The 56,793-nt window shown below is 72.8% G+C and carries 48 protein-coding genes (1 of these 48 running past the window's edge); 30 read left to right on the top strand and 18 right to left on the bottom strand.

Going from position 1 to position 56,793, the window contains the following annotated elements:
* Together ACBJ32_RS00755 and ACBJ32_RS00750 are read left to right on the top strand one after the other, a co-directional pair.
* Positions 1–645 carry the 3' portion of a UbiA prenyltransferase family protein gene (locus ACBJ32_RS00755; RefSeq protein WP_375124903.1) on the top strand. The gene continues 243 nt to the left of window position 1, outside the view, so 645 of the gene's 888 nt are visible here — the last part of the coding sequence; its start codon lies off the left edge, out of view; its stop codon occupies positions 643–645.
* A 22-nt stretch (positions 646–667) separates the two neighbouring features.
* The gene (locus ACBJ32_RS00750) at positions 668–1,444 is read left to right on the top strand and encodes a BTAD domain-containing putative transcriptional regulator (RefSeq protein ID WP_375124902.1); all 777 of its coding nucleotides are present in this window, start codon (positions 668–670) and stop codon (positions 1,442–1,444) included.
* On the opposite strand, the gene ACBJ32_RS00745 is transcribed toward ACBJ32_RS00750, so the two are convergent.
* The 5 genes from ACBJ32_RS00745 to ACBJ32_RS00725 are packed head-to-tail and all read right to left on the bottom strand — an operon-like array spanning position 1,434 to position 6,327.
* Positions 1,434–2,564 carry an endonuclease/exonuclease/phosphatase family protein gene (locus ACBJ32_RS00745; protein WP_375124901.1) on the bottom strand — a complete coding sequence of 377 codons (1,131 nt, stop codon included), beginning with the start codon at positions 2,562–2,564 and terminating at the stop codon, positions 1,434–1,436. The genes ACBJ32_RS00750 and ACBJ32_RS00745 overlap by 11 nt on opposite strands.
* On the bottom strand, positions 2,561–3,598 hold the full coding sequence (locus ACBJ32_RS00740; protein ID WP_357888026.1) for a glycosyltransferase family A protein: 1,038 nt from the start codon (positions 3,596–3,598) through the stop codon (positions 2,561–2,563). Before ACBJ32_RS00740 ends, ACBJ32_RS00745 begins: the two co-directional genes overlap by 4 nt.
* A 3-nt stretch (positions 3,599–3,601) precedes the next feature.
* Positions 3,602–4,606, bottom strand: a complete 1,005-nt coding sequence (locus ACBJ32_RS00735) for a glycosyltransferase family 2 protein (RefSeq protein ID WP_375124900.1) — start codon at positions 4,604–4,606, stop codon at positions 3,602–3,604.
* Positions 4,603–5,304, bottom strand: coding sequence for a sulfotransferase family protein (locus ACBJ32_RS00730; protein WP_375124899.1), 702 nt, complete (start codon positions 5,302–5,304; stop codon positions 4,603–4,605). The genes ACBJ32_RS00735 and ACBJ32_RS00730 overlap by 4 nt, the downstream gene beginning before the upstream one ends.
* 6 nt (positions 5,305–5,310) lie before the next feature.
* Entirely contained in the window at positions 5,311–6,327 is a 1,017-nt protein-coding gene (locus ACBJ32_RS00725) for a glycosyltransferase family 2 protein (protein WP_375124898.1), read from the bottom strand.
* 139 nt (positions 6,328–6,466) lie between these two features.
* On the opposite strand from ACBJ32_RS00725, the gene ACBJ32_RS00720 reads away from it, so the two are divergent.
* The 5 genes from ACBJ32_RS00720 (at position 6,467) to ACBJ32_RS00700 (ending at position 16,874) form a co-directional block, all read left to right on the top strand.
* Positions 6,467–7,672: an endonuclease/exonuclease/phosphatase family protein gene (locus ACBJ32_RS00720; protein WP_375124897.1), complete on the top strand. Its 1,206-nt coding sequence runs from the start codon at positions 6,467–6,469 to the stop codon at positions 7,670–7,672.
* Positions 7,673–7,705: 33 nt separating this feature from the next.
* A complete protein-coding gene (locus tag ACBJ32_RS00715) occupies positions 7,706–8,788 on the top strand; it encodes a glycosyltransferase family 2 protein (RefSeq protein WP_375124896.1) in 1,083 nt (360 codons plus the stop codon).
* Positions 8,785–9,822, top strand: a complete 1,038-nt coding sequence (locus ACBJ32_RS00710) for a lysylphosphatidylglycerol synthase domain-containing protein (RefSeq protein ID WP_375124895.1) — start codon at positions 8,785–8,787, stop codon at positions 9,820–9,822. Before ACBJ32_RS00715 ends, ACBJ32_RS00710 begins: the two co-directional genes overlap by 4 nt.
* A gap of 187 nt (positions 9,823–10,009) precedes the next feature.
* On the top strand, positions 10,010–11,584 hold the full coding sequence (locus ACBJ32_RS00705) for a phosphodiester glycosidase family protein (protein ID WP_375124894.1): 1,575 nt from the start codon (positions 10,010–10,012) through the stop codon (positions 11,582–11,584).
* 493 nt (positions 11,585–12,077) lie between these two features.
* The gene (locus ACBJ32_RS00700) at positions 12,078–16,874 is read left to right on the top strand and encodes a GH92 family glycosyl hydrolase (RefSeq protein ID WP_375124893.1); all 4,797 of its coding nucleotides are present in this window, start codon (positions 12,078–12,080) and stop codon (positions 16,872–16,874) included.
* A 97-nt stretch (positions 16,875–16,971) separates the two neighbouring features.
* Here ACBJ32_RS00700 and ACBJ32_RS00695 read toward each other — a convergent pair whose 3' ends face one another.
* Positions 16,972–17,466, bottom strand: coding sequence for a DUF305 domain-containing protein (locus ACBJ32_RS00695; RefSeq protein WP_375124892.1), 495 nt, complete (start codon positions 17,464–17,466; stop codon positions 16,972–16,974).
* Positions 17,467–17,533: 67 nt separating this feature from the next.
* Between ACBJ32_RS00695 and ACBJ32_RS00690 the strand changes: the two genes are divergently transcribed.
* The 3 genes from ACBJ32_RS00690 (at position 17,534) to ACBJ32_RS00680 (ending at position 20,584) form a co-directional block, all read left to right on the top strand.
* The gene (locus tag ACBJ32_RS00690; protein ID WP_375124891.1) at positions 17,534–18,283 is read left to right on the top strand and encodes a glycoside hydrolase family 25 protein; all 750 of its coding nucleotides are present in this window, start codon (positions 17,534–17,536) and stop codon (positions 18,281–18,283) included.
* A 152-nt stretch (positions 18,284–18,435) separates the two neighbouring features.
* Complete coding sequence (locus ACBJ32_RS00685; RefSeq protein ID WP_375124890.1) at positions 18,436–19,284, top strand: class I SAM-dependent methyltransferase; 849 nt, start codon at positions 18,436–18,438, stop codon at positions 19,282–19,284.
* A 127-nt stretch (positions 19,285–19,411) separates the two neighbouring features.
* Positions 19,412–20,584, top strand: coding sequence for an FAD-dependent monooxygenase (locus ACBJ32_RS00680; protein ID WP_357887960.1), 1,173 nt, complete (start codon positions 19,412–19,414; stop codon positions 20,582–20,584).
* Positions 20,585–20,644: 60 nt separating this feature from the next.
* On the opposite strand, the gene ACBJ32_RS00675 is transcribed toward ACBJ32_RS00680, so the two are convergent.
* Both ACBJ32_RS00675 and ACBJ32_RS00670 read right to left on the bottom strand, forming a co-directional pair.
* The gene (locus ACBJ32_RS00675) at positions 20,645–21,895 is read right to left on the bottom strand and encodes an AI-2E family transporter (protein WP_375124889.1); all 1,251 of its coding nucleotides are present in this window, start codon (positions 21,893–21,895) and stop codon (positions 20,645–20,647) included.
* 162 nt (positions 21,896–22,057) lie between these two features.
* Positions 22,058–22,843: an alpha/beta fold hydrolase gene (locus tag ACBJ32_RS00670; protein WP_375124888.1), complete on the bottom strand. Its 786-nt coding sequence runs from the start codon at positions 22,841–22,843 to the stop codon at positions 22,058–22,060.
* 95 nt (positions 22,844–22,938) lie between these two features.
* Here ACBJ32_RS00670 and ACBJ32_RS00665 point away from each other — a divergent pair, with 95 nt between their 5' ends.
* Complete coding sequence (locus ACBJ32_RS00665; protein WP_357887951.1) at positions 22,939–23,577, top strand: TetR/AcrR family transcriptional regulator; 639 nt, start codon at positions 22,939–22,941, stop codon at positions 23,575–23,577.
* Here the strand turns inward: ACBJ32_RS00665 and ACBJ32_RS00660 are convergent.
* Genes ACBJ32_RS00660 through ACBJ32_RS00645 form a run of 4 tightly spaced genes read right to left on the bottom strand, consistent with a single transcriptional unit; the run spans position 23,574 to position 27,321 of the window.
* On the bottom strand, positions 23,574–23,801 hold the full coding sequence (locus ACBJ32_RS00660) for a hypothetical protein (RefSeq protein ID WP_357887948.1): 228 nt from the start codon (positions 23,799–23,801) through the stop codon (positions 23,574–23,576). The two genes, ACBJ32_RS00665 and ACBJ32_RS00660, sit on opposite strands and share 4 nt — an antisense overlap.
* Positions 23,802–23,815: 14 nt before the next feature.
* A complete protein-coding gene (locus tag ACBJ32_RS00655) occupies positions 23,816–25,153 on the bottom strand; it encodes a TRAP transporter large permease subunit (protein WP_375124887.1) in 1,338 nt (445 codons plus the stop codon).
* Between the two features lie 57 nt (positions 25,154–25,210).
* Positions 25,211–26,149, bottom strand: coding sequence for an HpcH/HpaI aldolase/citrate lyase family protein (locus ACBJ32_RS00650; protein WP_375124886.1), 939 nt, complete (start codon positions 26,147–26,149; stop codon positions 25,211–25,213).
* A complete protein-coding gene (locus ACBJ32_RS00645) occupies positions 26,146–27,321 on the bottom strand; it encodes a CaiB/BaiF CoA transferase family protein (protein WP_375124885.1) in 1,176 nt (391 codons plus the stop codon). Before ACBJ32_RS00645 ends, ACBJ32_RS00650 begins: the two co-directional genes overlap by 4 nt.
* Before the next feature lie 68 nt (positions 27,322–27,389).
* On the opposite strand from ACBJ32_RS00645, the gene ACBJ32_RS00640 reads away from it, so the two are divergent.
* Positions 27,390–28,043, top strand: a complete 654-nt coding sequence (locus tag ACBJ32_RS00640; protein ID WP_375124884.1) for a GntR family transcriptional regulator — start codon at positions 27,390–27,392, stop codon at positions 28,041–28,043.
* An 8-nt stretch (positions 28,044–28,051) separates the two neighbouring features.
* On the opposite strand, the gene ACBJ32_RS00635 is transcribed toward ACBJ32_RS00640, so the two are convergent.
* Positions 28,052–28,888: a helix-turn-helix domain-containing protein gene (locus ACBJ32_RS00635; protein ID WP_375124883.1), complete on the bottom strand. Its 837-nt coding sequence runs from the start codon at positions 28,886–28,888 to the stop codon at positions 28,052–28,054.
* A gap of 241 nt (positions 28,889–29,129) precedes the next feature.
* Here ACBJ32_RS00635 and ACBJ32_RS00630 point away from each other — a divergent pair, with 241 nt between their 5' ends.
* From ACBJ32_RS00630 to ACBJ32_RS00620, 3 genes are all read left to right on the top strand, one after another.
* On the top strand, positions 29,130–29,750 hold the full coding sequence (locus ACBJ32_RS00630; protein WP_375124882.1) for a hypothetical protein: 621 nt from the start codon (positions 29,130–29,132) through the stop codon (positions 29,748–29,750).
* On the top strand, positions 29,747–30,445 hold the full coding sequence (locus tag ACBJ32_RS00625) for an HAD family hydrolase (protein ID WP_375124881.1): 699 nt from the start codon (positions 29,747–29,749) through the stop codon (positions 30,443–30,445). The genes ACBJ32_RS00630 and ACBJ32_RS00625 overlap by 4 nt, the downstream gene beginning before the upstream one ends.
* A 228-nt stretch (positions 30,446–30,673) precedes the next feature.
* Positions 30,674–31,414 carry a GntR family transcriptional regulator gene (locus ACBJ32_RS00620; protein WP_357887921.1) on the top strand — a complete coding sequence of 247 codons (741 nt, stop codon included), beginning with the start codon at positions 30,674–30,676 and terminating at the stop codon, positions 31,412–31,414.
* A gap of 186 nt (positions 31,415–31,600) precedes the next feature.
* On the opposite strand, the gene ACBJ32_RS00615 is transcribed toward ACBJ32_RS00620, so the two are convergent.
* Complete coding sequence (locus ACBJ32_RS00615; protein WP_375124880.1) at positions 31,601–32,152, bottom strand: hypothetical protein; 552 nt, start codon at positions 32,150–32,152, stop codon at positions 31,601–31,603.
* Positions 32,153–32,468: 316 nt separating this feature from the next.
* Here ACBJ32_RS00615 and ACBJ32_RS00610 point away from each other — a divergent pair, with 316 nt between their 5' ends.
* From ACBJ32_RS00610 to ACBJ32_RS00570, 9 genes are read left to right on the top strand one after another with little or no spacing between them, the layout of a single operon-like run.
* Positions 32,469–34,391 carry a glycoside hydrolase family 127 protein gene (locus ACBJ32_RS00610; protein WP_375124879.1) on the top strand — a complete coding sequence of 641 codons (1,923 nt, stop codon included), beginning with the start codon at positions 32,469–32,471 and terminating at the stop codon, positions 34,389–34,391.
* Positions 34,388–36,082 carry an ABC transporter substrate-binding protein gene (locus ACBJ32_RS00605; RefSeq protein WP_375124878.1) on the top strand — a complete coding sequence of 565 codons (1,695 nt, stop codon included), beginning with the start codon at positions 34,388–34,390 and terminating at the stop codon, positions 36,080–36,082. The genes ACBJ32_RS00610 and ACBJ32_RS00605 overlap by 4 nt, the downstream gene beginning before the upstream one ends.
* Positions 36,083–37,018 (top strand): ABC transporter permease, encoded by a 936-nt coding sequence (locus ACBJ32_RS00600; protein ID WP_357887906.1) that lies wholly within the window; start codon positions 36,083–36,085, stop codon positions 37,016–37,018.
* Positions 37,015–38,013, top strand: a complete 999-nt coding sequence (locus ACBJ32_RS00595; RefSeq protein WP_357887903.1) for an ABC transporter permease — start codon at positions 37,015–37,017, stop codon at positions 38,011–38,013. Before ACBJ32_RS00600 ends, ACBJ32_RS00595 begins: the two co-directional genes overlap by 4 nt.
* Complete coding sequence (locus tag ACBJ32_RS00590; protein ID WP_357887900.1) at positions 38,010–38,810, top strand: ABC transporter ATP-binding protein; 801 nt, start codon at positions 38,010–38,012, stop codon at positions 38,808–38,810. The genes ACBJ32_RS00595 and ACBJ32_RS00590 overlap by 4 nt, the downstream gene beginning before the upstream one ends.
* Entirely contained in the window at positions 38,807–39,619 is an 813-nt protein-coding gene (locus ACBJ32_RS00585) for an ATP-binding cassette domain-containing protein (protein WP_375124877.1), read from the top strand. The genes ACBJ32_RS00590 and ACBJ32_RS00585 overlap by 4 nt, the downstream gene beginning before the upstream one ends.
* Positions 39,616–40,890: an alpha/beta fold hydrolase gene (locus tag ACBJ32_RS00580; protein WP_375124876.1), complete on the top strand. Its 1,275-nt coding sequence runs from the start codon at positions 39,616–39,618 to the stop codon at positions 40,888–40,890. Before ACBJ32_RS00585 ends, ACBJ32_RS00580 begins: the two co-directional genes overlap by 4 nt.
* A complete protein-coding gene (locus tag ACBJ32_RS00575; protein ID WP_375124875.1) occupies positions 40,883–42,226 on the top strand; it encodes an aminopeptidase P family protein in 1,344 nt (447 codons plus the stop codon). Before ACBJ32_RS00580 ends, ACBJ32_RS00575 begins: the two co-directional genes overlap by 8 nt.
* Positions 42,223–43,113, top strand: a complete 891-nt coding sequence (locus ACBJ32_RS00570; RefSeq protein WP_375124874.1) for a dihydrodipicolinate synthase family protein — start codon at positions 42,223–42,225, stop codon at positions 43,111–43,113. The genes ACBJ32_RS00575 and ACBJ32_RS00570 overlap by 4 nt, the downstream gene beginning before the upstream one ends.
* A 46-nt stretch (positions 43,114–43,159) precedes the next feature.
* On the opposite strand, the gene ACBJ32_RS00565 is transcribed toward ACBJ32_RS00570, so the two are convergent.
* Entirely contained in the window at positions 43,160–44,077 is a 918-nt protein-coding gene (locus ACBJ32_RS00565; RefSeq protein ID WP_375124873.1) for an ACT domain-containing protein, read from the bottom strand.
* 241 nt (positions 44,078–44,318) lie between these two features.
* On the opposite strand from ACBJ32_RS00565, the gene ACBJ32_RS00560 reads away from it, so the two are divergent.
* The 5 genes from ACBJ32_RS00560 (at position 44,319) to ACBJ32_RS00540 (ending at position 49,332) form a co-directional block, all read left to right on the top strand.
* Positions 44,319–44,792: a hypothetical protein gene (locus tag ACBJ32_RS00560; RefSeq protein ID WP_375124872.1), complete on the top strand. Its 474-nt coding sequence runs from the start codon at positions 44,319–44,321 to the stop codon at positions 44,790–44,792.
* Between the two features lie 141 nt (positions 44,793–44,933).
* Positions 44,934–46,016, top strand: a complete 1,083-nt coding sequence (locus ACBJ32_RS00555) for a hypothetical protein (RefSeq protein WP_375124871.1) — start codon at positions 44,934–44,936, stop codon at positions 46,014–46,016.
* A gap of 16 nt (positions 46,017–46,032) precedes the next feature.
* A complete protein-coding gene (locus tag ACBJ32_RS00550) occupies positions 46,033–47,175 on the top strand; it encodes a toxic anion resistance protein (RefSeq protein WP_375124870.1) in 1,143 nt (380 codons plus the stop codon).
* On the top strand, positions 47,172–48,725 hold the full coding sequence (locus ACBJ32_RS00545; protein WP_375124869.1) for a VWA domain-containing protein: 1,554 nt from the start codon (positions 47,172–47,174) through the stop codon (positions 48,723–48,725). Before ACBJ32_RS00550 ends, ACBJ32_RS00545 begins: the two co-directional genes overlap by 4 nt.
* Entirely contained in the window at positions 48,712–49,332 is a 621-nt protein-coding gene (locus ACBJ32_RS00540) for a hypothetical protein (RefSeq protein ID WP_375124868.1), read from the top strand. The genes ACBJ32_RS00545 and ACBJ32_RS00540 overlap by 14 nt, the downstream gene beginning before the upstream one ends.
* 6 nt (positions 49,333–49,338) lie before the next feature.
* On the opposite strand, the gene ACBJ32_RS00535 is transcribed toward ACBJ32_RS00540, so the two are convergent.
* The gene (locus tag ACBJ32_RS00535) at positions 49,339–51,402 is read right to left on the bottom strand and encodes an alpha-galactosidase (RefSeq protein WP_375124867.1); all 2,064 of its coding nucleotides are present in this window, start codon (positions 51,400–51,402) and stop codon (positions 49,339–49,341) included.
* Positions 51,403–51,696: 294 nt separating this feature from the next.
* On the opposite strand from ACBJ32_RS00535, the gene ACBJ32_RS00530 reads away from it, so the two are divergent.
* Positions 51,697–52,593, top strand: coding sequence for a siderophore-interacting protein (locus ACBJ32_RS00530; RefSeq protein ID WP_375124866.1), 897 nt, complete (start codon positions 51,697–51,699; stop codon positions 52,591–52,593).
* A 3-nt stretch (positions 52,594–52,596) separates the two neighbouring features.
* Here the strand turns inward: ACBJ32_RS00530 and ACBJ32_RS00525 are convergent, their stop codons facing one another.
* Both ACBJ32_RS00525 and ACBJ32_RS00520 read right to left on the bottom strand, forming a co-directional pair.
* Positions 52,597–55,557 carry a hypothetical protein gene (locus tag ACBJ32_RS00525; RefSeq protein ID WP_375124865.1) on the bottom strand — a complete coding sequence of 987 codons (2,961 nt, stop codon included), beginning with the start codon at positions 55,555–55,557 and terminating at the stop codon, positions 52,597–52,599.
* Positions 55,557–56,516, bottom strand: a complete 960-nt coding sequence (locus ACBJ32_RS00520; protein WP_375124864.1) for a hypothetical protein — start codon at positions 56,514–56,516, stop codon at positions 55,557–55,559. Before ACBJ32_RS00520 ends, ACBJ32_RS00525 begins: the two co-directional genes overlap by 1 nt.
* Positions 56,517–56,793: the final 277 nt, after the last annotated feature.

Below are 56,793 nucleotides of genomic sequence, written 5' to 3'. Positions count from 1 at the left end.
GTCGCGGCGGGCCGGGTGGGGGTGCTGACCGCGGCCGCCTGCTGCGCCGTCCTGCTGGTGGTGCTCGCGGCCATCGTCGCCCGGGCGCCGGCGTCCTCGTGGCCGGTGCTGGTGTACCTGGTGCTCAACGTCGCCTACAGCCGCGGGCTCAAGCACGTTCCGCTGGTCGACGTGGGGGTGGTCGCGGCCGGCTTCGTCCTGCGCGTCGTCCAGGGGTACGAGGTGACCGGGGACCGGGTGCCCTCCTGGCTGCTGATCACGGTGTTCGCGATGTCCCTGCTGCTGCTCATCGGCAAGCGCCGCCAGGAGCTGCTGGAGGCCGGGGCCGTGCACCGGCCCGCGCTGCGCGGCTACTCGATGGAGCTGACCAACTGGCTGCTGCAGATCGCCTCCGTGCTCGCCCTCGTCTCGGGCCTGATGTACCTGCGTGACGAGGGGCCGTTCGGCCCGCAGCACGGCCAGACGGCCATGATGCTGTCCACCCCCTTCGCGCTGTTCGCCCTCTTCCGGTACCTGCAGATGCAGCTCGTGGACAAGCAGGGCGGTGACCCGGTGCGCCTGCTGCTGCGCGACCGCGTCATGGTCGCGAACTCGATGTTGTGGGCCGCCGCCCTCGGCGTGACGCTCGTGCTCGTCCACCTGTGACAACGATTGTGAGAGGAAGGCGATGGACGTCCGCTTACTGGGACCGGTCGAGGTGACCTCCGGTGACCGCGGTGTGCCTCTGGGGCCGCCTCAGCGGCGCGCGGTGCTGGCCGCCCTGGCGATCGACGCCGGCCGGCCCGTCTCGCTCCGCACGCTGATCGAGCGGGTCTGGGACGATCCGCCGGACCGGGCGGCCGACTCGCTGTACGCCCACATCGCCCGCCTGCGGCAGGCGCTGACCGTGACCGGCGCCTGCATCGAGCGCCGCGACGGCGGTTACACGCTCGAGGTGGACCCCGATCGGGTGGACGCCTACCGGTTCCGGCGGCTCGCCAAGCAGGCGCAGCTACGCGCCCGCGACGACTTCGCGCGGGCCCGGCTGCTGGGCGAGGCGATGGAGCTGTGGCGCGGCGCGCCTCTCACCGGCATCCCCGGGGAGTGGGCCGCCCGCATGCGGTACGGCATCGAGCAGCAGCACGTCGGCGCCCTCGTCACCTGGGCCCAGGCGCACCTGCGCCTGGGCCGTCCCGACGTCGTGGTCACCGAGCTGACCCCGCTGGTGCCGCGTTACCCGCTCGCGGAGCCGCTGGCGAGCCTGCTCATGCGCGGCCTGTGCGCGCTGGGACGCGGCGCGGAGGCGGTGGCCCTGTACGCCCGCCTGCGCGGGTACCTCGCCGACCACCTGGGCGTCGAGCCGGGGCCTGAGCTGCGCGCGCTGCATCTGCGGATCCTGCGTGCGGGCACGGGCACGGGCCCGGCGCCCCGGCCGGCCCTGCTTCTCGCCCAGGTCACCGGCTGAGCGAGACGACCAGCCGCTGCCCGCTGTGGTCGGACAGGCCGTCGGAGCGGACCAGCCGGTACTCGTGCACGGCGATCTCGGGCGTGGTGTACGCCCAGTCGATCCGCCACAGCGACAGCAGCGGCCGCCGTTCGTCCCAGGTGGCGGGGTAGAGCGAGCGCAGCGCCGGGGCGGCGTCGGTCATCCGCTCCGGCACCAGGCGCAGCAGGCCCATCGCGGGCGAGGCGTTGAAGTCGCCGGCCAGGACGGCGGGCAGCGGGTTCGCCCGGATGTCGGCGGCCAGCGCGCGCAGGTTGGCCTCGCGGGCGTCGTGCTGGGCGCGGCTGAGACCGCCCGTGGCGACCGGCGAGTTGATGTGGGAGTTGTAGAACGAGACGGTGCTGCCGCCGACGCGCAGGTCCGTGCGCAGCGTCTTCACCGTGTGGAAGTCCGGCCAGCCGGAGCCGGGCGGCACGTGGGAGTCCCCCGCCTCGATGCCGCGCTCCAGGACGACGGGGAAGCGCGACAGCGTCACCATCTCGCTCGCCGTGGCGATGTGGAACCCGGGGAACTCCCGGCGCAGCCTGTCCAGGTCGTTCACCCGGATCGGCCGGGAGTCCGCGCCGAAGTAGACGTACTCCTGCAGCAGCAGCACGTCGGCGTCCTGGGCGCGGAGGTGGCGGTAGAAGGCGGCGACGTCCCGCGGCGGCGTGCCGGCCGGCGGGGGCGCCATGCCGCTCACCGGCTGGTCCCAGTACCAGGTGTTCCAGGAGAACACCTTGATCGCGTCCGGCGGGGCCGGGGCGGCGCGGTGCCACAGCGAGGCGAGGTTGAGCCCGCTCGCGCCACCGCCCAGGATCAGGGACACCAGCGCCACCGCGGCGGCCGTCCGGCGCGCGCGGCGCGCCACCGCCAGGGCCGCGGCGAGCAGCAGCACGGGAACGGCCGCGAACGCCAGCGGAGGGACGAGCTCGGGGCCCTGCCACCACCACACCCGCCCGGACAGGACGCGGTGCAGCACCACGAACACCGTCCAGGCAACGGCCGCGCACAACACCAGCGGGACCCTCCGGCGCGCCCGCGACGGCGGGGCGCCGGTCGTGCGCGTCTGCCGGGCCGGATCCCGCAGCGGAGCCGTCACGTGGCCGCCTGCCCTGAGACCTCCATCGTCACGTCGGGGTCGTAGAGCCGGCGGAACCTCGCCGAGCACAGCCACCGCGCGACCCCGGCCGCCACCCCGGCGGCGATGGTCACGTTCACCAGGAAGTGCACGGCGCCGAAGTACAGCAGGAACAGCGGCCCGCGCCTGCGCAGCACGAAGCGGTACATGCCGAGGTCGGCCAGCAGCGACACGGCCAGGGCCAGGGCGGCGGGCGCGGCGCCGGCCGGGCCGAGCGGGATCACCAGGGGCGAGGCGGCCACCGCCGCCAGCGCGGCGAGGCTGCCGCCGGCCCGGCTGGAGGTCTCGAACCCGCGGGCGAAGCGCCGCCGGCGCGCGTACAGCGGCACCCTCGCGCGCCCCCGCCGGTACAGCTTGCGCAGCAGCTTGGCCAGCTTGTCGTCGTGGTCGTGCCGCGAGCGCACCGCGGTGGTGAGCAGCATCTCGTAGCGCTGGGTGAGCCGGTGGCCGTAGTCGACCTCCTCGGTCTCGCGCAGGCGCGGGTTGAACGGCCCGATCTCGTCGAACACCCGGCGCGGCATCGCCATCAGCGCCGAGAACAGGAACGAGACGGGCCCCTCCGAGCTGACCGTCCAGTAGTGGTACTGCAGCGCCCGGTACTCCTCGACGAGGCTGTCGCGGATCAGCGGCTCGGGGTCGTGGATGCTGGACACCACGCCGAGCCCCGGATCGGCGGCGAGCAGGCCGACCGCCACCTCGACGGCGTCGGGGTAGGCGGCCACGTCGGAGTCCACGAACACCAGGATCTCACCGCTCGCGTGGGCGGCGCCGAGGTTACGGGCGGCGGCCACGCCCAGGTTCCGCTCGGTGCGGATCACCCGCACGCCGAGCCGCCGCGCGACCTGCGCCGAGTCGTCGGTGCTGCCGTCGTCCACGACGATCAGCTCGATCGGCCGGTACGTCTGCGCCTGCAGCGCGCGCAGGCACAGCTCCAGCGAGGCGGCGTAGTTGTAGTTGGGCACGATCACCGACACGACAGGCCCTGGCCCGCTCATCGCTCACACCTCCGCGGGAAGGTCGTAGGTGCGCCGGAACCTGCTGGACACCAGGCACTGGGCGGCTCCGGCGAACACCGCCACCGCGACGGTGACGTTCACCAGGAAGTGCACCGCGGTGAAGTACAGGGTGAAGGGCATGCCGGCGTAGCGCCGGACGAAGCGGTACATGCCCAGGTCCGCCGCCATCGAGCCGGCCAGCAGCACGAGCGGCACGGCCACCCAGGCCGGGCCGAGCAGGGCCGGCAGCGGCGCGGTGAGCACGGCGAACAGGGCGGCGAGCGAGCCCCAGCCGCGGCTGCTGTTGGCGGGGCCGCCGTTGAAGTCCGGGCGGCGCAGGTACAGCGGGATGTGCAGGCGCGCGCGGTGGAAGAACTTCGACAGCACCACCGTGAGCCGGTCGTCGTGGTCGTGTCTGCCCCTGATCCGGTTGTCCAGCACGATGCGGTACCGCTGGGTGACGCGGTGGCCGTACTCGGCGTTCTCGCTGTGGCGCAGCGCCGGGTTCAGCGGGCCCACCTCGCGGAAGACCTCCGCCCGCATGGCGAACAGCGCGGAGTAGATCGTGCTGATCTCGCCCTCGTCACCGGAGATCCAGTAGTGCAGCTGGAGGCTGCGGTAGCGCTCGACGAGGCTGTCGGGGATCAGCGGCTCCGGGTCGTAGGTGCCGCACACCACCCCCAGGGTGGGATCGGCGGTCAGCAGGTTCACCGCGTGCTCGACCACGTCCTCGGCCAGCGCCAGGTCCGAGTCGAGGAAGAACAGCACCTCGCCGCGGGCGTGCTCGGCGCCGAGGTTGCGGGCCGCCGGGGCGCCGATGTTGGTGTCGGTGACCACGACCCGCACCCCGTGCCGGTGGGCGACCGCCACGGAGTCGTCGGTGCTGCGGTCGTCGACGACGATCACCTCGACGCGCGGGTACGTCTGCCGCTCCAGCGCGCTCAGGCACAGCTCCAGGGTGCGGGCGTAGTTGTAGTTCGGCACGATGACCGAGACCAGCGGCTTCATCGGGGACCCCTTCGCCTGGTCCGGCGCAGCAGCAGCGGCAGGGGCCGGCCGAGGCCGCTCCTGGTGAAGTCCGAGGAGTTGTTGACCCGGGGGTAGGGCTCGTCCGGGACCGGGACCTCCAGGAACTCGCACAGCGGGCCCCAGCCGGCGGCGGCGTCGAAGACGAGCAGCCGCCCGGCCGGGACGGCGGCGACCACCCTGGCCGTGTGCTCCTGGAACAGCTTGACGGCCCGTTCGGGCGCCCGGTCGGCCGCTGTCGCGAAGGTGCGCGCGTCGAGGGTCGTGTCGACCATCCTGACGAACGCGGCGAGGTCGGTGCCGAGCATCGACGACAGCAGGACGGCGGCCCTGCCCGGCAGCGACTCGATGCGCCGCCGCTGGGCGAACAGGGTGCGCTGCATGCTGGCCAGCCAGCGCTCCGGGTCGCGCGTGGTGAGGATGACCTTGGCCTTCGGGTAGTGGTCGGCGAGCTGCCGCCAGTAGGCGGAGGTCGGGCCGTCCACGCACGACTCGTAGCCGACGAGCAGCCGGTCCCAGTCCGCCTCGCGGGCCGTGGCCGCGGCCAGCCAGGGCCTGATCTGCCGCGGGTGGGCGAACACGTCCACCATGTGGTGGCACGGCCCGAAGCCGAGCCGTTCCAGCGCCGTCTTGAGCGACAGCGTTCCCGTCCGGCCGAAACCGGTGCCGATGACCTGCATGGCCGCTCAGTCCTGGGCCGCGAGACGGGCGAGCTTCTCCAGGCGGGCCAGCGCGAGCCGCTGCGTCACGCCCACCGCTCCGCCGAGGGCGCCGGTGAAGGTGACGGCGAGGTGCACGCCGGAGAAGTACAGGCCGAACGCCGCGCCCCGCTGCTTGTAGGCGAAGCGGTGGGTGCCCGCGTCCAGGGCGATGGCGGCGGCCACCAGCGCGGGCGGGACGAGCGCGCCGGCGCGGCGCGCCCGTGCGGGCAGGACGCGGGGCAGGGCGAGCGCCGGGACGGCGGCGAGCAGCAGCACGCCGCCGACCGCGCGCGGCACGGAGTCCCCTGGCGTCTCCCCCTCGCGCCAGTCCAGCGCGCTGAGGCGGGCGCGGCGGAAGACCTTGCGCAGGATCGTCCGCACGGTGGCGTCGTGGTCCTTGCGGCCGCGGATCGCCTCGCTCAGCTTCACCTCGTACGAGCGCGTCACGCGGACGCGGTAGTCGGAGGAGACGGTCTCGCGCAGCCGCGGGTCGAACGGGCCGACCTCGGCGAACACCTTGGCGGGGACCGCCAGGACGGAGGCGTGCAACTCCAGCGTCGGCCGGTGGGCGGGCATCCACCAGCGGTGCATCTGCACGGCGCGGTACTGGGCGGCCAGGCTCCGGGAGACGAGCGACTCGGGTAGCAGGATGCCGCCCAGGGCGCCGATCTCCGGATGATCCCGCAGGATCCGCACCGCGTTCTCCACCGCGTCCGGTTCGAGCGCGATGTCGGCGTCGAGGAAGAACAGGATCTCCCCGGCGGCGTGCTCGGCGCCGAGGTTGCGGGCGGGGGTCGGGCCGCCGTTGACCCTGGTGCGCACCACCGTGGCGCCCATGGACGCGGCCACGTGCGCCGCGTCCTCGGTGCCGCAGTCGTCCACCACGATGACCTCGACGTGCGGATGGGTCTGCGCTCTCACCGCGTCCAGGCAGAGCCGTAACACGTCGGACCGGTTGTAGCTGGGGATGATGACCGAGACTAGCGGGTGCTCCCGACTCATGATGTGCGCTCCATTGGCCGTGCCAGACCTCATGTCCGGCTCACGCTAGGCACGGCGCCTTGTCCCGTTCTTGTCGTGCCGGGCGGGCGCGTCCGGCACGACAAGAACGGGACAAGGACCACTCACTACGTTCGGCACCGTGATCGAGCAGCGGCCGGCCGCCACCACTCCCTTGCCGGAACGATCCTTCGCGGAGCGGGTCAGGCGTCTCGTCCGCCCGCGCCGGCGCTGGTGCTGGGGCACCAGGCTGGTCGTGACCGCCTCGGTGGCGTGGCTGCTCTTCGTGCTCTGCCACCTGGCGGCCAGCGGGCGCACCCCGCTGTGGGCCCCGCTGGAGCTGATCCCGCCGCTGCTGTTCCTGCTGGTCCCCGCGCTGCTGCTGATCGTGGCGCCGCTGGCCCGGCCGGTGCGGCGGCGCGTCATCCCCCTGCTGGTGATCACCGCGGTGCTGGGCGCCGGGCGCAGCGGGATCAACTACGCCACCCTCTGGCACACCCCGCCGCCCGCGGGCCCCGGAGCCATCACCGTGGCCGCCTGGAACACCCAGTTCTGGGACCAGGACTGGATCACCGCCGGCGGCGACCGGTACTCCCCCGGCTTCTACGCCTACCTGCACGAGCTGGACGCCGACGTCTACCTGCTGACGGAGTACCTGTACGTGGACACCAGCGCCGGCGACATGCGGTCCGGGCGCTGGACGGCCGACCTGGCGATGCGCATCGACAAGCTGGCCGAGCTGCGCCGCGAGTTCCCCGGCTACCACGTCGCGGCGTCCGGCGAGCAGATCACGCTCTCCCGGTTCCCGATCACCGGGCACCGCGGCCTGGACCTGCGCCCGTGGCTGCCGCCGGACCAGCGGGAGATCCCCGAGGCGCTGCGGGACTGGCCGGAGGGCTACACGGTCGAGACGCTGCGCACCGACCTCGACGTCAACGGCACGACCGTCTCCTTCTACGCCACCCAGATCTCCCAGCCCCCGCTCGAATGGCGGCTGTACGACGCCGGCTCCCGAGACGCCGCCACCAGCACGACGCTGCGGCGGGAGGCGAGTTTCCGGGCCATCGGCGCGGACCTCGCGGCCAACCCCCACCCCGTCGTGCTCGCCGGCGACCTGAACACCTCCCCGGCGATGGGCATCCGCCGCCTGCTCCCCGAGCGGCTGATCGACCGGACGCCCGCGCTCTCCTCCCTCCATCCGGCGACCTACCTGGCCGGGACCGCCGAGCTGTGGCGGATCGACTGGCTCTACACCAGTGCCGACGTGACCGTGCACCGCTACGAGCTGCCCGGCGCCGAGGGGCTGTCCGACCATCGGGCCCAGCGCATGGTCGTGTCGGTGTCCTGACCGGCGCGGCTGCACCGACGAAAGGAACGACGCATGCCTGACGAGGTGTCCTGGCGTGGTGACGTCGCGGTCATCGTGCCGAACTACAACAAGCGCAAGACCCTGCGGGCGTGCCTGGAGTCGGTGTACGCGCAGACGTACCGCCCGGCCGAGGTGGTCGTCGTCGACGACGTCAGCACCGACGGCTCATTGGAGATCGCCCGGCGGTTCCCGTGCACGATCGTCGAGTCGCCGCGCAACCGGGGGCCGGCGGGGGCCCGCAATCTCGGGGTGGCGAACAGCTCGGCTCCGCTGCTGTTCTTCGTCGACTCCGACACCGCGCTGGCCCCCGACGCGATTCGGAACGCCGTCAAGGCGTACCGGGAGACGCCGGACTGCGGCATGGTGCAGGGCATCTACGACATCGAGCCGCTGTACGACGACGGGCCGGTCGAACGCTACCGCGTGCTGTGCGAGCACTACGAGCGCAGCCGGACGACGGCGACGTTCCTGTCCTGCAGCCTGATCCCGCGCCACGTCTTCGCGCAGGCGGGCGGGCTGGACGAACGGCTGCGCGACGGCGAGGACTTCGAGTTCGGCACCCGCATCCCGGCCCGCTACCGGCGGGTCGTGACCACCTCCGTGGTCACCAGGGCCGACGACGAGGACCGGTTCTGGGGGTGCCTGGCGGAGCGCTTCGTGCGGTCCACGACCCTGCCGGTGATCATGGTGCGGGCGCGGCGGCTGCGCGGCGAGGGCCGGGCCGGCTTCCAGCTCGACATGATCGGAACGGGCCGGCACAAGCGCCGCAAGGGACCCCGGCTCTCCTCCGCCTCGGCGGCGGCCACGTTCCTCAGCCTGCCGCTCGCGCTCCTCAGCCCCTGGCTGCTGGCCGTGCCGGCGGCGGCGCTCGCGGTGTTCCTGTACAGGAACCGGGTGTTCATCGGCTTCGCCCGCCGCCACCGGGGCGCCCGCTTCGCCCTGTGGGTCGCCTGGATGCAGCTCTGCTTCCACACGGCCTTCTTCCTCGGCGCCTGCGTGGGGCTGCTGCGCGTCGCCTACGAGCTGGGCCGAAGGCGGGGCGAGCCGATCAGGACGGGCCCGGCCCCGGTGCCGTCGGCCGGGGCGGGCGAGTGAGCCCGGCCAGGCCGCCCCGGCTCCTGCGCCTGCCCCGCCTGCCCCGCCTGCCCCGCCTGCCCCGTCCGGTGGCGCGGGCGCTGGTCGCCGCGTTCGCCCTCGCCGTCGTGGCCGCGATCGCCTGGACGATGTCCCGGCTGGACTGGAGCGTGGTCGGCGTCCTGTTCACCCGGCGCGACGCCGGTCAGATCGCCCTCCTGCTCGGCGGATCGCTGCTGGCGAGCACGGCGGGGCTGTCGCTCGGGTTCCTCGCCTGGCGCGTCGTGCTGCTGGAGCTCGGCCCTCCGGTCAGCGGGCCGCGGGTGGTGCGGATCTTCTTCGTCGGCTTCCTGTCCAAGTACCTGCCCGGACGGGTGCCCGGCATGATCGCCACCGCCAAGGTCGCCACGGTCAACGGCATCACCTTCGGCAGGCTGATGACCACGGCGGCGCTCGTCATGAGCCTGGTGCTGCTGAGCGGGTTCACCGTCGGGCTGCTCGCGGGCGTGCAGATGCTGGGGGCGCGGGCGGCCTGGCTGGCCGTGGCCGCCGTGCTGATCGTGGTCGTCCTGGTGCGCCCGCAGCTCGTCAACCAGAGCTCGGCGCTGCTGCTGCGGCTGCTGCGCCGCCCCGCGGCGGCCAGGGCCGCCTCCGTCGGGGGGGTGCGGCTCGCGGTCGCCTGGCAGAGCCTGTCTTGGGTGGTCACGGGGCTGCATCTGTGGCCGCTGGCCATCGCGATGGGCGCGCCCGCGTCCCGCTCCCTCCTGCTGTGCGTCGGCGCGTTCACGCTCGCCACCTCGGTCGGCATCGCGGCCGTGTTCATCCCCGACGGGATCGGGGTCCGCGAGGCGGTGCTCACGGCCGCCCTGAGCGTGGTGCTGCCCACCCCGGCGGCCGCGGTGGTGGCCCTGGCCAGCCGGCTGGTCTCCACCGTCAGCGAGGTGCTGCTCGGCGCGGCGGCCCTGGCGATCGCCGAGTACCTCATCCGCCGCGGCCGGCCCGATCCGCAGGAGGCGCCCCAGCCCGCGGTGTCACCCCAGCCCGGCAGCCCGTGACCGCCGGAACGTGCCGGCTCCGGCCTCCGCCGTGCACCGCGCGCCGGCCTCCGCCGTGCTCCGCGCGCCGGCCGAACGGGTGATCTCCGACGCTGTTCACCTGGGTGCTTCGCGGGCACCGCCCGCCGTTCATCGGCGGGCCCTTGACTGCCCTGGCAGACAGATCGCACCTGGACCGAGGACGTACATGCACCGCAACACCCTCTCCGCCGTCGCGGCGGCCGTGACCCTGCTGGCCGCGAGCGCGACGCCGGCCACGGCGGCGGCCACGCCGCCGGACTCCTTCTTCGGCGGGAAGCTGCCGCTGAGCGCGCCGCCGGTGACCACGACGGTGGCGCCCGGCGTGACGCTGACCTCGATGTCGCTCGGCGCCAAGGACGCCGGCGACTACTGGACCGTGCACGTGTACCTGCCGGCCACGATCGACGGGCCGCTCAACACGGCCGCCACCGCCCTGGGAACGAGGCAGATCGCCGACCGGGTGGCGGAGGCGGTGCGGCAGAAGGGGTTCGAGCCGCGGGTGGAGGAGGTCGCCACGGCCGCGTTCGCCGACCGTCCCGCCGGCACGCTCGGCTGGATCGTCCGGACCGGCCGGTACGCCACCAGCGCCGAGGCGGCCACCGCGCTGTCCGCGATCAGGGCGGCCGGCTTCGCGGGCGGCACCCGCTACACCGCGCAGGACGGCGCGGACCCGGGGGCTCCGCAGAAGGTGCACCTGCTCCGGGTGGACTTCCGGCAGTTCCGCGGCACGGTCGGCACCGACTTCGGCGCCGCGCTGAACGGCACGGAGAAGCTGACCGACCTGGCCGCCGCGGCGGGGGCGGTGGCCGGGATCAACGCGCAGTGGTTCTACAACAGCGCGCCGGGCGGCATGTACGTCAAGGACGGCAAGCTGATCGGCTCCGCCACCCAGGGCCGCGCCGGAATCAGGATCACCAAGGGTGGGCGCGCCGTGGACGTGGACACGTACACGGCCCACGTCACCTTGCGGGCCGGCCGGGACAGCGCCGAGATCGACGGCGTGAACCGGGTGCCCGGCGAGATCTGGAACTGCGGCGGGGTGGGCGGCGACCTGCCCACGGAGAAGCCGCAGCACGACCTGAAGTGCACGGACGCGAGCGAGCTCGTGCTGTTCACCCCGGAGTGGGGCACGCCGCCCGCCGGTGCGGGGGCCGAGGCCGTCCTGGACGCGCGGGGCGCGGTCACCGCGGTGAACGCCTCGCGCGGGAGCGCCGTGCCCGCGGGCGGGTCCGTCGTCCAGGCCATCGGCGACAGCGCGGCCTGGCTGCTGGAGCACGCGAAGGCCGGTGAGCGGCTCAAGGTGAGCGAGCGGGTCGAGGACGGCAGGGGGCGGCGGGTCGCGCTGACCCCTGACACGACGATCCTGCAGGTGGGCCCCTCCCTGGTACGGGACGGGCGGGTGGCGGTGAACGCGGCGGCCGACGGCGTGATCCGGGAGGGGAACGATCAGACGTTCACCTACAACTGGACCGTGCGCGCCAACCCCCGGTCGATGATCGGGATGGACTCCCGGGGCCGGCTCATGCTGGTGGTCGTGGACGGGCGGCAGGACGGGTACAGCGAGGGGCTCGGAGTGGCGCAGACGGCCGAGCTGATGAAGCTGCTCGGGGCCCGCGAGGCGATGAACCTCGACGGGGGCGGGTCGAGTGTCATGGTCACCTCGGGCGGCGGGATCGTGAACCGGCCGTCGGACGCGGCGGGGCAGCGGTCGCTGGGCAACGTCATCCTGGTCCGGCCGTAGCCTTCAAGGGCGGCACGCCTCGCGTATCGAGAGGTCGCCGAGGTGGCGGCGCCACTCCGGGGAGCCGTAGGCGCGTCCGGCCGGCTTCCCGCACATCGCCGCCGGGCTCGGCCGGGGCGGCAGCGGCACCACCGATGGAGGATCGTGTCGTCGTTGATCGCGACGAGGTCCTCCCCTGGCCGTCCAGGGCGATGCCGGGTTCCTCTCTCGCGTAGCCGAAGAGCAGGGGCCTGAGCGGGCCTTGGGCGGCCACCGCTCGCATCGACCGGGGAGACGGCCCCCTGGTGACCGGTCAGCGCACGAGGCCGGTCCGGCGCCGACACCGGACGGCGGCCGGGGCGAGTACCCACATATCGCCACCAAACCCCGAAGCGCTACATGACAGCGCTGTCTTGACAGCGCGCCTCCCGGGTGAAACTTTCATACCAGATCGGGGTTGACAACGTTGTCAGATTTGTTGGTACTGGCCTGCTGACCTGCGGGAAGGTCCTCGATGAAGCGATCCGTCCTGACAGCACTCTTATCCCCCCTCATCGCCCTCGCCCTCGCGGCTCCCGCCACCGCCGCGCTCACCGCACAGAAAGGTCCGGAACCCATTCCCAACCCAGGCCCTTCGGGCACACCCTCCCCCGGCCCGTCCTACAGCCCGCCGCCCGGCCCGGCCGCGGCCGAGCCTGCCCCTCCCGCCGGCGAGGCACGCAGGGCCGCACGTGACGGCCAGGACCTGGCCAGAGCGGAAGGCGCGGCCTTCGCCTCCTCCTTCGAGGACGGCGACCCGCAGCCGACGTGGCTCAACACGGCCGAGAAGGCCGAGAACGTCACCGGAACCCTGCCCGGCGGCATCGAGGGCAGCATCACCGACAAGATCGCCCAGGTCCGGGCCAGCGGCGAGTACGCGGCCGCGGGCGAGGTGAAGGAGAACCTGGCCGACACCGACGCCAACACCAAATGGCTGGTGTTCACCGGCACCGGCTGGGCGCAGTACGACCTGTCCGAGCCCGTCGCGGTCGTGCACTACGCGCTGACCTCCGCCGGCGACGCCCCCGAGCGCGACCCGCGCGACTGGGAGCTGCAGGGCTCGAAGGACGGCCGGGCCTGGACCACCCTCGACACCCGCACCGGCGAGACGTTCACCGCCCGCCACCAGCGCAAGGAGTACCGCTTCGGCAACACCACCGCCTACGTCCACTACCGGCTGAACGTCACCCGCGTCGGCGACGGCTCGACCCTGCAGCTCGCCGAGTGGGAGCTGTCGGACGGCAGCAGCGGCCCCCGGCCGCCCAGCGACATGCGCAGCCAGGTGGGCACGGGCCCGACGGGCGGGTTCGTCTCCAAGCCGCGCGCCGGCTTCACGGGGCTGCGGGCCCTGCAGTACGCGGGCAGCACCACCTCCGCGTCCGGCGGCCGTTCCCTGAACAAGGTGTTCGAGGTGGACCTCCCGGTGACGTCCACCACGGAGCTGTCGTACCTGGTCTTCCCCGAGTTCACGGCGGCCGACCTGCGCTACCCCAGCACGTACGTCTCGGTGGACCTGGCCTTCGACGACGGCACCTACCTCAGCGACCTGAAGGCCGTGGACCAGCACGGCGTCCGGCTGGCCCCGAGGGAGCAGGGCGAGTCCAAGACCCTCTACGCCGACCAGTGGAACTTCAAGCGCGCCGAGATCGGCCGGGTGGCCAGGGGCAAGCGGATCACCCGCATCCTGGTAGCCTACGACAGCCCGGCGGGCATGGCCGGGTTCCGGGGCTGGGTGGACGACATCAGGATCGTCTCGGAGCGCAGGCGGCAGCCGTACGAGGGGCGCCCGCCGCACCAAGGCAGCGGCTACGCCGACCACGTGGTGACGACCCGCGGCACCCATTCCACCGGCGGCTTCTCCCGGGGCAACAACTTCCCGGCCACGGCGGTCCCGCACGGGTTCAACTTCTGGACGCCGATGACCGACGCGGGCTCGACCAGCTGGCTGTACGAGTACCACCGCGCCAACAACGCCGCCAACCAGCCGGAGATCCAGGCGTTCACCGCCAGCCACGAGCCGAGCCCGTGGATGGGCGACCGGCAGACGTTCCAGTTCATGCCGTCGGCGGCCGAGGGCACGCCGGACCCGTCGCGCACCGCCCGCGCGCTGCCCTTCCGGCACGAGCGCGAGGTCGCGCGCCCGCACCTGTACGCGGTCACGTTCGACAACGGGATCAAGGCCGAGATCGCCCCGTCCGACCACGCGGCGCTGGCCCGCTTCACGTTCCCGGGCTCCGCGGCGAAGCTGATCTTCGACAACGTGAACAACAGCGGCGGTCTCACGCTCGACGTCGCCGCCGGGGTGGTCACCGGCTACTCCGACGTGCGCAGCGACCTGTCCACGGGCGCCACGCGGATGTTCTTCCACGCCGTCTTCGACCGCCCGGTCACCGGCGGCGGCAAGCTCACCGGGCAGGGCCGCGACAACGTGCTCGGCTACCTCGCCTTCGACGCCGGCCCGACGCGTACGGTGACCATGCGCATCGCGTCCTCGCTGATCAGCGTGGCGCAGGCGCGCAGGAACCTGGAGCTGGAGATCGCCGCCTCCGACACGCTGGAGGCGGTGAGCGAGCGGGCGCGCCGGGCGTGGGACGCCAAGCTGGGCGTCATCGAGGTGGAGGGGGCGAGCAGGGACCAGCTCGTCACGCTCTACTCCAACCTGTACCGGCTGTTCCTGTATCCGAACTCGGGCTTCGAGAACACCGGCACCGCCGCCGCGCCGCTCTACCGGCACGCCGTGCAGTCGGCCACCGGCACCCCGCCCAGCACGCCGACCGAGACGGGCGCGCGGGTGGCGGACGGGAAGGTGTTCGTCAACAACGGCTTCTGGGACACCTACCGGACGACGTGGCCGGCGTACGCGCTGCTCACGCCGGAGGCGGCCGGCGAGATGGCGGCCGGGTTCGTCCAGCAGTACCTGGACGGCGGCTGGATCGCGCGCTGGTCGTCGCCGGGGTACGCCGACCTGATGGTCGGCACCAGCTCCGACGTGGCCTTCGCCGACGCGTACCTGAAGGGGGTGCCGGGGTTCGACGCCGAGGCCGCGTACGCCGCCGCGGTCAAGAACGCCACGGTCGTCCCGCCCAGCCGGAACGTGGGCCGCAAGGGCCTGGCCACGTCCACGTTCCTCGGGTACACGACCATCCAGTCCACGGGCGAGGCGATGTCGTGGGCGATGGACGGCTACATCAACGACTTCGGCATCGCGAACATGGCCAAGGCCCTGGCCGGGCGCTCCACGGGCGCGAAGCGGGCCCGCTACCTGGAGGAGTACGAGTATTTCCGTGACCGGGCGCTGAACTACGTGCACCTGTTCGACCCGGCGACGGGCTTCTTCCAGGGCAGGAACGCCGACGGGTCGTTCCGCCGCAAGCCGGGCGCCTACGACCCGCGTACGTGGGGCTTCGACTACACCGAGACGAACGGCTGGAACATGGCCTTCCACGTCCCCCAGGACGGCCGCGGCCTGGCCAACCTGTACGGCGGCGCCGGCAGGCTGGCGGACAAGCTGGACACGTTCTTCGCCACGCGGGAGACGGCGCTGTTCCCCGGCTCGTACAGCGGCATCATCCACGAGATGCGCGAGGCCAGGGACGTGCGCATGGGCCAGTACGGGCACAGCAACCAGCCCTCGCACCACATCGCCTACATGTACGACTACGCCGGCCAGCCGTGGAAGGCGCAGGCCAAGGTGCGCGAGGCGCTGTCGCGGCTGTACCTGGGCAGCGAGATCGGCCAGGGCTACCCGGGCGACGAGGACAACGGGGAGATGTCGGCGTGGCAGGTGTTCGGCGCGCTGGGCTTCTACCCGCTGCAGATGGGCAGCCCGTACTACGCGATCGGCTCGCCGCTGTTCAAGAAGGCGACGGTGCGACTGGAGAACGGCAGGAAGCTGGTCATCAGGGCGCCGGGCAACAGCGAGCGCGACGTCTACGTGCAGGGGCTGAAGGTCAACGGCAGGCCGTACGGCAAGACGTACCTGCCGCACGACCTGATCGCCGAGGGCGGCGAGCTGGTGTTCGAGATGGGGCCGAGGCCGTCGCGATGGGGCACCGGCGAGGACGCCGCGCCGCCCTCGATCACCCGCGACGACCGCGTCCCCGCGCCGCTGCGCGACGTCACGGGCCCGGGCCGCGGCACGGCGTCGGGCGCGGGCGGCGCCGACGTGAGCGCGCTGTTCGACGACACCTCGGCCACCCGGGCGGACCTGCCCGAGTGGGTCCGCTACGACCTGCCCGGCAAGCGGCGGGTGAGCTTCTACACGCTCACCTCGGGCGCGCAGGCGGGCCAGGACCCGGCCGGCTGGGTGCTGGAGGGCTCCGCGGACGGCCAGTCGTGGCAGGTGCTCGACGAGCGGTCCGGCGAGAGCTTCCCGTGGCGGCTGCAGACCCGGCCGTTCAAGATCGCCAAGCCGGGGGCGTACGACCATTACCGGATCAGGTTCACCGTCTCCGGCGGGACGTCACCCGCGCCACCCGCCGCGTTGGCGTCACCCTCGGCGTTGGCGTCGCCGGCGTCGCTGGCCGAGATCGAGCTGCTGGCACCGGCGGGGCCGGAGACGTCGCCGGTGGTCGCCGAGGCCGGCGGGGCCTTCGCCGCACCCGGGGAGACCGTGACGCTGCCGGTGACCGTGACCAACCACGCCGACCGGCCCGCCGGCGGAGAGCTGACCGCGACCGGGCCGCAGGGCTGGACCGTCGAGCCGGGCTCCGCCGCGTTCGGGCCGCTCGCGGCGGGCGCCTCGCAGGTGGTGCCGTTTCGGGTGACGGTGCCGGTCACGGCGACTCCCGGCAGCCATCCGGTACGGCTGTCGGCGGTCTCCGGCCTGGGCACGGCGAGTGAGCAGGTGACGGTCACGGTGGTGGGCGACACCGTGGAGTTCACGCCCGGCACCCCCGCCGAGGAGCCCTGGCTGCTCGACGAGGACGGCTCGCAGCTCGACGGCGAGGTGCACGACGGGCGGGCCCGCTTCACCGACGGCGACAGCCGGGCCGTCTACCGGTTCGAGCTGCCGGCCGGGACGAGCGCGGGCTCGCTGACGCTGGACATCGGCAACCAGTTCCTGGTGCAGGTCTCCTCCGACAACCAGAGCTGGCGGACGGTGCTGCAGGAGAGCGCCAACGTGCGCGACCTGTCCAACCGGGAGCAGCGCACCGTCGAGCTCGCCGAGGGGCGCACGTTCTACCTGCGCATCGCGGACAGCCGGCCGCAGGACGGCTGGGGGGCCTGGCTGGCCAGGGTGCGGCTGGAGGTCCGGCGCCCGGCCGGCTGACCCGCCGCTGCCCGGGGGCGCTCGGCGTCCCCGGGCAACGCCCCCGGCTGACCCGCCGCCGCTCGGAAGCGCTCGGCGTCCCCGGGGGAACGCCGTGTCATGCCAGCCGCTCGCCGATCTCCTTCAGCTCCGCGTTCTGCACCTGGATGATCTTCCCGGCCAGCTCCAGCGTGGGGCCGTGCCTGCCGGACGTCCGCACGGTCTCGGCCATCATCACGCCGTGGTGCAGGTGCTCCGACAGCGCCTTGAGCCACGCGCGGTCGAAGCCGTCACCCTCGGGCAGGTCCGCGCCCATGGCGGCGACCGGCTTCACCGGCACCGTCTCGTTCCAGGAGCGCAGCCAGGACTCCATCATCGCGATGTCCGCCCGCTCCGCCGGGATGAGCTTCCCGGCGAGGTCGCGCACGTACGCGCTGCCCGCCCGGCCGGCCGCCGCCTCGGCGAGCTGGATCGTCTGCTGGTGATGCGTGATCATTTCCTGGTTGAAGGTCACGTCCGCCTGCGCGTACGCCTTCTCCGTCTCCGCCGCCGCGGCACAGCCCGCCGCCAGGAGCAGGCCGAGCATCGCCACGATTGCCGTCTTCCAACGCATGTGCTGAGGTACGCACGCCATCACCCGGCGGTTCGATCAGCACGCCACGTAGTCGTATGATGACCGAATGTCATCTCGATGGCGGGGTGCGATCCCGCCGGTTCTCCTCACCTGCGCCCTCCTGCCCGCCTCTCCCGCCCGCGCCACGGCCGGGCCCGCGGACCACGCCGTGCACGGCATCGACATCTCCGGGCACAACCATCCGGAGGAGCAGGCGATCGACTGGCGGGCGCTGGCGGCGAGCGGGCAGAAGTTCGTCTCGATCAAGGCCACCGAGGGTCATCGGACCAAGTGGGTGAACACGTGGCTCGCCCGCGATCTGGCCGGGGCGCGCCGCGTGAAGCTGATCCACACCGCCTACCACTACTTCGTGCACGGCCAGGACGGCGTCGCGCAGGCCGATCACTTCCTGAACACGGTGCGCGGGCAGGGCCTCGACGGGACGCACCCGTACGAGCTGCCGCTGGAGGTGGACGTGGAGGGCGCGTGCGGAGCCGAGCCCGCCGTCCTCGTGCGGCGGGTACTGGCCTTCATCGGCCGGGTGGAGAGCGTGACCGGCGTCGCGCCCACCGTGTACACGCAGAAGAGCTTCGTCGACCGGTGCATGGCGGGCAGCACGGCGCTCGGGAAGCACCGCGTCCGGCTCGCCCGCTACGGCCGCACCCCACCGGCACCCCTTCCCGGCGGGACGGGCTGGGACTTCTGGCAGTTCACCGATTCTGCCCGGGTGGCGGGGCTGCCGGACCACGACGTGGACGAGAACGTCTTCGCCGGCGACCTGGCGGCCCTCGAACGCCTCGCGAACCTCAGCCCCTGACGGCCCCCGCCGGAAGACACGGAAAGAGCCGTTATCAGTTATTGATTTCCCGGGAACGGGGAATTTATTTTCGACTGCCATGCTGAATTCATAATCCCGCGAAATGCATTTAGCATCGGCGTTCCACTCCCCCAGGAAAGGAACGCCCGCACATGCGAGACGCGCACCCCAGCCAGACCGCGATCATGGCGGCCGCCTCCCGCGCGGCCCACCTCGTCGTGGACGGCGAGCCGTACATCTTCCGCGACACCCTGGCCGCGACCCTGCTGGGCGGCCAGGCCGAGGAGCTCGTCGGCTACCACCGCGTGCACGGCGGCCACATCGTGCTCTCCGGCACCCGCGCCCAGGTGACCGCCCGCGCCGCCTACACCGAGCGCCGGCTCGGCGACCGCTTCGAGCAGTACGTGGTGCTGGGCGCGGGGCTCGACACGTTCGCGCTCAGGCGCGCGCCGGGCAGGCCGCCCACGCGGGTGATCGAGGTCGATCACCCCGCCACGCAGCAATGGAAACGCGAGCTCATGGCCGCGGCGGGGCTCACCACGCCGGACGGGCCGGTGTTCGCGCCGGTGGACTTCGAGTCGGGCGGGCTGATGAGCGCCCTGCGCGAGGCGGGGCTCGACCCCGGGCGGCCGGCGCTGGTGAGCTGGCTGGGCGTGGCCATGTACCTGACCGAGGAGGCGGTCGCCGCCACGCTCGCCGCACTCGGCCGCCTGCCCCGGGGCAGCGAGCTGGTCATGGAGTACGCCCTGCCGCCCGGCCTGCGTGACGAGCGGGGCGCCGAATACGCCTCGTTCGCCCTGGCCGCCGCCGCCGACCGCGGCGAGCCGTGGCTGTCGTTCTTCGCTCCCGACGAGGTGTCGTCGCTGCTCAAGCAGCACGGGCTGGAGGTGGTGGAGCACGTGCGGCAGGCCGGCTGCGTCGACCCCGAGCTGTGGCGCCGCCAGGACGGGCTGCGCCCCGCCGACCTGTGCCGGCTGGTCCGCGCCGTCGTGACCGGCTAGCCGACGGGCCAGCCGACGGGCCCGATGGGCGAGCCGGGCGACACGGCGGTGCCCTCCTGTGCCACAACGCCACCGACTGCTACTCTCCGTTATGGATTGCTTACTTTTCGTATAGCGGGGAGCTCTTGTGAAGGTCGCGTGCGTCGGTGGCGGGCCCGCCAGCCTGTACTTCTCGATCCTGATGAAACGGGTGGACCCCGACCACGACATCACCGTGTACGAGCGCAACCCGGCCGGTTCGACGTACGGCTGGGGCGTGACGTACTGGGACGAGCTGTTCGGCTACCTGCACGACGTCGATCCCGAGTCGGCCCGCGAGATCAGCGCGAGCTCGGCCCGCTGGGACAGCTGGGTCGTGCACCTGCACGAGCGCGCCACGGTGACGGTGGGGCACGGCGACAAGGGGTTCGGCATCAGCCGGCGCCGGCTGCTCGCCATCCTCGCCGAGCGGGCCGAGTCCCTCGGCGTGCGCGTCGAGTACGAGCACGAGATCGCCGGCGAGGAGGAGGTCGCCGACGCCGACCTCGTCGTGGCCGGTGACGGCGTCAACAGCCGGCTGCGCGAGCGGCACGCCGAGCACTTCGGCACCGAGGTCGCGGTCGGGCGCAACCCGTACATGTGGCTCGGCACCACCAAGGTGCTCGACTCCTTCACCTTCGCCTTCGTCGAGACGGAGCACGGCTGGATCTGGTGCTACGGCTATCCGTACAGCGAGCAGCACAGCACGTTCATCGTCGAGTGCGGGCCCGACACGTGGCGGGGGCTCGGGCTCGACGTGGCGAACGAGGCCGACGGCCTGGCCCACCTGGAGAAGCTCTTCGCGGAGGTGCTCGACGGGCATCAGCTGATCGGCCGCACGCAGGCCGACGGCGGCCCGCGCTGGCTGCACTTCCGCACCCTGACCAACCGCACCTGGCACCGCGGCAACCTCGTCCTGCTCGGGGACTCCGCGCACACCACCCACTACTCGATCGGCGCCGGCACCGCCCTGGCGCTCGGCGACGCCGCCTTCCTGGTGGACGCGCTGCACGCGGACCCGGAGCTCGAGACCGCCCTGGCCGGGTACGAGCGGGAGCGCATGACCGCGATCCGGCCCTCCCAGCGGGCGGCGCGGCGCAGCGCCCAGTGGTACGAGCACGTCCCGCGGTACGTCGACCGGCCGCCCAGGGAGATGATCGCGCTGCTGAACCAGCGGCATTCCGCGCTGCTCCCGCACGTGCCGCCGCGCCTGTACTACTGGGCGGGCAGCGCCGCCGGCGCGATCTCCGGGCTCGGCGCGCGGCTGTTCAGGCGGGGTTGAGACCGGGCGCCACGACGGCTCAGCCGGACGCGGTGCGCTCGCGCCACGTCGGCTGACGGCTCAGTCGGGCGTGGCGCGCTCGCGCCCGGCTCCCGGCGCGGACCGCTCGGGCGGGCCGGACTCCTCGGGCGGGCCGGACTGCTCAGGCTGCTCAGGCGGCTCGGGTGGTGGCACGCCGCCCGGCGGCGGCGCCGCGGTGTGGTGATCGGCCGCGGCGGCCTGGCCCGCGGGAACGGGCTGGACCAGCTCCTGCCGGGCGACGAACGTGTCGATCAGCGACAGCAGCATGGCCACCACCGGCACGGCCAGCAGCGCCCCCACCGCCCCGAACAGCGACGCCCCCAGGATCACGCCCGCGAAGGCCACCCCGGGATGGATGTCCACCGACCTGCCGCTGATCCGCGGCTCCAGCGTCAGGTTCTCCACCTGCTGGTACAGCACGCCCCAGGCGAGCGCGGCCAGCCCGATCCACGGCCGGGGCGACACGAGCCCGACCACCACGGGCAGCACGATGGCGATGTAGGTGCCGATGGTGGGCACGAACTGCGCCACCAGTCCCGTCCACAGCCCGAGCGCGAGCCACGACGGCATGCCGAGCGCCAGGAACACCACGGTCGACGCGGCGGCGTTGACGGTGGCCAGGATGAGCCTGGCCCACACGTACCCACCGGTCTTGGTCAGCGACACGTCCCAGACGGTGAGGAAGACGCGCTGGAGGTTCGCGGGCATGAGCCGGGCGAGCCACACGCGCAGCCGGGGCCCGTCGGCGGAGAGGTAGAAGATCAGCAGGATCAGCGTGAACAGGTTGACGACCGCGCCGGTGAGGGTGCCGACCAGGCCCAGCACGTTGCCGAGCACGTCCTGGGCGTACTGGGCGGCCTGCTGCGGGGTGAGGTTCAGCGAGGTGAGGATGTCGGCGATCCGGTAGTTGGTGCCGAACCGCTCGTTCACCCAGGCGACGGCGCCGGTGAGGATGTCGGGCAGCTCCCGCACCAGGACGGCGACCTGCTCCGCCAGCAGGCTCCCGAACAGGTACAGGAAGATCGCCGAGACGAGCAGGAACGCCACCATCACCAGCAGCGCCGCCGCGCCGCGGCGCATGTGCCGGGCCAGCCGGCCCACGGCGGGCTCCATGGCCAGGGAGATGAACCAGGCCATCACCACCACGACGATCAGCCCGCCCGCGTCGGCCAGCACGAAGCGCGCGAAGAGCACCAGGGCGAGGACCGCGACGACGGCGAGCGCGGCCCGCCACACGTTCGCGGGTGAGAGCAGCACCCGCACGACGCGGGGCTCTTCCTGCTGCGTCATGTCCCCTCCCTGGGGCTCGCGGTCGCCGCCGCCCTCCTCCGGACCGGGTGACATGATCGGCGACAGGTACGTGGCCCTGCGCAGCGTACGTGGTGGACGAGGTGGTTGCCCAGTCTCGATCAGGACCGCGGCGGCCCGAGGGATGGCGGGACGTGGCGCGGATCAGCCCGTGAGGAAGTCGTCGATCATGGAGGCGAGCCATTCGGCGCGGTGCACGAGCGTGACGTGCGTGGTACCGGGCAGCACGGCCAGCCGCGCGTCCGGCAGCCCGGCCTGGTCGCCGGCCACCCCGCCGCCCCGCAGGCGGAACGTCTCCACGGCGTGCTCGGGGCGGATGATGTCGGAGTCGCCGATGACCACCATCGTGGGCGCCTCGATCGCCCGCACCTCCTCGGCCGTGGGCTCGCGGAGGTCGCGCATGAGGGCGCTCACCTTCTCGCACAATGCGGGGAAGTCCTCGGGCCGGGGTGCGAGCCGGAGGTACTCGTCGTGGAAGGGCGAGCCGTGCAGGTGCTCGGGCCGGATGCTCTCGAAGCCGTCGGCCAAGCCGGGGTGCAGGCCGTCCGGGCTGAAGGAGAACGAGGCCAGGACGAGCTTGCGGACGAGGTCCGGCCGCTGCTCCGCGACGTGGAAGGCGATGCTGGAGCCCAGGCTGTAGCCGAGGAGGTCGGCCCGCTCGACGCCGAGGTGGTCCAGGAGCGCGGCCACGTCGCCGGCGAGGAGCTGAGGCGACAGGGGGCGGTCGATGTCGGCCGTGCGGCCGTGGCCCTGGAACTCGACGGCGATCACCTGACGGGTCTTGGCCAGGTGCGGCAGGAGCCGGCCGAACGAGGTGCCGATGCCGGAGAAGGAGCCGTGGATGAGGACCAGCGGGTCGCCGGCTCCGTGGATCTCGTAGTACATGCTCAGGCCGTTGACGGGGGCGTAACCGCTCGTGTGGTTCGTCATGTGCCCATGGTGCGGGGCCGCGCTTACGCTCTTCTTCAGGTTGGCTTCCGCACGTCACAGTAGAACGGAACCCTACGTTCCCTTACACTGCGGGTATGAGCAGCGCACCCATGAGCGGCCGCAAGGCGCAGGCCGCACGCAACGACGAGTTGATCCTCCAGGCGGCGCGGGCGGTCTTCACCGCCGAGCCCGGCGCCCCCATCGCAGCCGTGGCCGAGAAGGCGGGCGTCGGGATCAGCGCCCTGTATCGCCGCTACCCCAGCAAGGAGGCGCTGCTGCAGAAACTGTGCGGGGACGGGCTGCGGCTCTACATCGAGGTCAGCGAGCGCTCGCTGGCCGACGACGGGGACCCGTGGGAGGCGTTCGCCGGATACCTGCGCGGCATCGTGGACGCCGACTCCAGTTCGCTGACGATCAAGCTGGCGGGCACGTTCACGCCGACGGAGGAGCTGGGCAAGCTCGCGGCCAGGGCCTCGGCCCTGGCCGTCGAGGTGCACGGCCGGGCGGTGGCGGCGGGCGTGCTGCGGCCGGACGTGACGGTGGCCGACATCGCGCTGCTGTTCGAGCAGCTCGCCTCGATCAAGCTGGGCGGCGAGGAACGCGCCTCCCAGCTCCGCCACCGTTACCTGACGCTGATGATGGACTCCATGCGCGTCCCTCCGGCCCACCGCGACCTGCCCGGCCCCGCGCCGCAGGACGAGGAGCTCGGGGCCCGCTGGGTGCCGCGCGGCTAGTCCTCGCCGGCCTTCCAGTGGAACAGGTACGACATCAGGAAGCCGAGCAGCCCGGTCACCCCGGCCGACACGGTCATCGCCATGCCCAGCGCCGACACCGCGCCGGAGACCAGGCCGGGGCTGCCGGCGACGAGGCCGGCGGCCTGGGTGAGCACCAGGGCGACGCCGAGCACGAGGAACAGCACGAGGCCGATCTTGAACAGGACCATGGTGACGCTCTTCATGACGGGGGCTCCTCTCAGATCGGCAGCACGCCGGTGGCGACCAGCACGCCGATGACCAGGGTCGGGATGACGAACCAGAGGATCAGCCGGCCGAACGTCCTGGCCGGGTCCACCTGGGCGATGCCGCTGGCGATGTAGATCGGGGCCGCTCCCGGCGGGGACGCCCCCTCGGTCGAGGCGAAGATCATGATGGCGGTGGCCGCAGCGGCCGGGGCGATCCCGGCCGCGGTCAGCGCGCTGAAGGCCACCCCGCCGACGGCGGCGATCGTGGCGGTGCCGGTCAGCGGCGCGGCGATGACGACGAGCAGCAGGCCGACGATGGTGGCGATGACCACCGCGGGCGCGTCCAGCCCCCGCAGGATCGCGGTGAGCTGGTCCACCAGGCCCAGCTCGCCCAGGCTGGCCGCGGCGGCGAAGGCGAAGAACAGCGTCGCGCCGATGACGGCGTACCTGGGGGCCATCTCGCCGAGCAGCTCGCTCCAGGCGCGCCCGGTGCGCGGCAGCCGCTTCCACGCCACCGCGAACGTGGCCAGCACGGTCAGCACCGGGATCCACACGATGATGCTGATGTCGCCGGCCGCCTCGCCGACCCGCGACTCCATCAGCGCCACCCCGAAGTCCAGCGTCATCAGCACCGGCACGACGATGCCCGCGTACACCAGCAGCGACGTCCACCCGGCGCGCAGCGCCGCCCGCAGCGGCACGATGTCGGCCGCGTCGGTGGCGGCGATGTCGTGCCTGCGCACCCACAGGAACACCACCACGAACCGGTAGGCCACCGTCCACAACCCGCCCACGAGGGCGGGCACGAAGAGCTGGTCGGCGGTCAGCACGGGCGCCACGGCGGCCGAGCCGAGCAGCAGGAACATCGACGAGCTCGGCGGGATCGAGATGCCCAGCCCGGCGTTGCCCGCCACCAGCGAGGCGGCCAGGTCGGGACGCCAGTTCGAGCGGATCATCCAGGGGATGGTGACGGAGCCGACGGACGCGGAGATGCCGGAGCCCGACCCGGAGGGGCCGCCCAGCAGCGCGGAGGCGGAGGTCGAGACGTATCCCGCGCCGCCGCGCAGCCTTCCGAAGATCGAGTTCAGTACGGTGACCTGCTCCTGGATGAGGCCGAGCCTGGTGAGCAGGTACCCCATGAAGACGAAGGCCAGGGCGGCGAAGACGACCTCCTCGGCCATCGCGTCGGCGATGCCCGCCCACGCCAGGTCGAAGAAGCTCGTGCCGCCGAAGAGGCACACGCCGGCGAAACCGATGAGCATCGCCTCACCGATGTTGCGTTTCAGCACGCCGTTCCAGACGACGATGATGGCGATGTAGGCGATGAGCGCCCATACGGCGATTCCCATGGCGAATGACCTCCAATGGGGGGTTGTGCTGGGGGTGAACGGCCCGCCGGCCGATGGTCAGGCGCCGTCTTCCGGCGGGGGCGGGGATGAGCCCGGTGGGGCTGCGGCTGGGCCGGGCCCGCTGTCGCGCGGGCCGGGCGTGCTTTCGCGCGGGCCGGGTGGGGTTTCGGGGCGGTCGGCGAGGCGGCGGGCCAGGTCGACGGTGCGGCGGGCCCTGACGACGATCGGCGCGTCCACGAACCGCCCGTCGGGCAGCGCCACCGCGCCGACGCCCGCCTGCTCCGCCTGCTCCGCCGCGGCCACGATCTCGGCGGCCCTGGCGGTCTCCTCCTCCGTCGGCCGGAACGCCCGCCTGATCGCGGGGATCTGGCGCGGGTGGATGGCGGTCCTGCCGAACAGCCCGAGCGCGCGGCCCGCCCGGCAGGAGGCGACCAGCCCGGCCTCGTCCTTGACGTCCGGGTAGACGGACATGGGCACCGGCGGCAGCCCGGCCGCCGCGGCGGCGAGGACGACCTGGAGCCTGAGGTGGTTCATGGCCTGCTCGTCGGTGATGGCCAGCTCGGCCGCCAGGTCCTGCTCGCCGAGCGCCACCCCCGCCACGCGCGGGTGCGCGGCGATCTCCCTGGCCGCGACGATCCCGGCCGCCGACTCCAGCAGCGCGTACGCGGGCGCGCCGGTGAGCGCGTCCAGCACGGCCGTCGACTCGACCTTCGGCAGCCGTACGGCGTCGGCGAGCTCCCCGACGGCGGCCAGGTCGTCGCGCCCGCGGGCCGTGGCCGGATCGTTGACCCGCACGTGCACGGCCGCGCCTGGGGTGCCGCGCCGGGCGCGCAGGTAGGCGACCGCGTTCTGTCTGGCCGCGTCCTTCCGCACGGGCGCGACCGCGTCCTCCAGGTCGATGATGACCACGTCGGCGCCCGACGCCACGGCCTTGTCGAACCGCTCGGGCCGGTCGCCGGGCACGTACAGCCAGGTCACGGGGAGCAGCGGGCTCACGCGATCACCCCGTCCTCGCGCAGGGCGGCGATCCGCTCGGCGGGGTAGTCCAGCTCGCCGAGCACCTCGTCGGTGTCCCTGCCGAGGGTGCGCCCCGGCCACCGGATCTCGCCGGGCGTCTCGGACATGCGGAACATGACGTTCTGCATGGTGAGCGTGCCGAACTCCTCGTCGGGCACCTCCACGAACGTGTTCAGCGCCGCGTACTGCGGGTCCTCGGCCAGGTCGGTGACGTCGTAGATGGGCGCGACCGCGGCCTGCACCTCCTCGAACCTGGCGATGACCTCCGCGGCGTCCCGTTCGGCGATCCAGGAGGCGACCGCCTCGTCCAGCTCGTCCACGTGCTGCACCCGGCCGTGCCCGCTGGCGAACCACGGCTGCTCGACCAGGTCGGGCCGGCCGACGAGGGTGACGACGCGCTCGGCGATGGGCTGGGCGCTGGTGGAGATGGCCAGCCAGCGGCCGTCGCGGGTGCGGTAGGTGTTGCGCGGCGCGTTGCTGCTGGAGCGGTTGCCGGTGCGCTGCTGCACGATGCCGAGCGCCTTGTAGACGCTCATCTGCGGCCCGAGCAGCCCGAGGATCGGCTCGATGATCGCCATGTCGATGACCTGCCCGCGCCCGGTCTGCTCGCGGGCGTGCAGGGCGACCATGACGGCGTACGACATGGCCAGGCCCGCGATGCCGTCGGCCAGGGCCAGCGGCGGCAGGGTCGGTGGCCCGTCGGGCTCCCCCGTCATGGCCGCGAAGCCGCTCATGGCCTCGGCCAGCGTGCCGAACCCCGGCCGCTTGGCCATCGGCCCGAACTGCCCGAACCCGGTCATCCGCGCCACGATCAGCCGCGGGTTGAGCTCCAGGAGGTCCTGGGGGTCGAGGTTCCAGCGTTCGAGGGTGCCGGGGCGGAAGTTCTCGATCAGCACGTCGGACCGCTCGGCCAGGCGGCGCAGGATCTCCTGCCCCTCGGCCCGCGACAGGTCCACGGCCGCGGCGCGCTTGTTGCGCGACAGCGTCTTCCACCACAGGCCGGCGGCGCCGTGCCCGCGCGAGGGGTCGCCCCGGCGCGGGTGCTCGATCTTGATCACGTCGGCGCCGAAGTCGCCCAGCATCATGGCGGCGGAGGGACCGGCGAACAACGTCGCCGCGTCGATGACCCGCAGGTCAGCGAGGCTCGTCATGAGTATGTAACTTATAAGAAATATGTCATAGGTCAAGAGCGTGGCCGTTCTGCGAGACACTTGAGGACATGTCACCCACCGAGCCCCGGCCGCCCATGAGCAAGGCCGAGTACGTCTACAGCGTGCTCCTGGAGGAGATCCGCACCGGCCGGATCCCGGGCGGCACGGCCTTGCGGGCCGGGGAGGTGGCCAAGCGCCTGGGGGTGTCGGTCACACCGGTGCGCGAGGCGCTGCGCAGGCTCGAGAAGGACCGGCTGATCAGTTACGAGGCCCACCACGGCGCGACCGTGGTGGACCTGGGCGACGAGGCGCTGGCCGAGTACTACGGAGTGCGCGCCGTCGTCGAGGGCCTGGGGGCGCGGCTGGCGGCGGCCAGGATCACCCCGCAGGAGCTGGCCGAGCTGCGCGAGCTGCACGCCTCGATGGCCGAGGACGCCGCGCGGGGCAGGCACGACCGGCTCGGCGAGCAGAGCAGGCGCTTCCACCTGCGCATCGTCGACATCGGCGGCCCCGCGTTCCTGGGCGCGCACGCCAGGTCGGTGCGCAACAGCTTCCCCGTGCCCGCCGAGGCGTCACTGTGGCTGGACGAGACGCAGGTCAAGGCCCAGCTGGAGGCGCACGAAGGCATCCTGACGGCCCTGGAGTCGGGCGACGCGGAGACGGCGGAACGCATCATGATCGACCACGTGCGCCGCGCCGGCGAGTTCCGCCAGCACCACTGAGCAGGAGGTCAGTGAGGCAGCGTGGCGCGGATCCCGTCCAGCGCGTCGGGGGTGGACTCCACGGGCAGCGCCGACAGCGACAGCCGCGCGAACGCCTGCTGGTGCTCCTCGACCCGCCGCCGGTCCTCGATGACGATCGGGGCGTGCAGCAGGTGCAGCACCAGCGCGTCGGGACGGTCCTGCTGGGGGAAGCGCAGCAGCGTGAACGGCGGCCCCTGGTAGAGGTAGCCGCTCTCGCTGACGGGCCGGGCGACCTGCACGGCGAGGTGCGGCTGCCTGGCGGCCTTGGTGAGCGCGTCGAGCTGGGCGAGCCGGTCCTCGGGCCGGCCGAGCGGCGGGTCGGTCAGCGCCGCCTGGTCGAGCACCGCCCACAGGTGCGGCCCCTGGTGCCGGTCGAGCACCCGCTGCCGGACCGCGACCAGCTCGGCGGCGCGGGCGGCCTGCTCGTAGGAGGCTCCGGCGGGCAGCCCGGCCAGTGCGGCGGACAGCGCGTAGGCCGGGGTCTGCAGCAGCGCGGGGACCTGCATGGGGCAGTACGTGTAGATGATCTGCGCCTGGTCCTCCATCTCCAGGAACGCCGACAGCCCCAGCGGCACGCCGGGGGCGTCGTACCAGCCGGGCACCCGCTCCTCCCGCAGCAGCGACAGCAGCCGGGGCGCGTGCTCGCCGTGGCCGTACAGCTCCAGCAGGGTGCGTACGGTGGCCTCGCGCGGGGCCACCAGCCCGTGCTCGATCCGGAAGATCGTGGAGGTGTTGAGCCCCGCGGCGTCCGCCGCGGACTTCATCGACAGCCGGGCCGCGGCGCGCAGGGAGCAGAGCCGGGCCGCGACAACGCTTAACTGCATACGTCTGTCACAACCATCGATGACAAATATCAGCGTTTACACCTGGTCTATTGAAACCGAGTGACGGGTGTTGCACGATGGCCACTCTAGTGGTCAGACACGTCGTGCATACGCCAATCCGAAAGGCAGAGAAACTGTGGCGGACGCGTGGATACTCCATCCCGACTACCGGACTCCTCCGGCCCCCACAGACCTCGGCCTCACCCCCGGACCGTGGCGGCACCCTGACGGGGGCCAGATCATGAACGGCACCTACGAGCGCCCCCTGCCCAGGCACCGGGTCGAGGTCGTGACCGTCTGGTACGGCTACGCGCTGAGCCACTGGCGCGGCCCGCGCATGCCGCGCTTCAGCAGCCCGATGGTGTCGGCCTGGAACCCGGTGCTGGCACAGGGCCTGTCCGTCGATCCACACGCCCCGGCGCCCTACCGCGACGAGCTGTGGTGCGACCGGTGGATAGCCGAGGCGTTGCTGTACGCGCGCAAGCCGTACGGGGCGTTCACGCTGCCCGCCGACGAGGCGATGCGCTGGTTCGCCAAGAGCGGCGGCACGAACCTCGTCTACCGCGCCCAGCTCGACGGCGACCTCGTGCGGGTGGTGGCGGGCACGTCGGAGCGGTACGGGCAGCTCTTCGACCTCGACGCGCTGATCGCCGACTACCGCGAGGCGCTGCCGGAGGAGCTGGCGGAGCTTGAGGCGCAGGCGCTGGACGCGCACCGGTCCTGCTCCCCCGCGCTGAACTACGTGCTCACCGAGAACGCCGAGGCGCTGTTCGCGCAGGCCGCCCTGTCGGTGCGCGGCCTCACGCTCGGCTACCCGCCGCGGGAGACGGCGGCCCGCATCATCGCGGAAGCCGCCCAGTGAGCGAGCCGGGGATCAAGGGCATCCTGTTCGACCTCGACGGCACCCTGTTCGACCATCGCGCCGCCGCCGACGCCGGCATCACGGCGTGGGTGGCGGGCCGCTTCCCCGGCCATCCTCGCCTGGATGAGGCGGCGGCGATCTGGGCGGCGCTGGAGGGCCCGTACCTGGCGATGTGGCAGGCGGGGCAGTGCTCGGTGCAGGAGCAGCGGCGGCTGCGCCTGGCCGCGCTGTGCGCGGAGCTGGCCGTGCCCGTGCCCGGCGACCTGGACGCCGCGTACGCGGGCTTCGCCGACCTGTACCGGCGGCACTGGGCGGCGTTCCCGGACGTGGCCGGGGCGCTGGCGGGGCTGGGCGGGTACGCGCTCGGGGTGCTGACCAACGGCACGCTGCCGATGCAGGAGGCCAAGGTCCGCACGATCGGGCTGGCGGGGCTGGTCGGGCCGGTGCTGACGGGCGAGGTCCTGGGCGGGCACTTCAAGCCCGCCCCCGCCTGCTACACCGGGGCCGCCGCGGCGCTGGGGCTGGCACCGCGGGAGGTGCTGCTGGTGGGCGATGACGTGGAGAACGACGTGACGGGCCCCGCGGTGACCGGGATGCGCTCGGTCTGGCTGGACCGCCTCGCGGCCGGGCCGCCACCGCCCGGCTTCCCCCGCATCACGTCGCTGACGGAGCTGCCGCAGCTCCTCGCGAGCTGATCGCCCCGATGCCGGAACCGCCGAGGGTCAGCGCGATGAGCGCGGCGGGCACCCGCCCGAGACCGTACCGGCGCCCGCTCCCGTGCGCGGCGGCGCGGACGACGACGGTGAGGGCTACGCGGGCGGGGGCGGTGGAGATGGCGGGTGCGGCTGCGGCGGCGGGGAGGAGCGAGACCCCGCCCATGCCTCGTTTGTCAGGACATTCTGACGTCGGTTAAGCTGATCAGCATGACCGCGAACCTGGCCATCGACCTGGACCGGTCCAGTCCCGTGCCGCTCTACTTCCAGGTGGCCGAGCAGATCGCGGAGGCGATCCGCCGCGGCGACCTGGCCCCCGGCTCGCGGCTGGACAACGAGATCCTGCTGGCCGACAAGCTCGGCCTGTCGCGGCCCACGATCCGGCAGGCGATCCAGTACCTGGTGGACAAGGGCCTGCTGGTGCGCAAGCGCGGTGTCGGCACCCAGGTGGTGCACGGCCAGGTCAAGCGCTCGGTCGAGCTGACGAGTCTCTACGACGACCTGCGCCGCTCGGGCCAGGAGCCGGCCACGCAGGTACTGGCCCTGGAGTCGCGCCCGGTCGACGAGGACATCGCGCCCATCCTGGGCGTGGAGCCGGGCACCCAGATCCTCTACCTGGAACGCCTCCGCTTCGCGGCCGGGGAGCCCCTCGCCGTCCTGCACAACTGGCTCCCCCAGGGCCTGGCCCCGCTCACGGCCGCCGACCTGGAGGGGCGCGGCCTGTACGAGCTGCTGCGCGGCGCGGGGGTCCGCATGCGCGTCGCCAACCAGCGCATCGGCGCCAGGGCCGCCACCCAGGCCGAGGCCCGGCTGCTGGAGGAACGCCGCGGCGCGCCGCTGCTGACGATGGTCCGCACCACGTACGACGACCAGGGGCGCGCCGTCGAGCACGGCTCCCACGTCTACCGCGCCTCCCACTACTCCCTGGAGGTCACGCTCATCGAGCGCTGATCTCCGCGCTCGCCGCCCGGCGAACTGCCCGGCGAACTGCCCGGCGAGCTGCCCGGCGAGTGTACGCGGCGGAGGCGGTCTCCCCACCTCGGCCACTGGTGACGGGCCACTTCGCGCCGGTGCGGCTGCTGCGAGGATCGAACGTGCGGGGCCTGAAGCTCCAGCCGACCGTCATGGGGCTCGCAGCTACAGGACCTTCCGGGAAGGGGCCATACCTTCAGCTCGAAGCAGCCGCCCTCGCTCCAGCCGATGCATGGCCACATCAGCGCGCGCCGCCTCGTAGAAGCGATCACGCGCCTCGGTCACCCCATCCACCAGGGACGACCAGTCGTCCCATCGATCCGGTCGTTCACTCACGTACGTTCGCAGGGCCACGATGGCGTCGCACCAGGCATCGGCGGCTTGAGCCGTAGCGGCGTCCCCGAAGAACAGCACCTTCTCCAGGGCCTGCCTTCGACGCATCTCAGCCTGGGCCATCAGAGCCTCTCCGGTCTCCCAGTCGATATGCGGGCTGGCCGAGTACGGCCGATGCATGGCCGTCGTGCAGCAGGCGAGCGTATACAGCTCCTTGTTCACGCTTGCGTACTCGACGTAAGCGTCGAGCCGGCGCTCGTCCCACCGGGTCGCACGCTCCCGTCTCCAGCGCCTCCGGTCGGCGGAGGCCGTGGTGGCCATGGTTGCCAGCGCCCCGACGATCACCCCGATCAACGGGAGGAGTTGCAGGAGAAATGCGTCCATGCCTGGAGGATGACAGGAGCACGCGGGACGACATAGCTACGTCCCCCTACCTCTGGGCGGCGCCAGGTCATGTCCGAACGGGGTGGGCGGCCCGGCAGCCGCGAGAGGCTTCGCCGGTGCTGTCACCTCACCGGCCGAGCGGCTAGGCGACGAGGGGTTGACGGCGTCGCGGTGGCGATCTTGCGTACGGCGGAGCAGCCGCCGTCCCAGATTCCGGACGGGTTACTTTCTCTTTTCGTCACCCCCGCAACCCTTGGCAACACACCTCCCGGACACCTATGGTTCAGTGCAATGCCACACATTACTGGGAAGGTTCATGACGTCTAAGCAGGTCAAGCCCCTGTCCGGCGCCGTACGCACGTCCGCCGGGGCCGTACGGCCGCTTCCGGGAGTGCGTATCACCGGTGGTCTGCTGCACCACTGGCAGCGCAGGAACGGCACGGCCACGATCCCGCACACCATCGAGCAGCTCCGCGCGGCGGGCAACGTCGCCAACCTGAGCCGCCTCCTGGAGCAGGACCCGGCGCCGTACCGCGGCCGCTACCCGTTCCTGGACACCGACCTGTACAAGACCCTGGAGGGGCTGGCCTACGAGCTGGGCGACGGCCGCGCGGGGGAGCCCGTACGGGAGTTCTTCGAGGAGGTCGTCGGCCTCCTGGAGCGGGTCCAGGCCGAGGACGGCTACCTCAACTCCTTCTTCCAGGACCCGGCCGCCACGAAGAAGCCGTGGGAGGACCTGGCCTGGGGGCACGAGCTGTACAACCTGGGTCACCTCATCCAGGCCGCCGTCGCCGCGGCGCGCCGGATGGGCGACCAGCGGCTGCTGCGGGTGGCGGAGCGGTTCGCGGACCTGGTGGTGGAGCGGTTCGCGCACGAGGGGGTGTGCGGCCATCCCGAGGTGGAGATGGCGCTGGTCGAGCTGTTCAGGGAGACGGGGCTGCGCGCCTACCTCGACCTGGCCGCCGCGTTCGTGGACCGGCGCGGCTCCGGGCAGCTCAAGCACAGCATCTTCGCCGGCGACTACTTCCAGGACCACCTGCCCTTCCGTGAGCTGCCGTCGGTGACCGGGCACGCGGTGCGGATGGCGTACCTGGCGGCCGGCGCGGCCGACGTCCACCTGGAGACCGGCGACCGGTCGCTGTTCGAGGCGCTGGAGCGGCTCTGGGACGACATGGTGGCGACCAAGCTGTACGTCACCGGCGGGCTCGGCAGCCGCCACTCCGACGAGGCGATCGGCGACCGGTACGAGCTGCCGTCCGAGCGCGCCTACAGCGAGACCTGCGCGGCCATCGCCGTCATGCAGTGGGCCTGGCGGATGTTCCTGGCCACGGGCGGCGCCAAGTACCTCGACGTGTTCGAGCGCGTGCTCTACAACGCCTACGCCGTGGGCCTGTCGGCGGACGGCAAGGCGTTCTTCTACGACAACCCGCTGCAGCGCCGCCCCGACCACGAGCAGCGCAGCGGCGCGGAGGCCGGCGGCGAGCCGCTGCGCCGCGCCTGGTTCACCTGCCCGTGCTGCCCGCCGAACATCGTGCGCTGGATGGCCCAGCTCGCCGACTACGTGGCGGCCGAGCGGGACGGCGCGCTGCTGATCGCCTCCTACGCCGAGGGCCGGATCGAGGGCGCGGAGCTGGACCTCGCGGTCGAGACCGCCTACCCGTGGGACGGCGACGTGCGGCTCACGGTCGAGCGGGCGCCGGACGGGCCGTACGGGCTGGTCCTGCGCATCCCGGGCTGGGCCCGCGGCGCGACGGTCACGGTCGGCGGCCGGCCCTGGGACGCGGAGCCGGACGGCGGCTGGCTGAGCGTCGAACGCCGGTGGAAGGCCGGCGACGAGGTACGGCTCACGCTGCCGATGCCAGTCAGGGCGCACGGCTCGCACCCCCACCTCGACGCCACCAGGGGTACGGTCAGCCTGGCCCGCGGCCCGCTGGTCTACTGCGTGGAGCAGCAGGACAGCCCGGACGCCGCCGTGGACGACCTGGTGATCGGCGTACCCGACATTGTTAACGCGAACATCGAGCGGCGGGACGGCGCAGTGGTGCTGACCCTCACCGCCGCCGCCGCTCCCCCGCCCTCCACCGAGCTCTACCCGGAGCTCCCGCTGGAGCAGGCGCTCCCGGGGACGCCGGTCACCGCGACCTTCGTCCCCTACTTCCTCTGGGGCAACCGCGACCCCGAAGCCATGCGGGTCTGGGTCAGGACCCCCGACGCAACCAACGGAAAGAAGGCGAAATGAGGAGATCGGCGGCGCTCACGAGCGTCACGATGACCGCCGTGCTGGCGCTCTCGGCGTGCGGCGGTGGCGGCGGGGCAGCCCAAGGCCCGGGCGCCGGCACCGGCGCGACCGGCTCCGCGGCGACCCCGGCAACGGGCGGCACGGTGCACGTCCTGGCCAACGCGGATTTCTCCCACCTGGACCCGGTGCGCGGCTTCGACGGCGGCGTGAACAACTTCTACCGGCTCATCTACCGGGGGCTGACGACGTTCGGCGCCGGTCCGGGCGCCGAGGGCACGAAGATCGTGCCCGACCTCGCGACCGACACGGGCACGCCGTCCAACGGCGCCAAGACGTGGACGTTCACGCTCAAGGACAACATCTTCTTCGAGGACGGCACGCCGATCACCAGCGAAGCGGTCAAGTTCGGCTTCTCGCGGGCCTTCGACCCGGAGGCGGGCATCGGCTCGCCGTACGGCAAGCTGCTGCTCGACGCGCCCAAGGACTACAAGGGCCCGTACCTGTCGGGCGACCTGGACACGATCGAGACGCCGGACGCCAAGACGGTCGTCATCCATCTCAAGAAGCCGTTCGCCGACTTCCCGAGCGCGCTGGCGCTGGCGAACTTCACCCCGTTCCCCAAGGGCACCGGGGCGGGGGCGGCGTTCGACAGCAAGCCGATCGCGAGCGGGCCGTACAAGGTGGCCTCCTACCAGCGCAACGTGTCGCTGAAGCTGGAGCGCAACCCGCAGTGGAAGCAGGAGACCGACCAGGTGCGGACGGCCAAGCCGGACGCGTTCGAGTGGACGTTCGGCCTGGACCCCGCCACGATCGACGAGCGCATGCTGGCCGGGCAGGGCACCGACGCCGACGCGCTCGGCCAGAGCATCCAGGCGGCGACCGTGGCCCGGGTGCAGACGCCGCAGATCAAGGCGCGCACGCTGTCCGGGCTCAACGGCTGCACGACCTACATGGGCCTGAACACCACCAAGAAGCACCTGAGCGACGTGCGCGTGCGCCAGGCGATCAACTACGCGATCGACAAGGACACCATCGTGGCGGCGATGGGCGGGTCGCTGCTGGCGCAGAAGGGCACCTCGATCCAGCCGCCCACGGTCGCCGGCCGGGTGGACTACGACCCGTACCCGCACAACGTCGAGCAGGCCAAGAAGCTGCTGGCCGAGGCGGGCCTGTCGGGCGGGTTCTCGCTGACCCTGGACACCAGGGCGCAGCCGAAGATGGCGGCGGTCTCGGTCGCCGTCCAGGAGGCGCTCAAGCAGGTGGGCATCGACGTCAAGATCAACAACATCGACGCCTCGACGTACTACGAGGTCATCGGCACCCCGGCCAAGCAGAACGACATGGCCGTGACCGGCTGGTGCCCCGACTGGGCCTCCGGCGCGACGTTCCTGCCGCCGCTGTTCGACGGCCGCAACATCACCGCCAAGGGCAACTCCAACCTCGCCCAGATCAACGACAAGGAGATCAACGCCAAGATCGACGAGATCGCCGCGATGACCGACGTCGAGCAGGCCAACGCGGCCTACGGCGAGCTGGACAAGCAGATCATGGAGCTGGCGCCGGTCGTGCCGCTGGCCTACGAGAAGCTGATCCTGGTCAACGGCGCCAACATCGCGGGCGCCTACCAGTCCAACTCCTACTCCGGCGGTGTCGACCTGGTCTCCGTCGGGCTGGCGAAGCCGACGAAGTAGATGACGGTCGCAGCGCATCCAGAGCAGGTGGCGGGCGGCGCGCCCGCCACCTCGGGCCGGCGCGTCATCCGCGTGCTGCTGCGTGATCGGGGCGCCGTGATCAGCGGCGCCTACCTCGCGCTGATCGTGCTGATGGCGATCGGCGCGCCGCTGATCAGCGCGATCACCGGGCACGGCCCCAACGACTTCGACACGGCCGCGGTCAACACCGATCTGGGCGGGGTGCCCTACGGTCCACTCGGCGGGATCAGCGCCGAGCACCTGCTGGGCGTCGAGCCGCAGAACGGCCGCGACATCCTGGCCCGCATCGCGTACGGCGCCCGGGTCTCCCTGATCATCGCGCTCTCCGCCACGGCGCTCACCACGCTGCTCGGCGTGGTGCTGGGCATGCTGGCCGGGTTCTACCAGGGCTGGGTGGACCAGGTGATCTGCCGGGTCATGGACTTCCTGATGGCCTTCCCCGCGCTCATCTTCATGATCGCCATCCTGTCCGCGCTGCCGCAGGGCAACCGGCCGGTGCTCCTGGTCGTGGTGATCAGCGTGTTCGGCTGGCCGTACCTGGCCCGGGTGGTGCGCGGGCAGACGCTCACGCTGGTGAGCCGGGAGTTCGTGGAGGCCGCGCGGGCCTCGGGCGCCTCGACGGGCCAGCTCGTGTTCAAGGAGATCCTGCCGAACCTGCGCAGCTCCCTGATCGTGATGATCACCCTGGCCGTGCCCGGCTACGTCGGGACCGAGGCGGGGCTGTCGTTCCTGGGCGTCGGCGTCACGCCGCCCACCCCGTCGTGGGGCCAGATGATCTCCAGTTCGGTCGGCTGGTACGCCGTCGACCCGATGTACTTCGTGATCCCCGGCGCGTTCCTGTTCCTCACGGTGCTGTCGCTGACCGTGCTGGGCGACAGGATCCGGGCCGCCTTCGACGCGGGGGATGCCTCATGATGGCGCGCTACGTGATCGGACGCCTGGCCGGCGTCGTGGTGATCCTGTTCCTGGTGTGCCTGTTCACGTTCGTCCTGTTCTTCACCCTGCAGCCGGACCCGGCGGTGATGATCTGCGGGAAGACGTGCACGCCGGAGCGCATCGACCAGATCCGCGACGTGCTGGGGCTCAACCAGCCGTTCCTGACGCAGTTCTTCGGCTTCCTCGGCGGCATCTTCGCCGGGCGCGACTACGGCCAGGGCGCCAACCTCGTGCACTGCGCGGCGCCGTGCCTGGGCTACAGCTTCCAGACCAACCAGTCCGTGATGGACATGGTGGTGGAGCGGCTGCCGGTCAGCGCGACAGTCGCGATCGGCGCGGCCGTGCTGTGGCTGCTCTTCGGGATCGCCGCGGGGCTGCTCAGCGCGGTCAAGGAGGGCACCTGGTGGGACCGCACCGCGATGGGGCTGGCGCTCGGCGGCTCCAGCATCCCCAACTACGTGCTGGCGCTGGCCCTGCAGTACGTGCTCGTCGTGCAGCTCCAGGTGCTGCCGTTCCCGCAGGCCGTGGCGTTCTCCGACGACCCGGTGGTGTGGTTCCAGTCGTACCTGATGCCGTGGATCGTGCTGGCCACCGGCTACGCCTGCCTGTACGCCCGGCTCACCCGCGCCAACGTGATCGACACCCTGGCGGAGAACTTCATGCGCACGGCCAGGTCGAAGGGCCTCAGCCCGGCGCTGACCATGCGCAGGCACGCGCTGCGGCCGGCCCTGACGCCGATCGCGACGATCTTCGGCATGGACTTCGCCGCGCTGCTCGGCGGCGCCCTGATCACCGAGACCGTGTTCGGGCTGAACGGCATCGGCAAGATGGCCGCCGACTCGATCGCCAAGAACGACCAGCCGGTCATCATGGCGGTCACGCTGCTGGCGGCGTTCTTCGTGGTGATCGGCAACGTGGTGGTGGACCTCGTCTACACGAGGCTGGACCCGAGAGTGAGGATCACGTCGCCATGAGCGAGTTGCTTGTCGTGGAGGACCTCACCGTCACCTTCCCGACCACGCGCGGACCGGTGGACGTGGTCAAGGGCGTGTCGTTCACGGTCAGCAGGGACGAGACGGTCGGCATCGTCGGCGAGTCGGGCTCCGGCAAGTCGATGACCAGCCTGGCGATCATGGGCCTGCTGCCCAAGGGCGCGCGGACCAGCGGCAGCATCCGGCTGGACGGCGCCGAACTGCTCGGCCGCTCCGACCGGGAGCTGCGCAGGCTGCGCGGCGACCGGATGTCGATGATCTTCCAGGACCCGCTGTCGTCGCTGAACCCGTACTACACCGTGGGCCTGCAGATCGAGGAGATGTACCGGGCGCACCGCGGCGGCTCCAGGAAGGCCGCGCGCCAGGTCGCCGTCGAGGCGCTCGGGCACGTCGGCCTGCCCGAGCCGGAGCGCCGCGTGAACTACTACCCGCACCAGTTCTCCGGCGGGCAGCGGCAGCGCGTCATGATCGCGATGGCGCTGGTGTGCGAGCCGGCGCTGCTGATCGCCGACGAGCCGACCACCGCGCTGGACGTGACCGTGCAGGCGCAGATCCTGCGCCTGCTGGCCTCCCTGCAGCGCGAGAGCGGCACCGGGATGGTGTTCATCACCCACGACCTGGCCGTGATCAGCTCGATCGCGACCCGCGTGCTGGTGATGCGGCGCGGCGAGCAGGTCGAGTACGGCACCGCCGAGCAGGTCTTCGCCGAGCCGGAGCACGACTACACCCGCATGTTGCTGGAGAGCATCCCGCGCATCGACGATGAGGTGGTCCTGTGACGTTGTTGCGCGCCGAGGGCCTGACCAAGCGGTTCGTCTCGCGCGGCCCGCTGGGCGCCAGGGCCGAGTTCACCGCGGTGGACCAGGTCAGCTTCGAGGTACCGCTGGGCGAGACGCTGGCCGTCGTCGGCGAGTCCGGCAGCGGCAAGTCCACCACCGCCCGTATGATCGCCAAGCTGATGGACCCGAGCGGGGGCACCCTGGAGTTCGAGGGCGAGGACGTCACGCACGCCAGGGGCGCGGCGCTGGCCCGCTTCCGCGCGAACGTGCAGGTCGTCTTCCAGGACCCGTTCTCCTCGCTCAACCCGCGCCACACGGTGGAGCGCATCCTCATGGCGCCGCTGGTCTACCAGGGCATCGCGCCCAGGGGCAGCCGCCGCGAGCACGCCAAGGAGCTGATGGAGCGGGTCGGGCTCAACCCCGACCACTCGCTGCGCTACCCCGCGCAGTTCTCCGGCGGGCAGGCGCAGCGCATCGGCATCGCCCGCGCGCTGGCCGTCAACCCCAAGCTGGTGATCTGCGACGAGGCCGTGTCGGCGCTGGACGTGTCGGTGCAGGCGCAGGTGATCGAGCTGCTGCGGCGGCTGCAGCGCGAGAGCGGCTTCAGCTACGTGTTCATCGCCCACGACCTGGCCGTGGTACGGCAGATCGCGCATCGGGTGGCGGTCATGAGCAAGGGACGGATCGTCGAGCTCGGGGCCGCCGAGCAGGTGTTCGGCGATCCGCAGGACGAGTACACGCGCACGCTGCTGGCGGCCATCCCCCGGATCGACCCGGAGTGGGACCGCCGCAGGAGGGAGAGGTCTTGATCACCGCGACGTACACGATCCCCGGGATGCGGGTGCGCGACCACGTCGAGCGGGTGCCCCTCGACTGGTCCGACCCGGAGGCGACCATCACGGTGTTCGCCCGCGAGGTGGTGGACCCGGCCCGCGACGGCGAGGACCTGCCGTGCCTGCTCTACCTGCAGGGCGGGCCCGGCGGCAAGGGGCCCCGGCCTGTCGGCACGGCGGGCTGGCTGGGGCGGGCGCTGGAGACGTACCGGGTGATCCTGCTCGACCAGCGGGGCACGGGCCGCAGCTCGCGCATCGACGGCCGGGTGATGAGCGCGCTCGGCGCGCGGGAGGGCGCCGACTACCTGGCGCGGTTCCGCGCCGACTCGATCGTGGCCGACGCCGAGCACCTGCGCACGACGGTCTTCGGTGGCCGGCGCTGGTCGACGCTGGGGCAGAGCTACGGGGGTTTCCTGACGCTCACGTACCTGTCGAACGCGCCCGAGGGGCTCAGCGCCTGCTACGTCGCGGGCGGCCTGCCGTCGCTCGACCCGGACGCCGCCGAGGTCTACCGGCGCACGTACCCGCGGGTGGCGGCCAAGAACGCCGAGTTCTACCGCCGCTACCCGCACCACGCCGGCACGACGGCGCGGCTGGCCGACCGGCTGGCCGAGGGCGACGTGCTGCTGCCCGACGGCGACACGCTGACCGTTCGCCGGCTGCAGTCGCTGGGCATCGACTTCGGCATGAAGCCCGGCTACGAGCGCATGCACTGGCTGCTGGACGAATCGGACGGGCTGCCGGAGACGTTCCTGCACCAGGTGCTGGCCCGCTCCTCCTACGCCGACAACCCGCTGTTCGCCGCGCTGCAGGAGAGCATCTACGGCTCCGGGGCGGGCGCGACCGCGTGGGCGGCGCAGCGCGAGCGCGCGAGCCACCCCGCCTTCGCCGAGGACGCCAGGCCGCTGCTTTTCACCGGGGAGATGATCTATCCCTGGATGTTCCAGGAGATCCGCGCGCTGCGCCCCTTCCGCGGCGCCGTCGAGCTGCTCGCCGAGCGGGACGACTGGCCGCCGCTGTACGACCTGGACCGGCTGGCCGCCAACGACGTGCCGGTGGCCGCCGCCGTCTACTTCGACGACATGTACGTCGACTCGGGCCTGCAACTGGACACCGCCTCCCGGGTGGGCAACACGCAGGCCTGGGTCACCAACGAGTACGAGCACGACGGCATCGGCGAGGAACGGGTCTTCGCCCGCCTGACGCAGCTCGTCCGCGACCTTGGAGGAGGACTCACCGATGGGTGACGGCAAGCAGCCCAGGCAGCCCAAGCTGCCCAGGCTGATCGACATCCCCGCGTTCACCCAGTACATCGCCCAGGGGTGGGACTCCCCGGCCCGCACCCCGGACCTGGTCCCGGGCGCGGCCGAGGCCGCCGCCGCCCACCGGGCCAGGCTCGCCGAGGCGCTGCCCGGCCGGACCGTCGTGGTGCGGGCCGGCCACGCGCCGACCCGCAGCAACGACACCGCCTACGACTTCCGCGTGGACAGCGACTTCTACTGGCTGACCGGCTGCGCGGTGGAGCACGCGGTGGCCGTCGTCCGTGACGGCGCGGCCACCGTGTACCTGCCGCCGCCGGCCCGTCCCGGCGAGACCGGCTTCTTCGCCGACGCCGCCTACGGAGAGCTGTGGGTCGGCCCGTCGCCGTCGCCGGCCGAGTGGTCGGCCGCGCTGGGCGTCGAGGTCCTGCCGCTGGCGGACTTCACCGATCCGCAGGCGCCCGCCGACGACGTCGGCCGGGTGCTCGCCGAGCTGCGCATGATCAAGGACGAGTGGGAGGTCGGGCAGCTCCGCGAGGCCGTGGACCGCACGGTCGAGGGCTTCGCCGCCGTGCTCGCCGAGGTGCCCGCCGCCGTGGCGGGCGGGGGCGAGCGGTGGCTGCAGGGCACGTTCGACCGGTACGCCAGGACGTACGGCAACGGCCCCGGCTACGCCTCCATCGTGGGCAGCGGCCCGCACGCCCCCACCCTGCACTGGGTGCGCTGCGACGGCCCCGTCCGCGAGGGCGAGGCGCTGCTGCTCGACATGGGCGTGGAGACGCGCTCCCACTACACCGCCGACGTCACCCGCACCTTCCCCGTCTCCGGCGCGTTCAGCCCGGCGCAGCGGCAGGTGCACGACCTGGTGGAGCGGGCGCACCGGGCCGGGCTCGCGCAGGTGGCGCCGGGCCGCCCGTTCACCGCCTTCCACCACGCGGCCATGGAGGTCATCGCGCGCGGCCTGCACGACTGGGGGCTGCTGCCGGTGTCGGTGGACGAGGCCCTGTCGGACGCCGGCCAGCACCACCGCCGCTACCTGATCTGCGGCATCGGCCACCATCTGGGCCTGGACGTGCACGACTGCGCGCGCTCGCGCCCGGAGGCGTACCACGGGGCGGAGATGACGCCCGGCATGGTGCTGACCGTCGAGCCCGGGCTGTACTTCCACGCCCACGACCGCACGGTGCCGCCGGAGCTGCGCGGCATCGGCGTACGCATCGAGGACGACCTGCTGGTGACGGCGGACGGCGCGGAGAACCTGTCCGCCGCGCTGCCCATCGACGCGAGCGGGCTGGAGAACTGGACCAAGGAGAAGAACGTATGACCGCCCCTGTGTGGCACGGCGTGCACGTCGCGACCGCCCTCCCCTTCGACGACGACCTGTCCGTCGACTACGACGCCTACGCCGAGCACGTGCGCTTCCTGGCCGAGGGCGGCTGCCACGGCGTGTGCCCCAACGGCTCGCTCGGCGAGTACCAGACGCTCACCGACGAGGAGCGCGCCCGCGTGGTGCGCACCGCCGTCGAGGCCGCGCCCGACGGCTTCCACGTCATGCCGGGCGTGGCCGCGTACGGGTCCGCCGAGTCGCGGCGCTGGGCCGAGCAGGCGGCCGAGGCGGGCGCGTCGTCGGTGCTGCTGCTGCCGCCGAACGCCTACCGCGCCGACCGCCGGACCGTCGTCGCCCACTACCGCGAGGTGGCCAAGGCGGGGCTGCCGGTGGTGGCCTACAACAACCCGATCGACACCAAGGTGGACCTGACCCCGTCGCTGCTGGCCGAGCTGCACCAGGAAGGGCTGATCGTGGGGGTGAAGGAGTTCACCGGGGACGTGCGCAGGGCGTACGAGATCGCCGAGCTCGCCCCCGGGCTGGACGTGCTGGTGGGGTCGGACGACGTGCTGCTGGAGCTGGGCATCGCCGGCGCGGTCGGCTGGATCGCCGGGTACCCGAACATGATCCCCCGGGCCACCGTGGAGCTCTACCACCTGGCCGTGGCGGGCGACGTGGCCAAGGCCCTGCCCATCTACCGGGACCTGCACCCGCTGCTGCGGTGGGACTCCAAGACCGAGTTCGTGCAGTCGATCAAGCTGTCGATGGACCTGGCCGGGCGCAAGGGCGGCGCCTGCCGGCCGCCGCGCCTCGCTCTCGCGCCCGAGATCGCGGCCCGGATCACCCGTGACACGGAGGCGGTCCTGGCCAAGGGCTACCGCTGACCCTGCCCCCCGGCCGGGGTGCGGAGGGGCAGGGGCGGGCGGGCGGTCAGCGGGCGGTGTAGCGGGCGTGGGTGGCGGCGGCCGTCAGGGCCGCCGCCCGGGCCGCTTCCGTCGGGGTGAACGGCAGCTCGGGCCGCCGCACGAGCAGCGCCCGGTCGGGGTTCACCGAGATGACCATGGTGGTGTTGAGCTCGGCGCCCTCGTCCACGGTGTCGCCGGGACGCCGCCATTCGGCGTGCGAGACCCGCAGCAGCTCGGCCATCGCCTCGGGCAGCCGGTCCGGGTCGTCGCTGACGCGCTGCGCCAGCACCAGCGCCTGGACGCCGGGGTCGGTGAGGTCCTTCACCCGCGCGGGCACGATCACCACGTCCTGCCCGCCGGCCTCGCGCAGCGCCCCGGCCAGCACGTCCAGCGCGAGCTCGCGGGGCGCCTCGATGACGAACTCGTCGAGCGCGTCGCACCCGGCCGGGGTGATGGCGCTGCTGCCGGTCGGCGCGATGTGCAGCGCCAGGATGTTGCACCCCAGCCGCCCGAACGCCCCCGCCACGGTGGCGAGCCGGCCGGGCCGCTCCACCACCCGCATGCGGATCCGCCACAATGCCATGGGCCCGCCCGCCCCGCCCTCGACAGGCAGCGGAGCCGTCCCACGACCGGCACGGGCCCGGCGGCGGAACCGGCCCGGCAGACCGCCTCCCGCCCCGCTCCCAGCCCCAGCTCCGGCCTTGGAACGGTGGCCCGCGCTCGCGGGACGGTGGCCTAGCCGCTTGTGGATCGCGGCGCCGACGATCAGCGCCACCCCCAGCCCGACCAGGATGACGGGCCCCGGCTCCTGGTGGCCGAGCAGGGTCGCGAGCAGGTGCGCCAGGCCGACCGCGAGGAACAGCGCGGCGAGCTCGCCGACCTCCCGCCCCCAGGAACGGCCGTGTCCGGTACGTGCGTCCATCACCTTCGGTGCATCGCTCATGACCCCCAGTCTGCGCGGGCCGTGTTTCGTGATCATGAGTCTCAGGGTTGCGGCGGCATTAAACCCGCTTCACCACCCGGCCCGAATCTGCCGCCCGGTTTACCGGCCGCTGTCCCGCGGGCGTCAGGCGACCCTGGTGGAGGAGGCCGTCCAGGGGGTGCTCGCCGCGGGCGGGACGGCCTCGAAGCCCGCCGTGGGACACTGCCTCGGTCGTGAAGTCGAGTCGTGGAGTCCCTCCCCCGTGCGTATCAGCGTCGCCGCCGCCGTCCCGCTCCTGTTCTGCCTGGCCGCCTGCGGCCCCGCCCCGCTCGCCCCGCCGGCGACGCCGCCCGCGACCCCCGCGTCCGAGCCTCCCGCCACCTCCCCGGCGCCCGCCGCCACGGCCTCCCCTGGCTCGCCGGGTGCCGCCGCTCCCGAGCGGACGCCGGGCGGCGGCCGCCTGGCCGGTCCGGGGACGGTGTGCGGGGAGGCCGAGGCCGCGAACGGCTCCCCGGCGGCGGTCGCGGTGCGGCGGGGGCTCGTGGACTGCGCGGAGGCCCTGCGCGTGGTTCGCGCCTACTACCGGCCGCGGACGCCCAAGCAGGGCAGCGCCGGGGTCGCCACCGTCGCGGGCTGGGAGTGCGTCAGCAACACGGCGGCCGAGAGCATGCGGACCGGCAGGCTGACGTCGTGCCGCAAGAGCGGCGCCACGATCGTGGCCGACGTCATCCCGTAACCCGGGGAAAAGCCGGGCGCCTCCGCCCCGGCCGTGAACGGGAAATGAATTCTGCCGTACGTTCGCCTTCACACCCGCGCGGTCCCCGCTGATGCCATCCCATAATTCCGCCATGGGGGTCATTTCAAGAAACGGGGTTCGATGAAGCGGTGGATCGGCGTCATTCTGGCGGCGGTTCTGGCCGGGGTGGCGGTGGTCGCGATCGTCACCGGGAACCAGGGGGGCGACGAGCCCGAGGTGGCGGTGGTACGGGGGGTCATCGGGTCGGAGAAGAAGGCGTTCTTCGACGACCCCCGCGTCAAGGCGGCCTTCGCCGGGCACGGCCTGCGCGTCGAGGTGGACACCGCCGGTTCCCGGCAGATCGTCACCGACGTGGACCTGGGCCGGTACGCCTTCGCCTTCCCCTCCAGCGTCCCGGCCGCCGAGCGGATCAAGCGCGACCGCGGCGCCACCGTCACGTACTCGCCGTTCTACTCGCCGATGGCGGTGGCCACGTTCGAGCCGATCACACAGCTGCTGGCGAAGGCCGGCGTGCTCAGCAATTCCGACAAAGGCCACCAAACCTTAGACATCAAGAAATATCTGGACCTAGTAGCTAAAGGCACCCGCTGGGATGAAATTCCGGATAATGCGACCTACAAGGCGCGCAAGCGGGTGCTGCTGACGACCACCGACATCCGCACCTCCAACTCCGCCGCCATGTACCTGTCGGTGATCGGTTACGTGGCCAACGGCGAGGACGTCATCACCTCCGACGCCCAGGTCGCCAAGATCGCGCCCGTCCTCGCGCCGGCCGTGCTCGACCAGGGCTTCTCCGAGTCCACCAGCGAGGCGTCCTTCGACGACTACCTGGCGCTGGGCGCCGGCAAGACGCCGATGCTGGTGGTCTACGAGGCGCAGTACCTGGCGCACGTCTTCGCCGGCGACGGCGCGATCAAGCCCGACATGCGGCTGGTCTACCCGTCGCCGACCGTGCTCAGCAAGCACACCCTCGTCCCCCTGTCGGCGGACGGCAACCGGGTCGGCGAGCTGCTCACCGAGGACCCCGCGCTGCAGTCGCTGGCCGCGCAGTACGGCTTCCGCACCACCGACCCGCAGGCGTTCGCCGGCCTCGTCGCCAAGACGAAGGCGCCGGCCGCCGCCGACCTGGTGGACGTCGTCGAGCCGCCCACGTACGAGCGGCTGGACCGGCTCATCACCACCATCGACGCCGCACGTCCCTAGCAAGGAGATCCCGCACGTGTCCGATCTGGTGCTCACGCCGCCCGCGCCGGTCACCCCGGTACCGGCCGAGACGGCGGCCACCATGCTGCCGATGGCCGACGAGCGCGCGGCCGAGCTGACCGCCAAGGCGCGCGAGTTCGCCGGCGAGCTGGGCGGGATCGACCCGCGCTCGCCGGAGTTCTCCCGCAAGGTCCATGACATCTCCTCGATGGGCGACACCGAGATCAGGTCCGCCTCGCAGGTGGCCAACCGCATGCTGAAGCGGCCGGTCGCGGCCCTCGACGCCGCCAGGGGCGAGGGCGCCGACGCCCAGGGCCGGGTGGCGAGCGGCCTGGTGGCGCTGCGCCGTACCGTCGTGGACCTGGACCCGAAGCAGGCGGCGAGCGGGCCGCGCAAGCTGCTGGGGCTCATCCCGTTCGGCGACCGGCTGCGCGACTACTTCGCCAAGTTCCACTCCGCGCAGAAGCACCTCGACGACATCATCCGCGCGCTCAAGTCCGGCCAGGACGAGCTGCTGCGCGACAACGCCGCCATCGAGGGCGAGAAGGCGAACCTGTGGGAGGCGATGACGCGGCTGCAGGAGTACGCGGTCATGGCCAAGGCGATGGACGCGGCCCTGGAGGAGCGCATCGCGGTGGCGGACGAGACGCAGGCCACGGCGCTGCGCTCGGACGCGCTGTTCGCCGTCCGCCAGAAGCACCAGGACCTGCTCACCCAGCTCGCCGTGTCCGCCCAGGGCTACCTGGCCCTGGACCTGGTACGCAAGAACAACCTGGAGCTCAGCAAGGGCGTCGACCGCGCCACCACGACCACCGTCGCCGCCCTGCGCACGGCGGTGACGGTCGCGCAGGCGCTGGCGAACCAGAAGCTCGTGCTCGACCAGATCACCGCGCTGAACGCGACGACCAGCGACCTCATCCTGGCCACCAGCGAGATGCTGCGCACGCAGGCCGGCGCCATCCAGAACCAGGCCGCCGCCACGACCGTGGACCTGGACACGCTGCGCCAGGCGTTCGACAACGTCTACGCCACGATGGACCTGATCGACTCCTTCCGCGCCAAGGCCGTGGACAGCATGGCCGTCACGGTGGACAGCCTGACGTCGGAGCTGGAGCACGCCAGGACGTACCTGGACCGCGCCAAGGAGGGCTCCGCATGAGACGGTTACTGGCCGCGCTCCTGCCCGCCGTGCTCCTGACGGCCGCCTGCGCGGGCGGCGCCGAGGAGCTCACCGACGGGCCCGACGTGCTGCGCGTCCTGGCCGGCAGCGAGATCAAGGACCTGGAGCCGCTGCTCGAACGGGCCGGGAGCGAGGCCGGAGTCCAGGTGAAGCTCACCTACACCGGCACGCTCAACGGCGCCGACCAGGTCGCGAGCGGCCGCGCCGACGGCACGCTGGACGCCATCTGGTTCTCCTCCAACCGCTACCTGTCCCTGATCGACGGCGCCCAGGCCAAGCTGTCCACCCAGACCAAGATCATGGTCTCGCCGGTGGTGCTCGGGCTCAAGCCCGCCAAGGCCGCCGAGCTCGGCTGGGACGGCAAGCAGGTCACCTGGGCCGACATCGCCGCGGCGGCCAGGGACGGCAGGTTCAGCTTCGGCATGACCAACCCCGCCTCCTCCAACTCCGGCTTCTCGGCCCTGGTCGGCGTGGCCGCCGCGCTGTCGGACGCCGACGGGGCGCTCAGCGCCGAGCAGGTCGCCGCGGTGACGCCCCGGCTGAAGGAGTTCTTCTCCGCGCAGCGGCTGACGGCCGGCTCGTCGGGCTGGCTGGCCGACGCCTACGCCCGCGACCCGAGCGTGGACGGCATGGTCAACTACGAGTCGGTGCTGCTGGGCGCCCGCGAGCCGCTCACGCTCGTCCACCCGGGCGACGGCGTGGTCAGCGCCGACTACCCGCTCACGCTGCTGGCCTCCGCCCCGGAGGAGAAGAAGGTCCTGTACGGCAAGCTCGCCGCCTGGCTGCGCACCCCGGCCGTGCAGAAGGAGATCATGACGGGCACGCACCGCCGGCCGATCGTGGGCGGCGTCCCGCTCGACTCCCGGTTCGGCTCCGCCCAGCTCATCGAGCTGCCCTTCCCCAACCGGCGCAGCACCGCCGACGAGCTGATCACCACCTACCTCAACCAGGTGCGCGTCCCGGCGCAGGCCACGTTCGTGCTGGACACGTCCGGCTCGATGAAGGGCGGCAGGATCGACTCGCTGCGGCAGGCGCTGGTGGCGCTGACCGGCGCGGACACCTCCGCCTCCGGCGCCTTCACCCGCTTCAGCAACCGCGAGACCGTGACGATGATCCCGTTCAGCGGCTCGCCGCGGCAGCCCGTGCCGTTCACCGTCCCCGAGCGGAACCCCGAGACCGTGCTCGCCGAGATCAGGAGCTTCGCCGAGGGGCTGAGCGCCCACGGCGGCACCGCGATCTACGACAGCCTCAAGGCCGCCTACGACCGCCCGGTCGAGGCGGGCCACTACGGCTCGATCGTGCTCATGACGGACGGCGAGAACACCGACGGCTCCGACTACGCCGGTTTCGAGAGCCACTACCGCTCCCTGCCGGAGGACAGGCGCCGCGTGCCGACGTTCGTGGTGCTGTTCGGGGAGAGCGACGCCGAGGAGATGCGCCAGGTGGCCGAGCTGACCGGCGGCGCGGTGTTCGACGCCCGGGAAACGTCGCTGACCAGCGCGTTCAAGGAGATCCGTGGCTACCAGTGAGCGGGTCCTGCGGTATCTGGGCTCGACCAGGAACATCGTCGGCTCCTGCCTGGCGCTGCTCGGCCTGGTGGCCCACTTCCTGGGGCTGGCGGGCGCGTACTGGCCGGTCGTCGTGGTCGCGCTGTACGGGGCGGGCGCGCTGCTCGCCCCGCCCGACCGGGTCCGGCTGACGATCTCGCACGCCGAGGTCGAGACGCGGGCGCTGCGCGAGGACCTGGACGGGCTGCTGCGGCGCGTGGACCGGCGCTTCCCCGACGACGTGCGGGCCGCCGTGCACGGGCTGGCCGAGGTCATCGGCGGCGTGCTGGCCAGGGCCGAGCAGCTCACCGCCTCCCCCGACCAGCTCCACGTGGTCTCGCAGACCATCCGCCGCTACCTGCCCGCCAGCCTGGAGGCGTACGCGAACCTGCCCCGCCGCTACGCCCTGACCCGGCGGGCCGGGCGGGAGCGCAGCGCCCACGAGGAGCTGCTGGAGCAGCTCGCCCTGCTCGACGCCCAGATGGGCAAGGTCGCCGAGGCGATGCACCGGGGCGACGAGCAGGCGTTGCGCGACCAGGGCCGGTTCCTGCGCGACCGGTTCGGCGGCTCGGAACTCGACCTGAGCTAGACCGGGCTAGACCCGTTCGACCTCCACGACCAGCGCGGACGCGGGCCGCAGCGCCGGGGCCGGCAGCCCCAGCTCGCCCAGCACGGCGCCCGGCAGCCGCACCGGCGCCGCCGCCCACTCCGGCATCGCCGCCCGCTCGGGGACGGGCCCGGCGACGCGCACCTCGTACACGGCCTCCGGGTCGAGGCCGGGCAGCCGCAGCGGGCCGGGCGCGATCGCGAGCCTGGAGCTGATCTGCACGTACGCGTAGACGGCCCGCTCGGGCAGCACCACCCCGTGCAGCAGCGCCGACGGGTCCGGGTGGTCGGCGCGCACCACGCGCCCGGCGTGCAGCACCGGCCGCAGCCGCTTGTGCAGCGCGATCCACGTGGCCAGCTCGTCCAGCTCCTCCTGGCTCGCCGCGGTCAGGTCCCACTCCACGCCCATGTGCCCGAACAGGGCGGTCGCGGCGCGGAAGGCCAGCGGCAGCACGCGGCCGGTGACGTGGTCGCGCGGCGCGCCGACGTGGCAGCCCATCCGCTCCGGCGGCACCAGCAGCCCCGTCCAGCGCTGGATCTGCTGCCGGTCGAGCGCGTCGTTGCTGTCGGAGGTCCACACCCGGTCGGTGCGGGCCAGGATGCCGTAGTCGACGCGCGCGCCGCCCGACGAGCACGACTCGATCTCCAGCCGGGGGTGGCGGGCGCGCAGCTCGTCCAGCAGCCGGTACGTGGCCAGCGTCTGCGCGTGCACGCCCGGCACGCCGTCGTGCACCGGCTCGGCGATGTCGCGGTTGTGGTCCCACTTGATGTAGTCCAGCGCGTACTCGCCGACCAGCGTGTCCAGCCGCTCCAGCAGGTACGCGTACGCCTCGGGCCTGGCCAGGTCGAGGACCTGCTGGTGGCGCTGCGGCGGCGGCATGCGCTCGGCGTGGCCCAGGATCCAGTCGGGGTGCTCGCGGGCCAGGTCGGAGTCGGGGTTGACCATCTCGGGCTCGAACCAGAGGCCGAACTGCATGCCCAGCTTGCGTACGCGGTCGGCCAGCGGGTGCAGGCCGTCCGGCCAGACGCCCTCGTCCACGTACCAGTCGCCGAGTCCGGCCCGGTCGTGGCGGCGGTGGCGGAACCACCCGTCGTCGAGCACGAACCGCTCGATCCCGGCCGCGGCGGCCCGCTCGGCCAGCTCCAGCAGCCGGTCGAGGCCGTGGTCGAAGTAGGTGGCCTCCCAGTTGTTCAGCGTGACGGGACGCACCGGCAGCGGGCGCGAGCGCAGGTGCGCGTGCAGCCGCGCGCTCACGTCGTCCAGCCCGCCGCCCGACCAGGCGAAGTACACCCACGGCGTGCTGTACCGCGCCCCCTCGGCCAGCACGACCTCGCCGGGTTCGAGCAGCTCGCCCGCGCCCAGCAGCGCCACGCCCTCGGCCAGCCGCTCGGCGTAGTGCACGTGGTCGCCGCTCCACCCGGCGTGCACCGCCCACACCTCGCCGCCGCGGAACCCGAACCCCTCGGTGCCCGCCACCAGCAGCCCCGTCGCGTCGTGCCCGGTGCGGCCGCGCCGGTTCTCCCTCGACCACACCCCCTGCCCGAACGCCCTGCGCTGCGGCGCCTTCTCCAGCGCCCACCGGCCGGTGAAGTCCAGCAGCTCACCGGCCCGCGCCGGCACCGGCAGCACGCACACCAGCCCCGCCACCCGGTACGGCGACCCGGCGGCGTTCGCGACCGTGTGCCGCATCCGCACCAGGCCCTCGCCGTCCATGACCAGCTCGCTCACCAGCCGCAGGCCCGCCCTGGCGTCGGAGGCCGTCACGGTCACCGACCCGCCGGAGCCCGGCTCGGCCGTCACGTCGATCCCGTCCACCTCCCACCGGACCGGCCAGTGCTCGCCGTCCCTGCCGCCGGACAGGCCGGGGCGGCCGTACCAGCCGTCGCCCTGGGCGGGCAGCAGCGGCGGGGCCGGGGCGGCCAGCGCGGGCAGCAGGTCGGGCGCGGCGACGGGCCCGAGCCCGGCGCCGAAGTGCCGCACCCGCGGCAGGCCGGGGCCGGAGTCGTCGAGCACCAGCGCGACGCCCGCCGCGGAGAGGATCACAGGAGACAAGTCGGGCTCCTAACGCAGGGAGGGGGACACCTGTTCAGCGCTACGACGCTACCTTCCCCGCTCTCGCGGGCGCACGACGAGGCCGTACGAGTACGCGATGGCGACGCTGCCGCCGCTCTGCCCGGCCCTGGGACTTTCGTCACACCGCCGTTCCCGGAAGGTGCGCACGCCTGCGACCTGCGCACATCCACCAGAAGCGACAGGCCGGTCACTCCAGGCGACAGATCGCGAGTGGCTTAAATCGCCACGATCGTTTAGGTTAGCCTCACCTAATCTAGATCGGAGATTTCGGGGATGACCGAGCCCTTTCACATGTTCCACGTACGGGTGGACCGGCTCGAACGGCTGAGCCCGTCGTTCCTGCGGGTGACCTTCACCGGCGACGACCTGCACCACTTCGCGGACAACGGCTTCGACCAGCGGCTCAAGCTCCTCCTCCCGGTCCCCGAGCACGGCATGGCCCACCTGCCCACCGGCCCTGACTGGTTCCTGCGCTGGCGGGAGCTGGACGAGGCCAAGCGCAACCCGATGCGCACGTACACGGCCAGGCTGGTCCGCCCCGAGGCCGGCGAGGTGGACGTGGACGTCGTCATGCACCCCGACGGCGGCCCCGTCGCGCGCTGGGCCGAAGGCGTGCGGCCCGGCGACGTCGCCGCCCTCTACGGCCCGACCTCCCGCTTCGAGGGCCGCCACGGCGGGCTGGAGTTCCACCCGCCCGCCGGCACGGGCTGCGTGCTCATCGCCGGCGACGAGACCGCCGTCCCCGCCATCTGCGGCATCCTGGAGCGCCTGCCCGCCCACCTGAACGGCGAGGTGCTCATGGAGGTGCCCTGCGACGACGACGCGCTGCCGATCGAGACCTCCGCCTCGGTCAAGGTCACCTGGCTGGCCAGGAACGGCGGCGAGCGCGGCGCCCAGCTCGTCCCCGCCGTCCGGGCCGCCGCCGGCCGCCTCCTCCCCTCCACCCCCGTCGCCGCGTCCGCCGACTTCGTGGACGTCGACGTGGACACCGAGGAGCTGTGGGAGGTGCCGCCGGAGGAGGAGGTCGACTACGGGCCGCTGTACGCGTGGCTGGCCGGCGAGGCGTCCGTGATCAAGACGCTCCGCCGGCACCTCGTGGCCGAGCGCGGAATGGACCGGCGCTCGGTGGCCTTCATGGGCTACTGGCGGGACGGCCGCGCCGAGAACTAGCGATCACGGGCTGCGCGACGGCGACGGCGTCGGGGACGCCTGCACGGCCGGTCCGCTGGGCAGCGGCGCGATCACGTTGTTGACCAGCGCGGTCGCCGCCGTGGTCGCGATGGCGATGGCCACCGCGGCCAGCGGGGCGGCCAGGGCGCGCAGCGTGCGCACGTCCCTGATCCGCCCCCACGGCTCGCCCGCCAGCCACATGAGCCGCCACTCCCACCACAGGCCCAGCCCGATGCTGACCACGGCGATGTTGCCCACCGCCACGAGCACGCCGATGAGCGCCTCGTCGGCGGTGGGCAGCCCCGCCTCCGACAGGTCGCTCTGCAGGATGGTCGCCATGACCAGGGTGTACACGTACGTCGGCAGCTCGACGAGCAGAGCCGTCAGGAAGAACGCCAGGGACTTGGCGATCGGATGCGTGCCGCGCACGCGCGGGTAGAAGTAGCCGAACACCATGCTCAGCACGGGCAGCGACAGCAGCGCCAGCACGGCGGCGGCCAGCTCGGTGGCGCCGGTCTGCTGGCCGCGCACCGATTCCGCGATCCGCACCACCGAGTACGGCAGCGACAGCACCGCCCCCACCCCCAGCGAGACCAGCCCGTTCTGCCAGGGGGTGCGACCGGCCAGCGTGGTCAGCGCGAGGTCGGAGTCGAGCGGCCCCTCGCGCTCGTCGCCCGCCTGCTCCAGCGCCTGCCGCCGCTGCTCGAAGTCGTCGCCCGCGCCCGGCTCCCGCAGCAGCGCCGTCAGCGCGGCGCGGGCCGACCGGCGTCTGATCAGATCGCGGACGAGCAGCCGGTGCTCGTCCACCTGGACCGGCCGGAGCAGCTCGGCCCGCGGCGGCGGCAGCAGGACGAACACGCCCACCCACACCAGCAGCACCAGGAGGCCCGAGGCGGCACCACCGGCCTGGACGCGCATGAGCAGCAGGAAGAACATCGCCGTATGGAAGGCGACCGGCTCGGTGAGACCGGCAGGGCCCTGGCCGAGGCGGCGCACGCGCACGACGAGCATCACCAGCGCCAGCAGCGGCACGACGATGTACGCCACCGTGCCGGCGACTCCCGTCAGGTCGTCCCAGGGCAGGGCCATCCAGCTGCTGCGCGAGTCCAGCACGGTCATGGCGTAGACCAGCACGCCGAACACGACCGACGCCGCCACCACCCACCGGGCCGCGCTCGTCGCCGACCACCGGTGACTCGCCTCGGTCGCCCAGCCGAACACCAGGGCGAACCAGCCGAGCAGCAGCAGCGCCTGCCACAGCAGGTGCGGCGGGGTGAGCCCGGACACCACCCCCATGCCGGCCAGCATCACCCCGGTGCCCAGCAGCGCCAGGCCGGCCCCTGGCAGGCGGCGGCGCTGCCCGGGGACGGCGGCCGTCACACCCGCGACCCCCGCCGCGACGGCCAGCACCCCGGCCGCGGGCCAGCCTCCGAAGGAGGCCGCCAGCGGCCACGCCGCCAGGACGAGCCCCACCAGCGCCGCGAACACCGCCGCCGCCTTCACCGGCAGGTCGCTGTGCCCCTGAGCGGCGCGGAACGTCGAATGGAGTGCCAGCACCGGAGCGCCCGCCACGATCGCCAGCACCGCGGCCTCCACGCCCACGCCCTCGGAGGCGAACCAGGACACGCCCCCCGCACCCCCCACCAGGGCTGCGAGCACCCCGTTGCGGGGCCGGCGCCACCACGCGCCGCCGAGCGCGCGGGCCAGGGTGTAGAGGAGGATCAACCCGGCCGCCACCAGCCCCACCGTGAGCGACGCCGTCCAGACCCGCCCCAGGAAGGTGATGGACTCCTCCTGGTACCAGACCTCCGAAACCGTCTCCCCGTCCTCGACCTCCTGCTCCACGGAGTCGCTGCCCTCGAGGTGCGTCGCGAGCCTGCCGTCCTGGACGACGTGGTGGGCCACGGACGCGTTCCGGCCGTCCTCGGCGAAGGCGACCCTTATGGGACTGTCGCCGCCGTTGAGGCGCAGCAGGTGCGCGTCCTGCGCCAGCGGTGGCGGGCCGCTCACCCCCGCCACCGTCCAGCCGGTGGAGGTGACGACGATCTCGTGGGCGGTCGGCCGGGGAGCGGTCCCGTTCGCGGGCGGCTGGTACTCGATGCCGATGGCGCGGCTGGCGTCGGCGAAGACGACACCGTAGTGGACGCCGGTGTAGGTGATGACCGCCTCGCGTGAGCCGCTCTGCGTCCTGACGACCGGTGTGGAGTACGCCAGGTGAAGCAGGAACCCCGACACCGGCATCTCGAAGGCGCCCAGCCGCTCGGCGACGAACGAGCCGGGGTCACGAGCGGCGGCGCCCGCACGCACGGCGGCCACGTCGGGATCGTCGGCGGGCACCCGCACCTCGTGGACGATCTGAATCCGGAAGAGGGTCTCGCCCGGATCGACCGCGGTGTCGGCGGGCTCGCCGTCCGGGTGATCGCGCCAATCCCCCGGACGAGCCGGTGAGAGGGCGATCCGCGTCGTGGCGGAGCGCTCCGGCTCCGAGCGCTCCGGACGTCCCGGGCCCTGCGTGATCTCCAGCTCGGCGGTGCCGAATCGGGTGCCACACCTGGCGAACACGTGATGCCTGCCAGGCGGGAGCGCGGGATCCAGCGTGGCGTCGGCGGACATGGCCGCGCCGGACGGGCTCCGGGCGAAGACCGGGCTCTTGACGAAGGCGCCGGACTGGGCGGTGGTCTCCGCCGGGGCCGCCGCGCAGAAGGCGGTCACCCGCACCGCCCGCGTGCCGGCGGGCACGCGGCGCGGCTCGACGGCGACCCGGAGCGGCTCCTCCTCCACGGCCTCCTCGGCGGGCTCGGACGTGGGGTCCGCCTGCGGCCTGGCGGCGGTCGGGTCGATCCGCGAGACCGTCCACAGCCCTGCCCCGAAGACCAGCATCATGGCCAGCACCATGGCCGGCACCATGGCCGGCACGGCCGGCGAGCCGCGTCGCGCCCCCGCGCGCGATCCGTCCCCTGCCATCAGCGCAGCTCCGGTGAGCTCCCCAGCACGGTGCGCAGTTCACCCGGCCTCGGCGGTCTCGTCCACGTCACGCCGGGGCCGCCGGCGGCGATCAGCCGGGGCACGACCTCGCCCAGCAGCGTCTGAGCGCCGGCGTCCGGCCGCCGGGCGCGGGCCTCCCGGTAGAGGTCGAGCACCCGGGCCAGGTCCAGCATCAGCGTGTTCGCCTCGCCCGCCCTTCCCCGCTGAACCGCGCCGCTCTCTCGGATGACGCCGGCTCCGGCTGCCGCGCCGCCCCCTTCGCCGGTCCCCTCCGTGGCGGCGTCCTTGGCCGGGAGCTGCTTGATCGGCGTGCCGTTGACGTGGGTGAGCGGGTTGTCACCGCTCCCCGGCCCGTCCGCCGGGGCCTTCCGCGCGTCCTCGCCGGGCTCGTCCCCGGCCTCGTCGTCCGGCACGACGACCTGCAACGCTCCAACGCGGGCCTCGGCCGTCCAGCCGCCCGGGCGGACGGCCTCGCCCACGGCCGCGGCGAAGCGGACGGCGTCCATGCCGTCCACCTCGCCCTCCAGCCATCCGGGCCGCAGGTGCAGCACCCCGGACCGCTCGGCGGCTGCCAGCCGCTCCAGCAGCGTCTCGACCGTCCCCTGCGGGTCGTGCAGGGCCGCGTCCCCCCGGGCCGCGAAGGCGTCGGCGAGCAGGTGCAGGGAGATGAGCCGCGGCGGCTCGTACGTGGTGAGCACCCCCTGCTCCGCGCCCACCCGCAACGCCCCTCCCGCCTCGTGGTAGGCCCGCAGGCCCTCCATGAACGCCGCCTCCGCCTCGGATGTCAGCAGCAGCTCCCATCCCCGCTTCGGCCCGGACCCGGGCGCGCCCGAGCCCTCGCCGCTCACCGGGTCCCCGCTGGAGGCCCCGTTACGGCGGAGCCACCAGGCCACCGCGCTCACCACGGCGGCGGCCAGTACTGCGACTGCGATTAACACGATCTTGGTTCGCTTTCCCCTCGTATTCCGACAGGGCTAGCAGCGTAGTGATCGCCCCCGACAAATGCCGATATTTCCATAAATAAGATCAGACTGGGACGCGGTTCACCTCCGGCCGGCCGCAGCACGGACGACCGATCTGCCCGCCCTTGCCCAAAGGATGAAGTTTCTTCTATCTGGTAACCGGAATTGTTTTCCTGAGGAATTCTCCTGTCCACCCGAAGCGCAGCCGCCCTCTCGACGTGTGCGTACAAGCATGTACACTCCATTCCGGAAG

This window comes from Nonomuraea sp. GTA35 (assembly GCF_041950525.1).
GTDB lineage: Bacteria > Actinomycetota > Actinomycetes > Streptosporangiales > Streptosporangiaceae > Nonomuraea.
Note: the sequence above shows the minus strand (reverse complement) of the source record. Positions and strands in the feature narration are given on the sequence as shown.

What these genes read in the sequence shown, in the direction of transcription:
- ACBJ32_RS00750 (WP_375124902.1), top strand. Translation starts at nt 668, where the DNA reads ATGGACGTCCGCTTACTGGGACCGGTCGAGGTGACCTCCGGTGACCGC.
- ACBJ32_RS00725 (WP_375124898.1), bottom strand. Translation starts at nt 6,327, where the DNA reads ATGAGTCGGGAGCACCCGCTAGTCTCGGTCATCATCCCCAGCTACAAC.
- ACBJ32_RS00575 (WP_375124875.1), top strand. Translation starts at nt 40,883, where the DNA reads ATGGGTGACGGCAAGCAGCCCAGGCAGCCCAAGCTGCCCAGGCTGATC.
- ACBJ32_RS00645 (WP_375124885.1), bottom strand. Translation starts at nt 27,321, where the DNA reads ATGACGAGCCTCGCTGACCTGCGGGTCATCGACGCGGCGACGTTGTTC.
- ACBJ32_RS00660 (WP_357887948.1), bottom strand. Translation starts at nt 23,801, where the DNA reads ATGAAGAGCGTCACCATGGTCCTGTTCAAGATCGGCCTCGTGCTGTTC.
- ACBJ32_RS00635 (WP_375124883.1), bottom strand. Translation starts at nt 28,888, where the DNA reads ATGCAGTTAAGCGTTGTCGCGGCCCGGCTCTGCTCCCTGCGCGCCGCG.
- ACBJ32_RS00640 (WP_375124884.1), top strand. Translation starts at nt 27,390, where the DNA reads ATGTCACCCACCGAGCCCCGGCCGCCCATGAGCAAGGCCGAGTACGTC.
- ACBJ32_RS00630 (WP_375124882.1), top strand. Translation starts at nt 29,130, where the DNA reads ATGAACGGCACCTACGAGCGCCCCCTGCCCAGGCACCGGGTCGAGGTC.
- ACBJ32_RS00665 (WP_357887951.1), top strand. Translation starts at nt 22,939, where the DNA reads ATGAGCAGCGCACCCATGAGCGGCCGCAAGGCGCAGGCCGCACGCAAC.
- ACBJ32_RS00590 (WP_357887900.1), top strand. Translation starts at nt 38,010, where the DNA reads ATGAGCGAGTTGCTTGTCGTGGAGGACCTCACCGTCACCTTCCCGACC.
- ACBJ32_RS00605 (WP_375124878.1), top strand. Translation starts at nt 34,388, where the DNA reads ATGAGGAGATCGGCGGCGCTCACGAGCGTCACGATGACCGCCGTGCTG.
- ACBJ32_RS00530 (WP_375124866.1), top strand. Translation starts at nt 51,697, where the DNA reads ATGACCGAGCCCTTTCACATGTTCCACGTACGGGTGGACCGGCTCGAA.
- ACBJ32_RS00620 (WP_357887921.1), top strand. Translation starts at nt 30,674, where the DNA reads ATGACCGCGAACCTGGCCATCGACCTGGACCGGTCCAGTCCCGTGCCG.
- ACBJ32_RS00525 (WP_375124865.1), bottom strand. Translation starts at nt 55,557, where the DNA reads ATGGCAGGGGACGGATCGCGCGCGGGGGCGCGACGCGGCTCGCCGGCC.
- ACBJ32_RS00740 (WP_357888026.1), bottom strand. Translation starts at nt 3,598, where the DNA reads ATGAGCGGGCCAGGGCCTGTCGTGTCGGTGATCGTGCCCAACTACAAC.
- ACBJ32_RS00615 (WP_375124880.1), bottom strand. Translation starts at nt 32,152, where the DNA reads ATGGACGCATTTCTCCTGCAACTCCTCCCGTTGATCGGGGTGATCGTC.
- ACBJ32_RS00545 (WP_375124869.1), top strand. Translation starts at nt 47,172, where the DNA reads ATGAGACGGTTACTGGCCGCGCTCCTGCCCGCCGTGCTCCTGACGGCC.
- ACBJ32_RS00730 (WP_375124899.1), bottom strand. Translation starts at nt 5,304, where the DNA reads ATGCAGGTCATCGGCACCGGTTTCGGCCGGACGGGAACGCTGTCGCTC.
- ACBJ32_RS00595 (WP_357887903.1), top strand. Translation starts at nt 37,015, where the DNA reads ATGATGGCGCGCTACGTGATCGGACGCCTGGCCGGCGTCGTGGTGATC.
- ACBJ32_RS00690 (WP_375124891.1), top strand. Translation starts at nt 17,534, where the DNA reads ATGTCATCTCGATGGCGGGGTGCGATCCCGCCGGTTCTCCTCACCTGC.
- ACBJ32_RS00655 (WP_375124887.1), bottom strand. Translation starts at nt 25,153, where the DNA reads ATGGGAATCGCCGTATGGGCGCTCATCGCCTACATCGCCATCATCGTC.
- ACBJ32_RS00685 (WP_375124890.1), top strand. Translation starts at nt 18,436, where the DNA reads ATGCGAGACGCGCACCCCAGCCAGACCGCGATCATGGCGGCCGCCTCC.
- ACBJ32_RS00565 (WP_375124873.1), bottom strand. Translation starts at nt 44,077, where the DNA reads ATGAGCGATGCACCGAAGGTGATGGACGCACGTACCGGACACGGCCGT.
- ACBJ32_RS00555 (WP_375124871.1), top strand. Translation starts at nt 44,934, where the DNA reads ATGAAGCGGTGGATCGGCGTCATTCTGGCGGCGGTTCTGGCCGGGGTG.
- ACBJ32_RS00670 (WP_375124888.1), bottom strand. Translation starts at nt 22,843, where the DNA reads ATGACGAACCACACGAGCGGTTACGCCCCCGTCAACGGCCTGAGCATG.
- ACBJ32_RS00705 (WP_375124894.1), top strand. Translation starts at nt 10,010, where the DNA reads ATGCACCGCAACACCCTCTCCGCCGTCGCGGCGGCCGTGACCCTGCTG.
- ACBJ32_RS00570 (WP_375124874.1), top strand. Translation starts at nt 42,223, where the DNA reads ATGACCGCCCCTGTGTGGCACGGCGTGCACGTCGCGACCGCCCTCCCC.
- ACBJ32_RS00610 (WP_375124879.1), top strand. Translation starts at nt 32,469, where the DNA reads ATGACGTCTAAGCAGGTCAAGCCCCTGTCCGGCGCCGTACGCACGTCC.
- ACBJ32_RS00695 (WP_375124892.1), bottom strand. Translation starts at nt 17,466, where the DNA reads ATGCGTTGGAAGACGGCAATCGTGGCGATGCTCGGCCTGCTCCTGGCG.
- ACBJ32_RS00735 (WP_375124900.1), bottom strand. Translation starts at nt 4,606, where the DNA reads ATGAAGCCGCTGGTCTCGGTCATCGTGCCGAACTACAACTACGCCCGC.
- ACBJ32_RS00600 (WP_357887906.1), top strand. Translation starts at nt 36,083, where the DNA reads ATGACGGTCGCAGCGCATCCAGAGCAGGTGGCGGGCGGCGCGCCCGCC.
- ACBJ32_RS00700 (WP_375124893.1), top strand. Translation starts at nt 12,078, where the DNA reads ATGAAGCGATCCGTCCTGACAGCACTCTTATCCCCCCTCATCGCCCTC.
- ACBJ32_RS00675 (WP_375124889.1), bottom strand. Translation starts at nt 21,895, where the DNA reads ATGACGCAGCAGGAAGAGCCCCGCGTCGTGCGGGTGCTGCTCTCACCC.
- ACBJ32_RS00715 (WP_375124896.1), top strand. Translation starts at nt 7,706, where the DNA reads ATGCCTGACGAGGTGTCCTGGCGTGGTGACGTCGCGGTCATCGTGCCG.